This window comes from Ramlibacter sp. GCM10027632 (genome assembly GCF_042675325.1).
Classification (GTDB): Bacteria; Pseudomonadota; Gammaproteobacteria; order Burkholderiales; family Burkholderiaceae_C; genus Ramlibacter.
In genome coordinates, this window is the sequence record NZ_JBHTGW010000007.1 from 109,618 (window position 1) to 164,486 (window position 54,869).

General features: G+C 71.4%; 52 protein-coding genes and 1 tRNA gene (1 of these 53 running past the window's edge). 39 read left to right on the forward strand and 14 right to left on the reverse strand.

Annotation, left to right across the window (positions count from 1 at the left end; genetic code table 11):
• Positions 1–203 precede the first annotated feature (203 nt).
• Genes fliS through ACFQZY_RS12200 form a run of 6 tightly spaced genes read left to right on the forward strand, consistent with a single transcriptional unit; the run spans position 204 to position 4,237 of the window.
• A complete protein-coding gene (fliS, locus tag ACFQZY_RS12175) occupies positions 204–623 on the forward strand; it encodes a flagellar export chaperone FliS (protein ID WP_377416074.1) in 420 nt (139 codons plus the stop codon).
• A gap of 27 nt (positions 624–650) precedes the next feature.
• A complete protein-coding gene (locus tag ACFQZY_RS12180) occupies positions 651–1,127 on the forward strand; it encodes an LPP20 family lipoprotein (RefSeq protein WP_377416076.1) in 477 nt (158 codons plus the stop codon).
• A complete protein-coding gene (locus ACFQZY_RS12185; protein ID WP_377416078.1) occupies positions 1,124–2,149 on the forward strand; it encodes a hypothetical protein in 1,026 nt (341 codons plus the stop codon). Before ACFQZY_RS12180 ends, ACFQZY_RS12185 begins: the two co-directional genes overlap by 4 nt.
• Before the next feature lie 24 nt (positions 2,150–2,173).
• Positions 2,174–2,743: a hypothetical protein gene (locus ACFQZY_RS12190; protein ID WP_377416080.1), complete on the forward strand. Its 570-nt coding sequence runs from the start codon at positions 2,174–2,176 to the stop codon at positions 2,741–2,743.
• A 22-nt stretch (positions 2,744–2,765) separates the two neighbouring features.
• A complete protein-coding gene (locus tag ACFQZY_RS12195; protein ID WP_377416082.1) occupies positions 2,766–3,929 on the forward strand; it encodes a hypothetical protein in 1,164 nt (387 codons plus the stop codon).
• Between the two features lie 11 nt (positions 3,930–3,940).
• Complete coding sequence (locus ACFQZY_RS12200; RefSeq protein WP_377416084.1) at positions 3,941–4,237, forward strand: EscU/YscU/HrcU family type III secretion system export apparatus switch protein; 297 nt, start codon at positions 3,941–3,943, stop codon at positions 4,235–4,237.
• A gap of 45 nt (positions 4,238–4,282) precedes the next feature.
• Here ACFQZY_RS12200 and ACFQZY_RS12205 read toward each other — a convergent pair whose 3' ends face one another.
• The 3 genes from ACFQZY_RS12205 to ACFQZY_RS12215 all read right to left on the reverse strand — a co-directional run bounded on the left by ACFQZY_RS12205 (position 4,283) and on the right by ACFQZY_RS12215 (position 5,885).
• A complete protein-coding gene (locus ACFQZY_RS12205; protein ID WP_377416086.1) occupies positions 4,283–4,717 on the reverse strand; it encodes a hypothetical protein in 435 nt (144 codons plus the stop codon).
• 21 nt (positions 4,718–4,738) lie between these two features.
• Complete coding sequence (flgM, locus tag ACFQZY_RS12210) at positions 4,739–5,047, reverse strand: flagellar biosynthesis anti-sigma factor FlgM (protein ID WP_377416088.1); 309 nt, start codon at positions 5,045–5,047, stop codon at positions 4,739–4,741.
• A gap of 112 nt (positions 5,048–5,159) precedes the next feature.
• Positions 5,160–5,885, reverse strand: coding sequence for a flagella basal body P-ring formation protein FlgA (locus ACFQZY_RS12215; protein ID WP_377416090.1), 726 nt, complete (start codon positions 5,883–5,885; stop codon positions 5,160–5,162).
• Between the two features lie 77 nt (positions 5,886–5,962).
• Here ACFQZY_RS12215 and ACFQZY_RS12220 point away from each other — a divergent pair, with 77 nt between their 5' ends.
• From ACFQZY_RS12220 to ACFQZY_RS12295, 16 genes are all read left to right on the forward strand, one after another.
• Entirely contained in the window at positions 5,963–6,979 is a 1,017-nt protein-coding gene (locus ACFQZY_RS12220; RefSeq protein WP_377416092.1) for a LysM peptidoglycan-binding domain-containing protein, read from the forward strand.
• Between the two features lie 134 nt (positions 6,980–7,113).
• On the forward strand, positions 7,114–7,503 hold the full coding sequence (flgB, locus tag ACFQZY_RS12225; RefSeq protein WP_377416094.1) for a flagellar basal body rod protein FlgB: 390 nt from the start codon (positions 7,114–7,116) through the stop codon (positions 7,501–7,503).
• Between the two features lie 2 nt (positions 7,504–7,505).
• The gene (gene flgC, locus ACFQZY_RS12230; protein ID WP_377416096.1) at positions 7,506–7,931 is read left to right on the forward strand and encodes a flagellar basal body rod protein FlgC; all 426 of its coding nucleotides are present in this window, start codon (positions 7,506–7,508) and stop codon (positions 7,929–7,931) included.
• 20 nt (positions 7,932–7,951) lie between these two features.
• A complete protein-coding gene (locus ACFQZY_RS12235) occupies positions 7,952–8,647 on the forward strand; it encodes a flagellar hook assembly protein FlgD (RefSeq protein ID WP_377416098.1) in 696 nt (231 codons plus the stop codon).
• 27 nt (positions 8,648–8,674) lie between these two features.
• Complete coding sequence (locus ACFQZY_RS12240; protein WP_377416100.1) at positions 8,675–11,044, forward strand: flagellar hook-basal body complex protein; 2,370 nt, start codon at positions 8,675–8,677, stop codon at positions 11,042–11,044.
• Positions 11,045–11,072: 28 nt separating this feature from the next.
• Positions 11,073–11,831, forward strand: a complete 759-nt coding sequence (locus ACFQZY_RS12245; RefSeq protein ID WP_377416102.1) for a flagellar basal body rod protein FlgF — start codon at positions 11,073–11,075, stop codon at positions 11,829–11,831.
• 31 nt (positions 11,832–11,862) lie between these two features.
• Positions 11,863–12,651 carry a flagellar basal-body rod protein FlgG gene (gene flgG / locus ACFQZY_RS12250; protein WP_377416104.1) on the forward strand — a complete coding sequence of 263 codons (789 nt, stop codon included), beginning with the start codon at positions 11,863–11,865 and terminating at the stop codon, positions 12,649–12,651.
• 10 nt (positions 12,652–12,661) lie between these two features.
• Positions 12,662–13,339 carry a flagellar basal body L-ring protein FlgH gene (locus ACFQZY_RS12255; protein WP_377416106.1) on the forward strand — a complete coding sequence of 226 codons (678 nt, stop codon included), beginning with the start codon at positions 12,662–12,664 and terminating at the stop codon, positions 13,337–13,339.
• A 41-nt stretch (positions 13,340–13,380) separates the two neighbouring features.
• Positions 13,381–14,511 carry a flagellar basal body P-ring protein FlgI gene (locus tag ACFQZY_RS12260; protein WP_377416108.1) on the forward strand — a complete coding sequence of 377 codons (1,131 nt, stop codon included), beginning with the start codon at positions 13,381–13,383 and terminating at the stop codon, positions 14,509–14,511.
• A gap of 20 nt (positions 14,512–14,531) precedes the next feature.
• Positions 14,532–15,008, forward strand: coding sequence for a rod-binding protein (locus ACFQZY_RS12265; protein ID WP_377416110.1), 477 nt, complete (start codon positions 14,532–14,534; stop codon positions 15,006–15,008).
• A complete protein-coding gene (flgK, locus tag ACFQZY_RS12270) occupies positions 15,001–17,532 on the forward strand; it encodes a flagellar hook-associated protein FlgK (protein ID WP_377416112.1) in 2,532 nt (843 codons plus the stop codon). The genes ACFQZY_RS12265 and flgK overlap by 8 nt, the downstream gene beginning before the upstream one ends.
• A 19-nt stretch (positions 17,533–17,551) precedes the next feature.
• Entirely contained in the window at positions 17,552–18,484 is a 933-nt protein-coding gene (flgL, locus tag ACFQZY_RS12275; RefSeq protein WP_377416114.1) for a flagellar hook-associated protein FlgL, read from the forward strand.
• 8 nt (positions 18,485–18,492) lie between these two features.
• Positions 18,493–19,908, forward strand: coding sequence for a flagellar filament capping protein FliD (gene fliD, locus ACFQZY_RS12280; RefSeq protein ID WP_377416116.1), 1,416 nt, complete (start codon positions 18,493–18,495; stop codon positions 19,906–19,908).
• A 150-nt stretch (positions 19,909–20,058) separates the two neighbouring features.
• Positions 20,059–20,454, forward strand: coding sequence for a flagellar protein FlaG (locus ACFQZY_RS12285; protein ID WP_377416118.1), 396 nt, complete (start codon positions 20,059–20,061; stop codon positions 20,452–20,454).
• Between the two features lie 152 nt (positions 20,455–20,606).
• A complete protein-coding gene (locus ACFQZY_RS12290; protein WP_377416120.1) occupies positions 20,607–21,449 on the forward strand; it encodes a flagellin in 843 nt (280 codons plus the stop codon).
• A gap of 85 nt (positions 21,450–21,534) precedes the next feature.
• Complete coding sequence (locus ACFQZY_RS12295) at positions 21,535–22,341, forward strand: glycosyltransferase family 2 protein (RefSeq protein ID WP_377416122.1); 807 nt, start codon at positions 21,535–21,537, stop codon at positions 22,339–22,341.
• Here ACFQZY_RS12295 and ACFQZY_RS12300 read toward each other — a convergent pair.
• Positions 22,335–24,950: a hypothetical protein gene (locus tag ACFQZY_RS12300; RefSeq protein WP_377416124.1), complete on the reverse strand. Its 2,616-nt coding sequence runs from the start codon at positions 24,948–24,950 to the stop codon at positions 22,335–22,337. The two genes, ACFQZY_RS12295 and ACFQZY_RS12300, sit on opposite strands and share 7 nt — an antisense overlap.
• A 201-nt stretch (positions 24,951–25,151) precedes the next feature.
• Here ACFQZY_RS12300 and ACFQZY_RS12305 point away from each other — a divergent pair, with 201 nt between their 5' ends.
• A complete protein-coding gene (locus ACFQZY_RS12305; RefSeq protein WP_377416126.1) occupies positions 25,152–28,337 on the forward strand; it encodes a hypothetical protein in 3,186 nt (1,061 codons plus the stop codon).
• A gap of 109 nt (positions 28,338–28,446) precedes the next feature.
• On the opposite strand, the gene ACFQZY_RS12310 is transcribed toward ACFQZY_RS12305, so the two are convergent.
• From ACFQZY_RS12310 to ACFQZY_RS12325, 4 genes are read right to left on the reverse strand one after another with little or no spacing between them, the layout of a single operon-like run.
• Complete coding sequence (locus ACFQZY_RS12310; protein ID WP_377416128.1) at positions 28,447–28,842, reverse strand: adenylyltransferase/cytidyltransferase family protein; 396 nt, start codon at positions 28,840–28,842, stop codon at positions 28,447–28,449.
• A gap of 57 nt (positions 28,843–28,899) precedes the next feature.
• Entirely contained in the window at positions 28,900–30,180 is a 1,281-nt protein-coding gene (locus ACFQZY_RS12315; RefSeq protein WP_377416130.1) for a hypothetical protein, read from the reverse strand.
• A gap of 8 nt (positions 30,181–30,188) precedes the next feature.
• Complete coding sequence (gene ispD / locus ACFQZY_RS12320) at positions 30,189–31,532, reverse strand: 2-C-methyl-D-erythritol 4-phosphate cytidylyltransferase (RefSeq protein WP_377416132.1); 1,344 nt, start codon at positions 31,530–31,532, stop codon at positions 30,189–30,191.
• A complete protein-coding gene (locus tag ACFQZY_RS12325) occupies positions 31,525–33,189 on the reverse strand; it encodes a hypothetical protein (protein WP_377416134.1) in 1,665 nt (554 codons plus the stop codon). The genes ispD and ACFQZY_RS12325 overlap by 8 nt, the downstream gene beginning before the upstream one ends.
• Before the next feature lie 293 nt (positions 33,190–33,482).
• Between ACFQZY_RS12325 and ACFQZY_RS12330 the strand changes: the two genes are divergently transcribed.
• The 8 genes from ACFQZY_RS12330 (at position 33,483) to ACFQZY_RS12365 (ending at position 42,964) form a co-directional block, all read left to right on the forward strand.
• Positions 33,483–34,700, forward strand: coding sequence for a sigma-54 interaction domain-containing protein (locus ACFQZY_RS12330; protein WP_377416136.1), 1,218 nt, complete (start codon positions 33,483–33,485; stop codon positions 34,698–34,700).
• Positions 34,697–35,059, forward strand: coding sequence for a flagellar hook-basal body complex protein FliE (gene fliE, locus ACFQZY_RS12335; RefSeq protein WP_377416138.1), 363 nt, complete (start codon positions 34,697–34,699; stop codon positions 35,057–35,059). Before ACFQZY_RS12330 ends, fliE begins: the two co-directional genes overlap by 4 nt.
• A 35-nt stretch (positions 35,060–35,094) precedes the next feature.
• The gene (gene fliF, locus ACFQZY_RS12340) at positions 35,095–36,942 is read left to right on the forward strand and encodes a flagellar basal-body MS-ring/collar protein FliF (protein WP_377416140.1); all 1,848 of its coding nucleotides are present in this window, start codon (positions 35,095–35,097) and stop codon (positions 36,940–36,942) included.
• A 31-nt stretch (positions 36,943–36,973) separates the two neighbouring features.
• On the forward strand, positions 36,974–38,056 hold the full coding sequence (gene fliG / locus ACFQZY_RS12345) for a flagellar motor switch protein FliG (protein WP_377416142.1): 1,083 nt from the start codon (positions 36,974–36,976) through the stop codon (positions 38,054–38,056).
• Position 38,057: 1 nt separating this feature from the next.
• Entirely contained in the window at positions 38,058–39,101 is a 1,044-nt protein-coding gene (locus ACFQZY_RS12350) for a FliH/SctL family protein (RefSeq protein WP_377416330.1), read from the forward strand.
• A gap of 10 nt (positions 39,102–39,111) precedes the next feature.
• Positions 39,112–40,437: a FliI/YscN family ATPase gene (locus ACFQZY_RS12355; protein WP_377416144.1), complete on the forward strand. Its 1,326-nt coding sequence runs from the start codon at positions 39,112–39,114 to the stop codon at positions 40,435–40,437.
• Positions 40,438–40,505: 68 nt separating this feature from the next.
• Entirely contained in the window at positions 40,506–40,955 is a 450-nt protein-coding gene (locus tag ACFQZY_RS12360) for a flagellar FliJ family protein (RefSeq protein WP_377416146.1), read from the forward strand.
• Positions 40,956–41,047: 92 nt separating this feature from the next.
• Positions 41,048–42,964 (forward strand): SurA N-terminal domain-containing protein, encoded by a 1,917-nt coding sequence (locus tag ACFQZY_RS12365; protein ID WP_377416148.1) that lies wholly within the window; start codon positions 41,048–41,050, stop codon positions 42,962–42,964.
• A 69-nt stretch (positions 42,965–43,033) separates the two neighbouring features.
• On the opposite strand, the gene ACFQZY_RS12370 is transcribed toward ACFQZY_RS12365, so the two are convergent.
• The 3 genes from ACFQZY_RS12370 to ACFQZY_RS12380 all read right to left on the reverse strand — a co-directional run bounded on the left by ACFQZY_RS12370 (position 43,034) and on the right by ACFQZY_RS12380 (position 44,705).
• Complete coding sequence (locus tag ACFQZY_RS12370; RefSeq protein ID WP_377416150.1) at positions 43,034–44,026, reverse strand: Bug family tripartite tricarboxylate transporter substrate binding protein; 993 nt, start codon at positions 44,024–44,026, stop codon at positions 43,034–43,036.
• A 40-nt stretch (positions 44,027–44,066) separates the two neighbouring features.
• Positions 44,067–44,537 carry a DUF3237 domain-containing protein gene (locus tag ACFQZY_RS12375; protein WP_377416152.1) on the reverse strand — a complete coding sequence of 157 codons (471 nt, stop codon included), beginning with the start codon at positions 44,535–44,537 and terminating at the stop codon, positions 44,067–44,069.
• A gap of 92 nt (positions 44,538–44,629) precedes the next feature.
• Positions 44,630–44,705, reverse strand: a tRNA-His gene (locus ACFQZY_RS12380).
• Positions 44,706–44,786: 81 nt separating this feature from the next.
• Between ACFQZY_RS12380 and surE the strand changes: the two genes are divergently transcribed.
• From surE to rpoS, 4 genes are read left to right on the forward strand one after another with little or no spacing between them, the layout of a single operon-like run.
• A complete protein-coding gene (surE, locus tag ACFQZY_RS12385) occupies positions 44,787–45,551 on the forward strand; it encodes a 5'/3'-nucleotidase SurE (RefSeq protein ID WP_377416154.1) in 765 nt (254 codons plus the stop codon).
• Between the two features lie 12 nt (positions 45,552–45,563).
• Positions 45,564–46,361: a protein-L-isoaspartate(D-aspartate) O-methyltransferase gene (locus ACFQZY_RS12390; protein ID WP_377416156.1), complete on the forward strand. Its 798-nt coding sequence runs from the start codon at positions 45,564–45,566 to the stop codon at positions 46,359–46,361.
• A gap of 15 nt (positions 46,362–46,376) precedes the next feature.
• Positions 46,377–47,279 carry a peptidoglycan DD-metalloendopeptidase family protein gene (locus ACFQZY_RS12395; protein ID WP_377416158.1) on the forward strand — a complete coding sequence of 301 codons (903 nt, stop codon included), beginning with the start codon at positions 46,377–46,379 and terminating at the stop codon, positions 47,277–47,279.
• A 5-nt stretch (positions 47,280–47,284) separates the two neighbouring features.
• The gene (rpoS, locus tag ACFQZY_RS12400; protein ID WP_377416160.1) at positions 47,285–48,268 is read left to right on the forward strand and encodes an RNA polymerase sigma factor RpoS; all 984 of its coding nucleotides are present in this window, start codon (positions 47,285–47,287) and stop codon (positions 48,266–48,268) included.
• A 58-nt stretch (positions 48,269–48,326) separates the two neighbouring features.
• Here the strand turns inward: rpoS and ACFQZY_RS12405 are convergent, their stop codons facing one another.
• Together ACFQZY_RS12405 and ompR are read right to left on the reverse strand one after the other, a co-directional pair.
• The gene (locus ACFQZY_RS12405) at positions 48,327–49,754 is read right to left on the reverse strand and encodes an ATP-binding protein (RefSeq protein WP_377416162.1); all 1,428 of its coding nucleotides are present in this window, start codon (positions 49,752–49,754) and stop codon (positions 48,327–48,329) included.
• Between the two features lie 13 nt (positions 49,755–49,767).
• A complete protein-coding gene (ompR, locus tag ACFQZY_RS12410) occupies positions 49,768–50,499 on the reverse strand; it encodes a two-component system response regulator OmpR (protein WP_377416164.1) in 732 nt (243 codons plus the stop codon).
• A 135-nt stretch (positions 50,500–50,634) separates the two neighbouring features.
• Between ompR and ACFQZY_RS12415 the strand changes: the two genes are divergently transcribed.
• Positions 50,635–51,570 (forward strand): diacylglycerol/lipid kinase family protein, encoded by a 936-nt coding sequence (locus ACFQZY_RS12415; protein WP_377416166.1) that lies wholly within the window; start codon positions 50,635–50,637, stop codon positions 51,568–51,570.
• Between the two features lie 7 nt (positions 51,571–51,577).
• Positions 51,578–52,372, forward strand: coding sequence for a metallophosphoesterase family protein (locus ACFQZY_RS12420; RefSeq protein ID WP_377416168.1), 795 nt, complete (start codon positions 51,578–51,580; stop codon positions 52,370–52,372).
• A 9-nt stretch (positions 52,373–52,381) separates the two neighbouring features.
• Here ACFQZY_RS12420 and ACFQZY_RS12425 read toward each other — a convergent pair whose 3' ends face one another.
• Positions 52,382–53,152: a 3-hydroxybutyrate dehydrogenase gene (locus ACFQZY_RS12425; protein ID WP_377416170.1), complete on the reverse strand. Its 771-nt coding sequence runs from the start codon at positions 53,150–53,152 to the stop codon at positions 52,382–52,384.
• Positions 53,153–53,238: 86 nt separating this feature from the next.
• Between ACFQZY_RS12425 and ACFQZY_RS12430 the strand changes: the two genes are divergently transcribed.
• Both ACFQZY_RS12430 and ACFQZY_RS12435 read left to right on the forward strand, forming a co-directional pair.
• Positions 53,239–54,171, forward strand: a complete 933-nt coding sequence (locus ACFQZY_RS12430; protein ID WP_377416172.1) for an alpha/beta fold hydrolase — start codon at positions 53,239–53,241, stop codon at positions 54,169–54,171.
• Positions 54,152–54,869: the 5' end (the start) of a RelA/SpoT family protein gene (locus ACFQZY_RS12435; protein ID WP_377416174.1), read on the forward strand. Its footprint extends 1,463 nt past the window's final position; only the first 718 of its 2,181 coding nucleotides appear in the window; it begins with the start codon at positions 54,152–54,154; its stop codon lies beyond the right edge, outside the window. Before ACFQZY_RS12430 ends, ACFQZY_RS12435 begins: the two co-directional genes overlap by 20 nt.

The following is a 54,869-nucleotide window of genomic DNA, read 5'->3' on the forward strand; positions in this document are numbered from 1 at the left end:
GGGGCCGTGCGCGGGAGCGCACCAGCCCCCCGGGAGGAGCCTGTTGCCCCCGCCCGCGCAGCGCGCTGGGCCGGAGGAGACCGGCGGAGGCCGACATAAACAGTCGCGTTGATGCAAGACCTGACCCCGCCCCCTAAAGTCCTGCGCACTCCGTCCGATCCTGTTCGGGAGCGAAAAGCAACCGATACGGAGTTAGCGAGACCATGCGCCTGCACAAATTTGGTTTTGACGGTTACGGTGCCGTCCAGGTGGCCACCGGCGTGGCCACGGCCGACGGCAACAAGCTGATCCTGATGCTGTTCGACGGCCTCCTGGACAGCCTGTCCGTCGCGCGCGGCCACATCCAGCACGGCAACATCAGCGAGAAGGGCAAGGCCATCTCCCGCGCCAGCCGCATCGTCCTGGGCCTTCAGGGCTCGCTGGACTTCGACCGCGGCGGCGAACTGGCCCGCACGCTCAACGACCTGTATGGCTACGTCACCCGCCGCCTGATCCACGCCAACGGCAACAACGACACCGCCGCCATCGACGAAGTGCGCGGCCTCATGGCCGAGATCCGCGACGCCTGGGCCACCCTGCCGGGCCTCATGCCCTCGCAGCCCGTGCGCGCCTACGCCAACTGACCCCGCGCCCGACCGGAACCCCCGACCATGAAGCGCCTCCTCCTCCTGCTCGCCGTCGCCGTGCCCTTGCTGGCCGGCTGCGCCGCCTCGCGCCCCCAGGCCCAGGCCAAGCCCGAGGCCCCCGACCCCGGCATGATCGCGCCGATGGTGGAAAAGCGCGACACGCTCGTGGCCACCGGCTACGCCGTCATCAGCGTCCAGAACCACAAGCTGCCCGCGCAGCAGCGCCTGCTGGCGATCCGCGCCTCCAAGCTCGACGCCTACCGCGCCCTCACCGAACAGGTCTACGGCCAGCACCTGGACGCCACCACCACCGTCGCCGACCAGGTGGTCATGAACGACACCTTCCGCACCCGCGTCGAAGGCGTCGTCTACGGCGCCGTCCTCGTGAGCATCGCCCCCGTGGGCGATGACACCTACGAGACCACGCTGTCCCTGGACCGCCAGGTCGTCAACGACCTGCGCGCGCTGTACCTCGGCCAGCTGGCCGCCAAGCGCAAATGAGCCTGCGCCGGCTCGCCGCCTGTTGCCTGGCCGCGGCCTGCGCCGCCCAGGCTGCCCAGGCGACCGACCTCGCGCCGCCGGCCGACCCCGAGCGCCACCTGCAGGCGATCCGCCAGGCCCTGGTGGACAGCCTCACCAGCGCCCCGGTGCGCGTGCAAACCTTCGGCTGGATCGACACCGAGGGCCGCCTGCACGAGAGCACCCAGTTCTCCGCCGACACCCGCGTGCGCGGCGTGCGCCTGCCGGCCCATGTGGCCGACCCCGCCGCCGAGGCCGCGGCCGCCGCGGCCGCGAAGGCCCGCGTCGAGCCCGCGCCCCTGCCGGCCGGCCTCGGCCCGCTGGCGGCCTCCGACCCCGACCGCTGCCTCGCCGCCCAGGGCCGCTGGCGCCAGGGCCTGCACCTGGAGGTGGCCGCGCCCGGCCACCACCCGCAGGCCCAGCGCCTGGCCGGCCGCGTCGAGCGCGCCTTCCTGGCCGCCGCGCGCGAGTCGCGCCGCTGGCTCGCGCAGCCGCGCCCCTACCAGGGCGCCACCGCCTACGAGCGCGCCCTCCTGGGCCGCGACCTGGACCGCACCGAGTGGCTGGCCCGCGTCGAGCTGGCCGAGGCAGGCGCCGAGGCGCCCCAGCTGCGCGTGGCCCTGCTGCCGCTGCGCGAGCCGGCCCGCGCCCGCCACCTGCGGGTCAGCCTGGAGGCCGCCGACGCCGCCACCCTGGAGGCTGCCATGGCCGAACTCGTCGCCGCGCTGGACCGCGAGGCGGCCTGCGAGCCGCTGGGGTTTGCCGTCACCGCCCAGGGCGGCGCCCTGCGCCTGCGCGAGGGCGCGGCCCACGGCCTGCAGGAAGGCGACCGCCTGCTGCTGGTCGAGCGCCAGCACCTGCCCGGCCGCCTGCTGGAGCCGGGCGCCGTGCGCAGCCTGGCCATCGTGCAGGTGGAGCGCGCCGCCGCCGCCGGCACGCCCCTGCGCTGGGTCGCCGGCCCGCGCCCGCAGGCCCCGGGCGACTGGGTCGCGCTGCCCCTGTAGCCCGATGCCGCGAGGAGACACCGCATGACATCCCCGATCCGCACCCTGTCCCTGGCCCTGCCGGTGCTGGCTGCCCTGGCATCCGCCGCGCTGCCCGCGCAGGCGGCCGCCGACGCCCACGCCGGCGCGCCGGCACCCGCTGCCGCGTCCATGGCGGCGGCCGGCGCCGCGCCGGCCCCGGCCGCCGGACAGGCCGCGCCCGCGGCGCTGCCTGCCGGTCCCCGCGTCAGCGCGCCGACCCGCGCCGCCCTGGAGACCCTGCTGCACGCGCTGCCCCCGGGCAGCGACGACGGCCTGCCGCGCCAGCGCGTCACCGCCCGCAAGGGCGAGACGGTGGATGCCCTGATCAAGCGCACCATGGCCGACTCGCCGTTCAAGGAGGCCTTCCTGCGCGGCGCGTTCCTGGAGCTCAATGCCGCGGCCCTCGAGCCGGGCACGACCCGACTGGCCGCCGGCGCGCAGCTGCAGCTGCCGAACCTCAGCGACCTGCGCGAGCACCTGCAGCGCGTGCTGGGCCCGCAGCCGGGCGCGGCCCGCGCCGCGGCTTCTGCGCCGCCCCCGGCCGACCGCCGCGCCTGGGTGCGCTTCCCCTGACCCTCGCGGTGAGGCAGCGCGGGTGATCGCCAGCGTCGAGTCCGCGCTGCAGGCCGCGCGGCCGCAGCCCATCTTCCTGGAAGGCAAGCTGCCGGTGCTCGAGGCGCCGGCCGCCGCGTCGCTGGGCCTGCATGACGGCCAGGTCGTGCGGCCCGCCGTCGAGGCGCGCGGCGACAACCTCTTCCTGATCCTGCAGGGCCACGCCATCGACGTGCCGGCCCACCTGCGCCTGGCCGCCGGCGAGCGCCCCGCCTGGATCGTCCGCCTCGACCCGGGCGGCCGTGCGACCCTGGTGCCCGTGGGCGACGGGGGCGCTGCGGCAGCGGCGTCCTCCGCGAACGCGGCTGCCGCAGCGCCGGCGGCGGGCGGTACCGCCGGCCGCCTCGAACAGCTCGCGCTGCGCCCGCCCACGCTCTCGGCCCTGGCCACGCTGATGCAGCCCGGCGTGCTGCAGGCCATGGCTCAGGCCGCGCCGCAGGGCGAGGTGGGCGCCTGGGTGGCCAAGCTGGTGCGGCAGTGGCCGGCCCTGAGCCAGCTCACGGGCGAGACCCTGCGGCGGATGATGCGCCAGGGTGGCTGGACGCAGGAGGCGGCGCTGGCCCGTGGCGAGGCCGAGGCCGAAGCCGGCCTCGGGCTGGACACCAAGACCCTCCTGCGCATCCTGCTGGCCCAGTGGACCGACGCGCCCGCCACCACCCGCCGGCTGCTCGGTGACGCCCTCGACGAGGTCGAGTCGCACCAGCTGCAGCTGGCCGTCGATGCCCAGGCCGGGCGCGACGCCAGCCTCACCATGCTGCTGCCCTTCGCCGACGCGGAGCCGGTGGACGTGCGCTGGGCCCGCGAAGGCGCCGCCGATGCGGATGCGGAGGGCCGGCGCGCGCCCTGGGTGGTGCACCTGCACACCCGCAGCAGCCACTTCGGCGAGGTCTGGATGCGCACCCGCATCACCTCCGGGGACGGCGGCGCGGGCGGGGCGGCCGGCGCGGTGGACCTCACGATGTGGGCCGAGCGCGCCGAGCTGGCCGCCCGCGCCCGCGCCGGCGCCGGCAGCCTGGCGGCCTGGCTGAACGAGGCCGGCCTGCGCATGACGGGCCTGCACGTGTTCCACGGCGCGCCGCCGGCGCCGGCGCCCGAGCCGGGCCCCGAGGGCGGCGACCCGGGCCGGCTGGTGGACGTGCGCGCCTGAGGACCCGCGCGATGGCCCGCATGAAGCCCCCCCTGCGCGAGGCCGTGGCCCTGGCCTACGGCCACCGGGCCACGCCCGTGGTCACCGCGCGCGGCCGCGACGAGGTGGCCGAGCGCATCGTCGAGGAAGCCCGCCGCCAGGGCGTGCACGTGGCCGAGGACCCGGCCCTGCTGGCGCTGCTCTCGCAGGTGGACATCGACCAGCAGATCCCGCAGGAGGCCTACACCGCGGTGGCGGTGGTGCTGTCGTGGGTGTACTGGCTCAAGGGCATGGAGCCGGGGGACGAGAAGCGCCCGGCGCGCTTCTGAGGGGCGCGGGCGGGGGCGGGCCGGGCGCGGGGCGCCGGGGGCGGCTCAGACTTCGCTGTAGAGGCGGTGCCCGCCGCGGCGGGCCATCTGGCCGAGGCGGTCGTACAGGTCCACCGAGGCGGTGGCGTCGGCGGACTGCAGCGAGCGCAGGGTGTTGCGCACGACATCGAGCTGGCGCGTCACCAGCACCTCGTTGCGGCGCCAGGCCTCGCGGGTCGCCTGCAGGGCCTCGACGACGGTGGCCCAGCGCGCCGGGCGCTCGGGCAGGCCGGCCACCACGCGGGAGGTGGCCTGGAGCGATTCGAGCAGGCCGACCTTGTCGGACTGCAGCGCCTCCAGCCGGTCGAAGGCGCGGGCCTTCAGCGCCTCGAACTCCTCCTCCAGCAGCGCGCCCAGGGCCTCGACCTGGGCCTGGGCGGCGTCGAGGTCGGGCATCACCGGGTCGGCGGCCTGGTCGGGGGCGGGCGTGGCGGGGCGCATGGGGGATCTCGCCGGCGGGGCTTACTCGCCGATCATCTGCTCGAGGGCCAGGAAGCTCTCGGCCATGCGGCGCGGGTCCAGCGGGTACTGGCCGTTCTGGATCGCCTGCTTGATCGCGTCGACCTTGGCGCGGTCGAAGCCGGGCTCGGCGGCGGACTGCTGGCGGGCCAGGGGGCTGAGTTCCAGCCGGTCGTCCGTCGGGGCGGGCGCCGGCCGGGCGGCGGCGGCATCGGCCTTGTCCGACTTCTCGGACTTGCCGCGCTCGGCGACCTGGCGCTCCACCGCATTGGCGTTGGCCATGCGGTTCCATTGCGTGATCGGGTTCGTCATGATGGGTCTTTCTCCGTTCCGCGGCGGTTGCCCGGATACGGCTCGTCCTTGGAGTCGGTGTCCGGGAAAAAAACTTGAGGGCTCGCCATCGATTTTTTTGCCAGCAGCCGCGTCACAGGCCCTGGGCCGAATTCTGGCCGTTCACGACCCCGGTCACGATGCGCCCGGTGTCGCGGTTCTTCAAACGAATGGATTCACCCAGGCGGCCATCGTCCAGGGACTCCAGCCGCGCGGAGACCGTCAGGCCCGGCACCTGGCTCCAGGTGGTCAGGACCACCTGGCCGCGGCGCACCAGCACCACGGCGGGGGCGGCGGGCACGGCCGGTGCCATCCCCGGCGCCACGGGGGCGGCCGGCGCCGCCGGGAAGGCGGCGGGCGGCAGGGCCGCGGGCGGGAAGGCGGGGGCCCGGGGGGGTGCGATCGAGGCGCCCACGGGCGCGGCCGGGGCGGCGGCAGCCTGGGGCGCCGGCGCGGCGGGCCGCTGGGCGGCCTGGGCCTGCGGCGGCAGGGTCACCTGCACGAACACCTGCCAGGCCGGATCGGCGCAGCGCGCGCGCAGCATGCCGTCGTTGCCGGGGAAGGGCTGGTCGAACTGCCAGCCAGCGGGGCAGCCGCGTGACTGCACGCGCGCGTCCAGCGGCTGCACGCCGAAGGCCGGCGCCGGCAGGCGGTAGGTGGCGGCCAGCCACTCGCGCGCCTTCGCGGCGAGGTCGGCGCCGGGCGTGGCAGGCGCTCCTGGCCCGGCGGCGATGGCGGCCGGCTGGGCCCCGGCCACGCCGGCGGCCACGGCCAGCAGGCCGGCGGCGAGGAAGCGTGTCGGGTTGGTGAGGCACGGCATTTGCAGTCTCCTGGGGGTGTGGGTTTTCCGACGCCCCTGTCGGGATGCCCTTTCGCTGCAAGAACGAGGCCAACCGAATGGACATCCCGACATCCCCCGCGACCGCGCAGGCGGCGGTGACCGTGCGCCGTGGCGACACCCTCGTCGGCCTGGTGAAGTCCCACTACCGCAGCCAGGGCGTGCAGGTCGACGACCGCCAAGCCTTCCTGATGGCGCTGAAGGTCGCGCGCGGCAACAACATCGCCGACGCCACCCGCATCCAGCCCGGGCAGGTGGTGCGCCTGGAGGCCCTGGGCGGATCCGCCGAGACCGTGGCGGCGAGCGCGGCGCCCGGCCTGTCCGGCGCGTCCGGCGCAGCCCCCGCAGCCGCCGCGGCGGCCCCGGCCCCCACACTCACCGCCGCCGAGGTGCTGGCCGGCCGCGCCGCCAACCCCGTCTTCGAGCGCACGCTCACGCGCGCGCTGGACCGCGGCTTCATCCCGCCGCACGAGGCCGACGCGGTGCGTGACCGTGTCGGCCGCCTGGCCGAGGACTACGGCTTCGACCCCGACGACTTCGCCCGCGTGGTGCTGATCGAGAGCGACGGCATGAACCCCGCCGCCAACAACGGCCGCTGCCACGGGATCATCCAGTTCTGCGGCGGCCCCGGCCGCGGCGCCGCCAGCGTGGGCTTCGCCAGCCGGCCGCACGAGATCTCGAAGATGAGCGTGCTGCAGCAGCTGGACCTGGTGGACCGCTACTTCCAGGATGTCGGCCTGCCGCGCGGCGGCCGCGTCGGCCTGGACGACCTGTACCTGGCGGTGCTCACACCGGCCGCGCGCGCGCAGCGCGCCGCCACCGCGCCGCTGCCGGTGCCCGGGGCGCAGGCCAAGGCGCTCTACGAGGGCGGGGCGATCACGCGCCGCTCCATCACCCAGGGCCTGCAGCGCCATGCCAACGAGCGGCTTTCCGACACCCCGGCGCCGGCGCTGCCGGCGTTGACGTCGATGGTCAATTCGCTCACCACCGGTTTCGCGTCCGCGACCGAGCGAAGCGGCAGCGCGTGGCCGCAGCAGCGGCAATGGCTTGCCGCCAACACCGCCTCCAAGCCCTGAAGGGCGTCGGTTCCCCGTCGGAAATGCGCGTGGCACACCTCTTGCAGAAATCGGCCGAGTGCCGGATTCCTTGAGGCCTTCGTGTCAGGAATCCGGCGAGTCGTGCAACCCGCCCCCGGATTCAAGGAGCGCAGATGAAATTGCTGGACGGTGCCCTGGGCATCCACGAGCAGGCCCTGCAGGTCAGGACCCGGCGGCTCGAGGTGCTCGCGCAGAACATCGCCAACGCCGACACGCCGCACTTCAAGGCGCGCGACATCGACTTCAGGTCGGTGCTCGCCGAGGCGGGCGCGCAGCCCACCTCGATGAGCGCCACCCGCGCGCGCCACTTCGCCGACGGCGAACTCTCCGACACCGACGGCCTGCGCTATCGCATCCCGTTCAACAGCGCGCTCGACGGCAACACCGTGGAAATGAGCGTGGAGCAGGCCAACTACGGCAAGGCGGCGTCCGAGTACCAGGCGACGCTGAGCTTCCTGGAAAGCCGCATCGCGGGCATCCGCAAGTCGCTGCGCGGGGAGTGAGCATGGCCTTCGACACCATCATCGGCGCCGCCGGATCCGCCCTCAACGCGCAACTCACGCGCCTGAACGCCACCGCCTCCAACCTGGCCAACGCCGGCACCATGGCCGCCACCGAGGCCGAGGCCTTCCGCGCCAAGCGCCCGGTGTTCAAGGCCCTGGTCGAGGAGCAGATGGCCCAGGCCGGCAGCCCCTACAAGGGCGGCGTGAAGATCGACCGCATGGTCGACGACCCGGCGGCCCCGCGCATGGTCTACCAGCCCTCCAACCCGCTGGCCAACAAGGACGGCTACGTCTTCCAGTCCAACGTGAGCGAGGTCAGCGAGATGGTGGAGATGATGGCTGCGGCCCGCTCCTACCAGAACAACGTTGAAGTGATCAACACCGCGCGCCAGCTGATGTCGCGCACCCTGGACATCACCAAGGCCTGAGCGGCCCGAGGCACTCCACGATGGCAGTCGCATCCCCCTCCAACACCACTTCCGCGCAGCTGCTGGGAATCACCAGCTACGAGGAGAAGAAGGCCACCTCCGGCGCCAAGGGCAAGGAGGAAATGGGCAAGCAGGACTTCCTCACGCTGTTCACCGCGCAGCTGAAGAACCAGAACCCGCTGGACCCGGTGAAGAACGAGGCCTTCGTCGCCCAGCTCGCCCAGTTCTCGCAGCTGGAGGCGACGACCAACATGCAGCAGTCGCTGGAGAAGTTCGTCAGCGCGATGTCGGCCGACCGCATCATGGGCAGCGCCGCCCTGATCGGCACCCGCGTGCCCACCGGCAGCGGCAGCGCCAGCCTGGCCGCCGGCGGCAGCGTGGACGCCAGCATCGACCTGCCCGATGGCGCCAGCGGCGTGAAGGTCACGATCAAGGACGGCGCGGGCAAGACCGTGCAGGAACTGATCGCCGGCGCGCAGAACCCGGGCACGCTGAACTTCCGCTGGGACGGCAGCACCAGCGCCGGCACCGCCGCGGCCGCCGGCACCTACCAGATGGCGGCCACCGCGGTGGTCGCCGGCAAGACCCAGAGCGTCTCGGTGCAGACCCTGTCCACCGTGCGCTCGGTCGAGGCCGACAGCGCCGGCGAGATCCAGCTGATCGTCGACGGCGGCTCCAAGGTCGCCCTGTCCTCCATCAAGCGCTTCAGCCAGTAATACCCCCTCCCACAGGAGCAACAGAGAATGTCGTTCTATACCTCGCTGACCGGCCTGAACTCCGCGACCGCGCAGCTCGCCGTCACCTCGAACAACATCGCCAACGTGGGCACCTCGGGCTTCAAGCGCTCGCGGGCGGACTTCGGCGACATCTTCGCCACCTCGCCGCTGCAGAAGTCCTCGTCGAACATCGGCCAGGGCGTGTCCCTCAAGCAGGTGAGCCAGGAATTCAGCCAGGGCAACGTGTCCACTTCCGGCAACGCGCTGGACCTGGCGATCACCGGCGACGGCTTCTTCCCGCTGAAGTCCGCCGACGGCCTGCAGGACATCTACACCCGCAACGGCGCATTCAGCCTGAACGACCAGAACAACGTGGTGAACTCCACCGGCCAGCGCCTGCTTGCCGCGTCGGTGGACTCGTCCGGCAAGGCGGACCTGACCAACCTCTCGCCGCTGGTGATCCCGCCCAAGACCTCGGGCCAGGCCATCGAGACCACCAGCATCCAGCTGGGCCTGAACCTGCCGGCCGACGCGAGCACGATCACCGCCGCCTTCGACCGCAGCAACCCCGCCACCTACAACAAGTCCACCGCGCTGACCGTGTACGACGCGGGCGGCAACGGCTACCTGGCCACCGTCTACTACGTGAAGACCCAGAACGCCAGCCAGGCCAGCCCGTACTCCAAGTGGCAAAGCTACTTCTACGTGGGCGACACCGCGGTCACGCCGGCGCTGCAGCAGGCCACCGACAAGAACGGCAGCCAGCTGTACGTGAACAAGTACGGCGAGGTCCTCCCCAAGAGCAACCCCCTGGTCAAGCCCAGCTCCGGCACGACCGAGATGTACACCTACGACCAGCTCACCGACGTGCGCTCGGCCACGCCAGCCACCGCCATGGGCGCGAAGCTGGGCGAGTCCGCGTTCGACGCCGAGAGCGGCGAGTTCCTCGGGGGCGACGGCAAGACCGTGGCCTTCAAGATCAACGTGGACGGCCAGTCCGAGCCGGTCGAGATCTCCTACGCGCTGAAGGAGGCGGATTCGGACCCCCAGGTGTTCGCCCGCAACCTCGAGATCGAGATCAACAACAAGCTGGGGTCGCTGGCCCTGACCGAGGACGAGGACGGCAACACCATCGACGATCGCCGCTACGGCATCGTGGTGGAGTACGACCCCGACGGCAAGGAATTCTCCATCGCCTCCGGCACCACGGGCGACCGCTCCAGCATCGAGATCACCGAGCCCGGCGGCGATGCCGCGACCCTGCTGGGGTTCAGCACCGTCGAGGGCGGCACCGACCTGATCGAGTCGCTGTCGGTGGCCGCCTCGACCGACGAGGCGGTGCGTGGCCAGGAGAGCGAGCCGGCGGTCCTGCGTGGCAGCGCGATGACGGTGCCGAGCAACCAGCAGGTGGTCGTCGACTCCGGCAACCGCCACTTCCAGGTCTCGGTCGACGGCGTCTCCGGCGAATTCGACCTGCCCACGGGCAAGTACACGATGGACCAGTTCGCCGCGGCGCTCGAGGACGCCATCAACGGCGACGGCACCGAGGAAGACCCCGGCCTGGTGGACTCGGAAACCGGCCGCCGCGTCTATGGCGTCAAGGTCAGTTTCGACCCCGACACCAAGCAGCTGGTGTTCAAGACCGGCACCACCGGCGGCAACTCCTCGATCCAGGTCTCCGGCGACGCCGACTGGGGCCTGAACAACACCACCATGCAGTTCGGCAAGACCACCGAGTGGATCAAGCTGCAGCAGTACACCGAGAACGGCGCGCTCCAGTACGTGCGCAACGGCTCGCAGACCGAGGACGCGACCGACCTGTCCACCAAGACCGAGTGGTGGCCGATCTACCTGGACCGCGGCGAGCTGAGCTTCGACCTGACCGGCAAGCCCGTCTCCCCGCTTGACCCGATGCAGTTCGAGACCGCGTTCCTGGAAGGCGGCAAGGGCGCGCTGACCATGTCGATCGACTTCACCAAGTCGACCCAGTACTCCAGCCCGTTCGCGGTGCTGTCGCAGGCGCAGGACGGCGCGCCCGAGGGTGACCTGATGGGCCTGACCATCGGCGTGGACGGCCTGGTCTCGGCGACCTACTCGAACGGCTCGCAGGCCTCGCTGGGCAAGATCGTGCTGGCCAACTTCTCCAGCCCCACCGGCCTGCGCCAGATCGGCGACGCCAGCTACCTGTCCTCCGCCACCTCGGGCCAGGCCAAGATCGGCGAAGCCGGTTCGGCCGGCTTCGGCTCGATCCGAGCCGGCGCCACCGAGCGCGCCAACGTGGACCTGACGCAGGAGCTGGTGGACCTGATCACCGCCCAGCGCAACTTCCAGGCCAACGCCAAGGCGATCGAGACCTCGTCGACCATGACGCAGGCCATCATCAACCTGCGCTCGTAAGCCTGCAGGACGCAACGGATAGCCCGCCATGGACCGCCTTGTCTTCACCTCCCACGCTGCAATCAGCGAGAAGGCGATCGAACGCCAGGCCATCGTCAACGAGATGGCCAACGTGTCCACCGTGGGCTTCAAGCGCAGCTTCGACGTCGCCATGCGCTCGATCAAGGTGGAGGGCTCGGGCTTCGACACCCGCTTCCAGACCCAGGCCGTGGCGCGCGACGTGATCGACCTGACCCCCGGCGCGCTGATGGTCACCGGCCGCCACCTGGACATCGCCATGAACGGCAGCACCGTCATGGGCGTGGAGTCGGCCGACGGCCAGCTCGCCTTCACCCGGCGCGGCGACCTGCGGGTGAACGCCCAGGGCACGCTGGAGACCGGCACCGGCCAGCCCGTGCGCGGCGACGGCGGGCCCATCGTCGTGCCCCCGGGCTTCAACGTGAGCATCAACGTGGACGGCACCGTCTACGCCGCCGACCCGAACCAGCCCACCGCGCAGCCCGCCCTGATCGGCCAGATCCTGCTGCGCGACGCCAGCGAGCGCCCGATGGCGCGCCGCACCGACGGCCTGCTCGCGCCGATGGGCCTGCCCCCAGGCAGCGACTTCGCCAGCGGCCCCCAGCAGCCCACCGTGACCACCAACGCGCTGGAGGGCAGCAACGTCAACGCCATCTACGCGATGACCCGGATGATCGACCACTCCCGCAGCTTCGAGGCGCAGGTGCGCGCCATCAAGGAAGCCAAGAGCCTGGACGAGAGCGGCTCGACCCTGCTCAAGCCCGCCTGAACCCCCTGATTGAACGAACGAAGGAACCGCCATGGACGCCTCGATGTGGATTGCCAAGACCGGCCTGGACGCGCAGCAGACGCGCATGGCCGTGATCTCGAACAACCTGGCCAACGTCAACACCACCGGCTTCAAGCGTGACCGTGCCTCGTTCGAGGACATGCTTTACCAGAACGTGCGCGCCCCGGGCGCGCCGGTCGGCGCCAACGCCCAGGCCCCCACCGGCCTGATGCTGGGCACCGGCGTGCGCCTGGTCTCCACCGAGAAGACGCACACGCAAGGCAGCCTGACCACCACCAAGAACGCGCTGGACGTGGCGATCCAGGGCGCGGGCTTCTTCCAGATCATGCAGCCCGACGGCACCACCGCCTACACCCGGGACGGCTCGTTCAAGATCTCCGCCACCGGCCAGGTCGTGACCTCCAACGGCGCCAAGCTGATGCCGGAAATCACCATCCCGCCGACCGCCTCCAGCATCACCGTGGGCCAGGACGGCGTGGTCAGCGTGGAGCTCGCCGGCGGCGGCGCCGCGCAGCAGCAGGTCGGCCAGATCCAGGTGGCGCGCTTCGCCAACCCGGCGGGCCTGCAGGCCCTGGGCCAGAACCTGCTGCGCGAGACCGCGGCCAGCGGCACGCCCACCCTCGTCAACCCGGGCCAGCAGGGCTCGGGCAGCCTGATGCAGGGCGCGCTGGAGGCCTCCAACGTCAACGTGGTCGAGGAGATGGTCAACATGATCGAGACCCAGCGCGCCTACGAGATCAACTCCAAGGCGATCTCGGCGGTCGACGGCATGCTGCGCTTCCTGAACCAGAACATGTGAGGCCGCCGCCATGACCCTGCGCCTCCTCACCCTCGCCTGCGCCGCCGCCCTGGCCGGCTGCGCCTCCATCGACGATCTGCCGCCCGTCTCGGCGGTGGACCACAGCCCCTTCGTGCCGGTGGCGCCCGAGGCGCCGCGCGCGGCCACCGGCAGCATCTACCGCCCGGTGGTGGGCGAGACCCTGCTGGGCCGCGTGCGCCGCTTCCAGGCCGGCGATGTGCTCACCGTCATCCTCAACGAGCAGACCCAGGCCGCCCGCGCCGCCACCGCCAACGTGACCCGCGCCGCCAACAACGACGTGGTGCCCGCCGGCCTGGTCGGCAAGGTGGCGGGACTGGGCGGCGCGCTCACCGGCCTCAACCTGAACACGGCCACCCTGAACAGCAAGGGCGAGGGCACCGCGGACCAGAGCAACAGCCTGACCGGCGCCATCACCGTCACGGTGATGGAGGTGCAGGCGAACGGCAACCTCGTCGTGCGCGGCGAGAAGCGCATGGCCCTGACCCAGGGCAGCGAACTGATCCAGGTCTCCGGCGTCGTGCGCCCGGACGATGTGGCCCCCAACAACACCGTGCAGTCGCGCCGCCTGGCCGATGCCCGCTTCGCCTACCAGGGCGGCGGCGAACTGGCCAGCGCCACCCGCGCCGGCTGGGGCACCCGTTCCCTGCTGAAGGTCTGGCCGTTCTGAGGCCGCCGGACCCGCCGCCCCCCGCCGACCCGCCGAACGCCATGAAGAACCTCCTGCGCTCCCTGCTGCTCGCCACCCTCGTGGCCGCCGCGCCCGCCGCTTTCGCCGACCGGGTGAAGGACCTGGCCCAGGTCGCCAGCGTGCGCGCCAACCAGTTGATCGGCTACGGCCTGGTGGTCGGCCTGCAGGGCACCGGCGATGGCACCGACGTCTCCTTCACCATCCAGAGCGTGCGCGCCATGCTGCGCCGCATGGGCGTGAACTTCGACGGCCCGCTGTCCGACTTCGAGACCGCCGCCGCCAGCGCGCGCATGGACATCCGCAACGTCGCCGCGGTGATGGTCACCGCCGAACTCCCCGGCATGGCCAAGCCCGGCCAGCGCATCGACGTCAACGTGTCGGCCGTGGGCCGCGCCGCCAACCTGCGCGGCGGCAACCTGCTGCTCACCGCGCTGCGCGGCGCCGACGGCGAGGTCTACGCCCTGGCCCAGGGCGCGCTCACCGCCACCGGCGTGGACACCAGCGCCTCCGGCTCGCGCGTGAGCATCGGCGTGCCGACGGCGGCGCGCATCCCGGCCGGCGCCATCGTCGAGCGCGAGGTCGACAACCCCTTCGACCGCGCCGACCATGTGGTCCTGAACCTGCGCGACGCCGACTTCACCACCAACAACGCCATCGTCAGCGCCATCAACGCCCGCTTCGGCGCCGGCGTGGCGCGCCCGCTGGACGCGACCTCGATCGCCGTCTCCGCGCCGCAGGACATCAGCGCCCGCGTGGCCTTCGTCAGCGCGGTGGAGAACCTCGACGTCACCCCCGGCGAGCCGCCGGCGCGGGTGATCGTCAACGCCCGCACCGGCACGGTGGTGATCAGCCGCAACGTGCGGGTCACGCCGGCCGCGGTCTCGCACGGCACGATTTCGGTGGCGGTGGCGGCGACCAACGAGGTCTCGCAGCCCGCCCCCATGAGCCAGGGCCAGACCGCCGGCGTGCAGAACGCCTCGGTCACCGTGTCCGAGGCCAAGAACCCGATGTTCCTGTTCCAGCCCGGCGTGGACCTGCGCCAGATCGTGGACGCGGTCAACCAGGTGGGCGCGCCGCCCTCCGCGCTGATCGCCATCCTCGAGGGCCTCAAGGGCGCGGGCAGCCTGCGCGCGGAGCTGATCGTCCAGTAAGGACGGAAACACCCACGGCTATGAGCGACACCACCGTCTCCTCCCGCGTCTCCGGCTACCACGACTTCGGTGGCCTGGCGAGCCTGCGCGGCGACGCCGCCAGCGGCGACACCACGGCGCTGCGCGAGACGGCCAAGCAGTTCGAGACCTATTTCCTGCAGCAGGTCATGAAGACCATGCGCGAGGCGATGGAGCGCAGCGACCTGGTGGAGAACCGCGACGCCGACCAGTTCCAGGAGCTGATGGACAAGGAAGTGGCGATGAAGATGGCCGAGCGCGGCTCGCTGGGCCTGGCCGACATGCTGGAGCGCCAGGTGCGCCAGCGCGGCCAGCCCACCGCCGCCGAGGCGCTGGACGCGCGGGCCCGCTCGCTCGCGCCGCAGGCCGCGCCGATGCCGCTGGGCGGCCAGCCCGCCGGCCTGGCCGCGCCGGCCCGCGAGGGCCTGGCGGTGCCGCACAAGCTGCGCGCGCTGGTGAAGGGACTGGGCCATGAGTGACCTGCTCGGCATTGCCAGCTCGGGCATCACCGCCTACCAGCGGGCGCTGGCGACCGTCTCCAACAACATCGCCAACGTCAGCACCGAGGGCTACTCGCGCCAGGGCGTGGGCCAGGCCGCCTCGGCGCCGCGCCTGGTGGGCACGAACTACCTGGGCACTGGCACCGTCTTCACCGGGGTGCGCCGCCAGTACGACGCCTTCCTCGAGCAGAACCTGCGAAGCAGCAACAGCGAGCTGCAGGCGCAGGAGCCGATGGTCAATTACGTGAACCGGCTGATCGACGTGATGGGCAACGAGAGCATCGGCCTGACCACGGCGATGAACCAGTTCTTCACCGCCGCGCGCGACCTGGCCACCGACCCGGCCTCCAGCGTGGAGCGCAGCGTCTTCCTGCGCGATGCCGACGGCCTGGCGGCGCGCTTCCGCCAGCTGGACCAGCAGTTCGCGCTGCTCGAGACCGAGACCCGGCAGACGGTGGAGACCGACGTGGGCAAGGTCAATTCGCTGACCCGCCAGCTGTCGCAGGTGAACAAGGAGCTTTCGCGCAGCGCCACGCTGGACCGCCAGCCCTCGGAGCTGCTGGACCAGCGTGACAACCTGCTGCGCGAGCTGTCCGGTCTGACCACGGTCAAGACCCGCTTCGAGTCGAACGGCGCGGTGCTGGTGAGCGTGGGCGACGTGATCGACCAGGGCGTCCTGGTCGACGGCTCGCGCTCCTACGACATCGGCGTGTCCACCGAGGACGGCGGCGACGGCGGCCGCCTGCGCTTCGTGCTCGACCCCTATGGCAACCCGCGGTCGCTGCCGAACCTCCTGAGCGGGAGCATCGGAGGCACCGTGGCCTTCCGCGACAACGTGCTGGCGCCGGCGGTCGACGCGCTGGACCAGCTGGCCGGCACGCTGGTCGACGAGGTCAACGCGGTCCACCGCGGCGGCCTGGACCAGGAGGCGCGCGTGGGCACCGACCTGTTCACGCTCGCCGGCGGCGCCCGCGGCGCGGCCGGCCGGATGGCCCTGGCGATCACCGACGCGAGCCGGGTGGCGGCGGCGGCGCAGTTCCGGGTGACGGACGATTCCCTGAACGTCGGCAGCGCCCAGGCCACCGTGTCCTGGAGCGCCCCGCGCTACGAAGGCAGCACCGGCCTCGTGGACGGCCTGGCCGCGGGCCTGTCGCCGGCACTGGGTCAGGCCCGGCTCACGATCGGCTCGCGCCAGCCCTATGCCTCGCTGGGCGCCGTGCCCCTGGGCATGGAGGACCTCACCCTCACCCTGACCAACCCGGCACCGGGGCAGTCGCTGCAGGTCTTCACCCGCGACGGCCGCCACCTGCTGGGGACGTCGCTGTCCGGGCAGCAGCAGGCCGACCTGGTGGCCGCCGGCAACGGCATGGAGGCCGGCGCGACCTACGCCGACCTGCGCGGCCCGCAGTCCCACGGCACGGCCAGCGACTTCCTGGGCATGGACCTGTTCCTCGGCGCGCGCGCCGGTGTCCAGCAGATCCAGCGCTTCGACGCGCAGACCGGCAAGCCCCTGGCGCCGCAGCCGCAGGCCGCCTCGCTGGTGGGCCGCGCGTTCACGCCGCTCTCGGGGCCGCTGCCGCAGGGCACCCTCCGCCTCAACGGCGTGTCGCTCGGCGCCCTGGGCGCGGCGCAGGATGGCAATGGCGATGGCCGGTTCGACGCCTCCGAGGTCGCCGCCTGGATCAATGGGCAGCCGGGCGTGGGCGTGACCGCCTCGGTCGCCCAGGTGACCCTGGCCGACGGCAGCCTCGGCCAGGCCCTGCGCCTGGACCGTCCGCAGGACGACACCGCGAACGACATCCGCCTGGCTGCAGGGCCGGCCGGCGAGGCCGCCGACCTCGCGAAGCTGGGCTTCGACTCGGCCCTGCATGTGAACGGCGCCGCGGCCGACGACCTGGTGGTGTTCGTCACGCACGCGGCCGGCACCTCCACGCAGATCGACGTGACCTCCACCTTCGAGGTGGCCGGTGGCGACATGCAGCAGGCGCTGCGGCAGGAGCCGATCGACATCGTCTTCGTCGGCGGCGGCGAGTACGAGATCCGCGACCAGAACCTCCCGGCGACCGTGCTGGCGCGCCGCACCTTCGATCCGGACGCCGCCGCCATCCGCTACCGCGGGCTGACCGTGTCCTTCTCCTCGGTGCCTGTCGAGGGCGACCGCTTCACCATCGACGGCAACCGCGACGGCATCGGCAACAACCAGGCCATGCTGGCCCTGGCCGGGCTGGAAGACGCCCGCGTGACGCCCGGCGGCCTGACCCTCACCGAGGCCTACATCGAGCAGGTCAACCAGGTGGGCAACATGGCCCAGCAGGCCAGCATCGCGCAGCAGGCCCTGCAGGTGGTCTACCAGCAGGCCCAGGAGGGGCGCGACAGCGTCTCCGGCGTGAGCCTGGACGAGGAGGCCGCCGACCTGGTGCGCTTCCAGCAGGCCTACCAGGCCAATGCCAAGGTGATGCAGGTCGCCAACGACCTGTTCGACGCGATCCTGCAGGTGCGCTGAACCCGGGAAGGACTGACCGATGTCGATGAAGATTTCCACCGCGCTGCTGTTCGACCGGGCGACCGATCGCATGTCGACGCTGCAGAACCGCCTGGCCCACACCCAGGCGCAGATGGCGACCACCAAGCAGGTGATCTCCCCCAGCGACGCGCCCGACCAGGCCGCGGTGATCCAGCGCCTGCGCGGCGAGGTCGACCGACAGGAGAGCCATGCCGCCACCCTGAAGGTGGCGATGAACCGCTACGCCGCCGAGGAGACGGCGCTGACCGGCGCCAACGACATCCTGCTGCGGATCAAGGACCTGGCGATCCAGGCCGCCAACGACACCGTGGCGCCCGCCGACCGCGAGGCCATCGCCGCCGAGATGGAGGCGCTGCGCAACCAGCTCGTCAGCCTGGGCAACAGCAAGGACGACGCCGGCAACTACCTGTTCTCCGGCACCCGGGTGAACACCCCGGCGTTCGCCGAGGACGAGGCCGGCTATGTCGTGTACCAGGGCGACCAGACGCAGACGCGCATTCCCGCCGGGGTCGAGCGCACCGTGGCCTTCACGCGCGCCGGCACCGACGTCTTCACCCGCGTCACCCGCGAGGACGGGCAGGGCGGGGTGAGCAGCGTGAGCTTCTTCGAGTCCCTGGACGACCTGGTCGCCGGGCTGCGCAACAACGTGGGCGCCGACATCCGCAACGGCCTCAACGAGGTGGACCAGATGATGTCCGGGGTCAACGTGGCCCTGGCCCAGACCGGCGCCGACCAGCAGGTCGTGCAGTCGCAGCTCGACGTGCTGGACGAGACGGCGCTGCGCCTGAAGTCCACCCTGTCCGACGTCGAGGACCTGGACTACACCACCGCCGTGACCCAGATGAACAAGGAGCTCACGGCGCTTCAGGCGGCGATGTCCAGCTTCGGCAAGATCTCCGGGCTGTCCCTGTTCGACTACGTCCAGCCCTGAGGTAGGCCATGAGCACGAGCAGCATCGTCAACACGCTCGGCGCCGGCTCCGGCATCGACATCAAGGCGCTGGCCGAGAGCCTGGTGGAGGCCGAGCGCGCCCCGCAGAAGGAGCGCATCGACGCCAGGATCGAGAAGAGCGAGACGCGCATCTCCGGCTACGGCGCGCTCAAGTACGCGGTCGCCGACCTGAAGACGGCCTTCCAGGCGCTGGACGACGCCAGCGAGTTCAACTCGCTGACCGTCGCGAACTCGCAGGAATCCGCCGTGGCGGTGACCACCAGCGCCAGTGCGGCCGCCGGCACCTTCTCGCTGGGCGTCTCCCAGCTCGCCCAGGGCCAGCGCAACGCGGCCAGCTTCGCCGCGCGCGGCACGGCCCTCAATGGCGGTGGCGCGTTCTGGCTCAAGCTGAACCTGGCGGGCGTGGATGCGGCGCCGGTCAAGGTGAACACCGCGACGCCGGCGGGGCTGGTCGGCGCGATCAACGGGGCCGACCTCGGCGTCAGGGCGCAATTGCTCGATACCGGCAACGGCGTGGTGCTCGTGATGACGGGGCCGGAGGGCGACGCCAATGATTTCACCCTGAGCGCGGTGACCGACGACGGCAGCGGCCACCCCACGGCCACCGCCGTCGACGGGCTCGACCTGAACACGGTCAAGCAGCCGGCGGCCGACGCGCTCTTCACCATCGACGGCCAGGCGATCCGGCGTGCCAGCAACCGGGTCTCGGACGTGATCGAGGGCGTCACCCTGGACCTGCGCTCGACCACGACCACCGCGGCGCGCATCGACCTGCAGCGCGACACCACCGCGATCAAGGGCAAGCTGCAGGCGCTGGTGACGGCCTACAACACCTTCCAGGATTCGCTCGATGTCCTGAACGACCCGGACAGCGAGGTCGAGACCTTCGGTGGCGCGCTGGCCGGCGACAGCCTGCTGCGCTCCATCCGCAACCAGGTGCGTTCCCTGGTCACCGGCGCTTCGTCCACGCCGGGCGAGGCGGTGACCCACGCGCGCCACGCCGGCATCAGCATCGACCGCACGGGCCGCATGACCCTGGACGAAGACAAGCTGGATGCGGCCCTCGAAGACCACTTCGAAGCCACGATGGTGATGTTCACCGCCGGCAAGAGCGACAAGAGCCTCTACAGCTCGTCGAAGGCCGGCCTGGCGGGCGACGCGGTGCGGTCCCTGGACAAGATGTTGCGTTCCAGCGGCCTGATCGAGCAGGGCATCGAGACGGCGACCGACCGCGTCGACGACTACAAGGACGACCTCGCCGAACTGGAAGACCGCATGACCCAACTGCTGGCGCGCTACACCGCCCAGTTCGCGGCGATGGACAGCATCGTCGGCGAGGCCAGCAGCACCCGGGGCAACCTCGAGAACAGCTTCGCCGGCCTGATGGCGATGTACACGAAGTGATGCATCCGGGCGCTCAGATGATTGCTTCCGTGCTGTGCGCTCAAGTTTTCGCGAGCCATACCGATCCCGCAGCGGAGGGACGGCAAAAGGTTGCCGGCCCAAGTTTCAAGCCTGGCCCATGGGGCCAGGTCCTGCTGGAAAGGACATCCCATGAGCGCAGACAGCATTTCCTCCGTGTCCGGCGGCGGCGCCCAGCGCGCGCCGGCGGCGCCGTCGCTGGCTGTCGCGCCGGCGGAGGTGGAGAAGGCGCCTGCCACGCTCCCGACCGCCAAGGCGCCCGAAATCCCCAAGAAGGCCGAGATCGACTACGACCCGCGGCAGCGCCAGCAGGAGCTGGCCGAGGCGGTCGACCGTCTCAACGAGCAGATGCGCCAGAACGGGCGCGCGCTGGAGATCGGCGTCGACAAGACGCTGGACCGGCCGGTCTACACCGTGAAGAACAGCCAGACCGGCGAGGTCGTGCGGCAGATCCCCGACGAGACCTTGCTGCGCGTGGCCCACCACCTCGAAGAGGTCAAGGGCCTGTTCCAGGACGAGCGGATCTGAAAAAAATTCCGCCAAGCCTCTCAAGCTCCCCACACACCATCCGATTCACCCAGCAACAGGAATTCGAAACACGGTTTTCTGTGGCAACAGGCAGATCCCGCCACTTCCAGGGACCCGCCGACCGACTGAAACATTGACGAAGGAGTAAGACCATGTCCGTCATCAACACCAACGTGAAGGCCCTCGTTGCCCAGAACGCGCTGACCGTGAACAACCGTTCGCTCAGCAAGACGATGGAGCAACTGTCCACCGGCAAGCGCATCAACAGCGCCGCTGACGATGCCGCCGGCCTGGCGATCAGCAACAAGATGACCGCGCAGATCCGCGGCCTGAACCAGGCCGTGCGCAATGCCAACGACGGCATCTCGCTGCTGCAGACCGCGGAAGGCGCGACCCAGGAAATCACCAACATGCTCCAGCGCATGCGTGAACTGGCCGTGCAGGCCGCCAACGACACCTACTCGTCGGCCGACCGCTCCGCGCTGCAGCTCGAGTACGACGAGCTGTCGGACGAAATCACCCGCATCTCCGACAACACGAAGTGGAACAACATGTCCATCTTCAAGACCAGCGCCAGCGGCGCGATCGGTACCTCCGGCGTGGTGTACTTCCAGGTGGGCATCGACGGCACCTCCGGCATGACCATTTCGGCGACCTTCGAAGGCATGGACATCACCAGCCTGTCGGCCGCCAGCGGCAGCCTGACCACCCAGTCGGGAGCGCAGTCCGCGCTGACCTCGCTGGACAACGCGATCGCCAAGGTCGACACCTTCCGCGCCAAGCTGGGTGCCAAGATCAACCGCCTCACCTACGCCGCGGACAACCTGTCCAACATCTCGACCAACACCGCCGCCTCGCGCAGCCGGATCATGGACGCGGACTATGCCCAGGCCACCACGGAGCTGGCACGCACGCAGATCATCCAGCAGGCGGGCACGGCCATCCTGGCGCAGGCCAACCAGGCGCCGCAGTCGGTGCTGTCGCTGCTGCAGTAAGCGCGGCACACGGAGGAAGGGGGCCCGCGAGGGCCCTTTTTCTTTCCTGCCTAGAATCCGCCGAACCCCCTTGTGCGCACGCTCCATGGACACTGCCCGCCGCCCCGCGTTCTCGATCATCCTGCCCACGCACTGCCGGCCCCACCTGCTGGAGCGGGCCCTGGCCAGCGTGCGCCAGCAGCAGGCGGACGAGGAGATCGAGGTCATCGTGGTGTCCGACGCCATCGACCCGGCCACCGACCTGACCGCCTCGCGCCTGCTGGGCGCGCGCGACACCTACGTGCGCCGCAGCGGCCGGCCCGGCCCGTCGGCCAGCCGCAACCTGGGCCTGGGCCTGGCGCGCGGGCGCCATGTCCTGTTCCTCGATGACGACGACAGCCTGACCCCCGGCTTCCTCGGCGCCGCCCTGCGCGAGCCGGCGGTGCAGGCCGGCCAGGCGGTATACGTCGACGCGGTGGCGGTGACGGAAAGCCGGCTGCCCTCCGGGCCGCAGGTGCATGGCGAGTCGGCGCTGGCGTTGCGCGACGGCCTGAACGAGCAGGTCTTCGTGAAGAACCAGGTGCCGTTCTCCTGCTTCCTGTTTCCCCGCGAGGCGCTGCACGGGATGGCATTCGACGAGCACATGCGCGCCTACGAGGACTGGGAGTTCGTGCTGGCCTTCCTGCAGCGGCAGTGGCCGCGGCACCTGGCGCTGACCGGCCCGCGCATCCACGTCGTCCATGACGAGACCACCGACCGCCGCGGCAGCAGCGCCGCGGCCCAGGACCACCGCGCGGTGATGGACTACCTCTATGTCTATCACCGCTACCCGGTGGCCGACGCCGCCTTGCAGCAGCGTCGCTGGGAAATGATGCAGCTGTTCTCGATCCCGCTGCCGCCCCAGGTCTACTGAGCGGCTTGCGGGGCGGCCGCCTGCGCGCCTTCCAGGCGCTGCGCGATCAGCGCGCCGATGCTGTCGAACTGCGCCAGGTAGCGGCCCTCGCCGGTGTGCTGCCAGGCCTGCTTGAGGGCGTCGCACTCCACCGCGAAGGGGTAGACCTGGGCGGGTTTCGCGCCGAAGGCCGGCAGGCAGAAGATGCCGGCCGAACGGCTGGTGAAGCGCGGGTGGGCCAGCACCAGATTCATCAGCAGGGGGTAGAGGGCTTCGGCGGTGCTGCGGGTGGCGCCGTCGCGCGTGAGGACGGGGCGCGCCAGCGCCTCGGCCAGGGGATCGCCGGGGCGGTGCGCGGCCTCGCGCAGGCGCTGCGCCACGTCCAGCCACCGGAACCACACCGCCTTGCGCGCGAACACGCCCAGGCCGTGCACGCTGCGGTGCGCGGACTGCACCCAGGCGCGCAGGTCCAGGCCCAGGCCGCAGTGGTCGGCGAACGCCTGCGCGGTGGCCAGCGCGTGGGGGTCGTGGCCGAGCCAGGCCAGGACCGGGTTGCGGTACAGGCAGTGCAGGTCCCAGCCCGCGCCGAGCAGCACGGCGTCGGTGCCGGGCGCGTCGGCGGCGAGCAGGCGCTCCACCCCCGGCAGGTCCAGGCCGGTGGCGGCGCGCACCCCGGGCGTGAGGAAGCCGTACAGGCTGCGCGAGTCCAGGGTCGCGTGGACCAGCACGCGGCAGATCTCGTCGTGCACCTGCCAGCCGCCGGCCGCCTCGTCGGCGGCGACCGCCTTGATCTCGAACTTGCGCGCCACCGGCGGTGCCGGCGGTTGCAGCAGGCCCGGCGCGGGCCGGCCGTGGCGCAGCTGGTCCAGCACCGACTGCAGCTTCGAGGTCGGGCGGGCGACGAAGGCATGGCGCCAGCCAGCCCGCCGCCGCAGCGCGACCTCGGCCACCTTGTCCTCGTAGGCCTCGAAGCTGTCCGTGGCCAGGTCCTGCAGGCCCAGCTCGGTGAGCATGCTCAGGCCCATGCGCGAGACCAGGGTCTGGCCGTAGCGGGTGACGATGGGCACGCCGGCGTTGATCACGTCGTTCGAGGTGGAGCCGCAGTTGTACGGGTAGCTGTCCAGGTAGACGTCGGCCAGGGCGAGGCGGGCGCGGAAGCTCTCGTGGTCGCAGCGGGGCATGAAGACCAGCCGTTCCTGCGGCACGTCATGCGCCGCCGCCGCCTTGCGCAGGTTGGCGGTGGTCACCGGGTTGTCGTCGATCAGCCAGAGCACCGCGTGGTCCACGCGCCGCAGGATCCGCATCCAGCAGGCGAACATCTCCTGGGTGATCTTGTAGACGTTGCCGAAGGCGGCCATCACGAAGGCCTCCGGCGGCAGGCCGGCCTCGGCCCGCGTCGCCGGGCGCACCGGGCGCTTTTCCAGCGTCAGCGGGATGAACGAGCCCGAGACATGCACCGGCTGCTCGGTGAACTGGCTGGCCAGCTCGGTCGGCATCGCCACCGGGTCCACGATCACCTGGTCGAACCAGGGCATGCCGGTCGAGCCGATGTAGCCCAGGTAGGTCAGCTGCCGGGGCGCCGGGTGCAGCGCGAAGATGCCCGGGCGCGCGCCGGCGCTCAGGCCGTGCAGGTCGATCAGCACGTCGATGCCGTCGGCGGCGATGGCCTGCGCGGCCTGCCGGTCGGTCATGCCGGCGATGCGGGTGACCTGGTCGAACGAGTCCTTGAGCGAGCGGCGCAGCGGCGTGTCCTCGTCCGGCGAGTAGTCGTAGGCGTGCAGGCTGTACTGCGAGCGGTCCAGGCCCTGGATGAAGGCCGGCACCAGGAAACCCACCGCGTGCTCGCGCAGGTCGCCCGAGACCAGGCCCACCCGCCAGCGGGCGCCCGGCACGCGCTGGCGGTCGCACAGCCACTCCTCCTTGAGCGGGTACATGCGGTTGACGAAGCTCTGGGCCGTGAGGAGCTGCTGCAGCGGGTCGTCCACCAGCGCCAGCATGGCCAGGGGCGAGGTGCAGCGCAGCATCTCGCTGTGCGAGATCCCCGGCAGGGGCTTGTAGACCGGCCACTTGCAGGCCTTCTGGCGGATGTGGATCCAGTGCTGGATCACGCCCGGCTGGCGCGGGTTGATGGCGAGGCTCTGCTCCAGCGCCCGCTCGGCCAGCTCGTAGTGCTTGCGGCCTTCATGCACCCGGCCCATGTGGTTGAGGGCGGTGCATTGCAGCTCGGGGTCGAACCGGTCGTGCAGGAAGCGCTGGCCCAGGTGCTGGCCCCAGACCGCCAGGGCCCGGTCGGCCTGGCCGAGGCGTTCGAGCAGCAGGCCCAGGTTGATGCAGGCCTGACCGAAGCCCGGCTCCAGCGCCAGGGCCTGCTGGTAGGCCTCCAGCGCGCGGGCGTGCTGGCCGGTGGCCTGCAGGATGGCGCCATGGTTGAACAGGGCCAGGTGCCGCCCCGGCCGGGGGGCGCCCGCCAGCCAGGCGGTGTAGACCTGGTCGGCGGCTTCCACGTTGCCCGTGTCCTGGAGCTGCTGGGCCAGTTCGACCACCTCGGCCAGGGTCCGCTCGGGGATCGGTGCCAGCCCCGGCGCGTCGGTGGCGTCAGGCGCTGCGATGAAGTCTTGGCGTGCGTTCATGTCGGCTTTCCGGATTGCCCGGGCTTGCAGCAACAACGGTGCCAGGGCCCGGCCGGCAAGTTCTTGCCGCCGGCGCACGCGGGGGCCTCAAGTTTTCCGCGGGCGGTCCGATCCTGAGTCCGAGCAGAGGGCAACTCTCCTTTCCGGGGGGGGCCCGGACAGTCACTGGGGGTGCCGTCGCGCCCCCGGCAAGGAGTCTTCATGTCGGTCATCACCTCGTTCACGCCCAGTGCCATTTCCAGCCTGACCACCAGCCAGGTCGCGGCACTGACCACGGCGGATGTCAAGCAGCTGAACACGGCGCAGATCCGTGCCCTCAAGAGCGAGCAGATCGCCGCCCTGGGCACGGAGGACATCGCCATCCTCAGCGGCAAGCAGGTCGCGGCCTTCGACGCGACCCAGCTGGCGGCCGAGGACTCGGCCATCTACAGCCGGCTCGAGGTGTTCTCGGGCTCGCAGATCAAGTCCCTCACCACCGCCCAGCTCGCCGCGCTGACCACCTCCCACATCAGCTCGTTCGACACCGCGGACATCGCCGCCATGTCCGCGGCCCAGCTGAACAGCCTGTCGTCGGACGTGGTCGCGGCCATGGACACCGACCAGATCCAGGCGATCTCGGCCAGGCAGGTCAAGGGCCTGAGCACCAGTTTCATGGCGAGCCTGGAGTCCGACCATGTGCGGGCGCTGAGCACAGAGCAGATCCGCCTGCTCACGGCCAACCAGATCAGCGCCATGAGCACGGACAGCTTCCTGAGCCTCGAGACCGAGGACCTGGAGGCCCTCACGGTCGGCCAGGTCGCCAACCTGTCCTCCGGCATCATCGCGGCGCTCAGCACCGAGCAGGTCGGCGTCCTCAGCCGCGCACAGCTGCTGTCCCTGAACAGCGCCCAGATCCAGGCCATCGAGACCGAGGACCTGGCCGCGATGGGCACCGACCAGCTCGGTTACCTGCGCGCGAACCAGCTCAACCAGCTGACGACCGACCAGGTGGCGGCCCTGACGACCGAGCAGCTGGGGGCCTTCGGCAAATTCCAGCTGAACAGCCTGACCACGACCCAGCTGCGTGCGCTGACCAGCGACCAGGTGACGAGCCTGACCACCAGCCAGGTCGCCCTGCTCAGCGCCAACCAGCTCAGCGCCCTGAGCACGGACAACCTGGCGCTGCTGGACTCCTCGCAGGTCCAGGCGATCTCGGTGGGCACGCTCAAGAGCCTGTCGACCGACTTCATCAAGGGCCTGAGCACCGAGCAGTTCACCAGCCTGCAGAACATCCAGCTGACCAACCTCACCGCCGCACAGCTGCAGGCGGTCGAGACCGAGGACCTGGTGGCCCTGAGTTCGACCCAGCTGGGCAACCTCAAGCCCTCGCAGATCGAGCAGCTGACCACCACGCAGATCGCCGCGATCACCACCGACCAGCTCGCCGGCCTGAGCAACGCCCAGCTGATGAAGCTGACCAACAACCAGGTCGGCGCCCTGGGCAGCGACCAGGTCATCGCGCTGTCGTCCGACCAGGTACGCGCCCTGAGTGCCAACCAGCTCAACAGGCTATCGACGGATGCGATCGCGGCGATCGAGACCGACGACCTGGCCGCCCTCACCGCCGCGCAGGTCAAGGGCCTGGGCACCGCCTTCATCCAGGCCCTGACGACCGACCAGCTCGGCGGCCTGAGCAGCACCCAGATCGGGCTGCTGAGCAACTCGCAGATCGCGGCGCTCCAGAGCGGTGACCTCGCCCAGCTGAGCACCGACCAGCTGCGCGGCCTGAGCGCGGGGCAGGTGGCCGGGCTGACCTCGGCCAAGGTGAGCGAGCTGTCCACCGACCAGATCGCCTCGCTGCAGGCCGACCTGGTGCGCGCCTTCAGCACCTCGGTCATCGCCAACCTCGGCACCGACCAGGTCCAGGCCCTCACTTCCACCCAGGTCCAGGCCCTGACGGCGGCCCAGCTGAACAAGCTGACCACCGACGGCATCGCAGCCCTGGACACGGTGGACGTGGCCGCAATGTCGAACGTGCAGGTCTCCGGCCTGACCACCACCCAGGTCCGGGCCCTGACTTCCGACCAGGTGGGCTCGCTGCGCGCCAGCCAGCTGGGCGCGATGACCTACCGCCAGATCGAGGTGCTGGACAACGGTGAGTTCGGGCAGTTGAACAGCGCGCAGCTCCAGGGCATCGCCGCCGGCCAGTTCGCCCAGCTCAGCTCCGACCGGATCGCCGAGCTGACGACCGGCCAGGTCCAGGCCCTGACCGCGGCCCAGGTGTCCGCGATGAGCACGGGCAACGTGGCCAAGCTGAGCACCGACCAGGTCCAGGCCCTGACCAGCACGCAGGTGCAGTCCCTGACCTCGGCCCAGCTGGTCAGCCTCGGCTCCGACGGCATCGTCGCGCTGGACACGGCCGATGTCGCCGCCCTGAGCACCGCCCAGATCCGCAACCTGACCACCACGGCCATCAAGGCCCTGACCAGCGAGCAGGTCAAGGCCCTGCGCAGCAGCCAGCTGAGTGCGCTGACCAGCACCCAGATCGAGGCCTTCGACTCGGGTGACCTGAGCCTGCTTGACAGCAGCCAGATGAACGGCCTCACCGCCGCGCAGCTGGCCAGCATGTCGACGACCAAGATCGCCGAGCTGACCACCTCGCAGATCGCCGGCCTGTCGTCCAGCTACATCAGCGGCCTGACCACCGCGGCGCTCAACCAGCTGAGTTCCACGCACATCCAGGCCCTGAGCAGCACCCAGGTGCAGGGCCTGTCCGCGGGCCAGCTCAACGGACTGGGCTCGTCCCTGATCGCCGCGCTGGACACCGAGGACGTGGCGGCGCTGACGACCGCGCAGGTGCGCAGCCTGAACTCCGGCTTCATCGCCGCGCTGACCACCGAGCAGGTCGTCTCGCTGCGTGCCTCGCAGCTGGGCGCCATGTCCTACGGCCAGATCGGCGCGCTGGAGAGCGGCGAGTTCGGCTCGCTGAGCAGCACGCAGCTGCAAGGCATCCTGCCGACGCAGTTCGCCCAGCTGTCCAACACCAAGCTGGACGAGCTGACCAGCGACCGCATCGCCACGCTGACGACTGCGCAGATCGGCGCGATGACCAACAGCCAGATCGGCTCGCTGGACTCCAGCCAGGTCGCGGCGCTGACCAGCAGCCAGCTCGGCGCGATGGCCTCCACCCAGCTGAACAGCCTGACGGCGTCCACGATCACGACCATCAGCAGCAGCAACATCGCGGCGCTGAGTGCCAACCAGATCGGCTCGCTGTCGACCACGTTCATCCGCAACATGAACACCGACCAGATCGGCGCACTGGGCAGCGACCAGGTCCGGGCCCTGACCTCGGCGCAGATCGACGCGATGACTTCCGACCAGATCGGCGCGCTGGACGTCGCCTGATCCGGGGCGGCGCCCCATGGACGACGGGCCCGTCTCCTTGCGGAGGCGGGCCCGTCGTGTTGTTGGCGGGAGGGCGGGCGGCGCAGGGGTGGCCGGCGCCCGCAGCGACTCAGCCGCGCGCTGCGGCGACTTCGCGCTTGAGGTCGGTGGTGGAGATGCCGCGCGTGCGGGGCAGGTACACCACCTCGCACAGGCTGCGCAGGTCGTCGAACCGGCCGGCCCAGTCGTCGCCCATGCCGAAGATGTCCACGCCGTAGTTGACGATGTCGCTGCGTTTCTGGCCCCAGTTGCACTCCGGGATGACCAGGTCGACATGCCGGACCGCCCGCAGGATCTCGCAGCGGTCGGCAAAGCCGACGGCGGCCTTCTTGCCCTTGAGCGCATTGAACTCGTCCGTCGACACCGCGACGATGAGGCGGTCGCCCAAGGCCCGCAGGCGCTCGAGCAGGCGGACATGCCCCACATGGAAGAGATCGAAGGTCCCGTACGTGATCACCGTGGTCATGGTTCGCCTTTCTCGCTGTGTGCGTGCCTGGCGCCGGGGCGCCTGCCTCGCGGGGGGCTAGCCCCCGGCCGCCTTGCGGCGCTCGTTGGCCTGGAGCTCGCCGCGCGTCCAGATGGCGTGGCGGCGGCGCGGGCCGGACAGGTCGGCGTATTCCGACCGGTCCCAGGGATGGTGGAAGTCCGGGTCGGGCGTGTGCCAGCTGCTGCCGTACACGCCGTTCAGGTACCCGTCGATGGACCTTGGCATCGGGACATCGATGCCTTCGAGCCGCTGCATCGCGGCGGGGAACAGGTCGCTGGCGGCCAGCGCCCTGCGCCTCGACGGGTAGAACGAGGCGCGCTCGTCCTCCAGGATCGCGACGAACACGTCCAGGGTCTGCCCGGTGGCGGTGTCGGTCTCGATCCACAGGTGGGCGAAGAAGTGGCCCTTGACCTTGAATCCCTCGGCGGTGAGCGCCTGGGCGATGGCCTCGAGCGTCGGTCCCAGGCCACCGAACTGCTGCATGCCGACGCCGACCACGATGTCCAGGTCGTCATCGTGATCGAGCAGCTTGCCCTCGCGCCGGTGGCCGAGGACCGCGCCGCCGCTGATGCACGCGTTGGGGGTCAGGCGCTGCAGCACGGTCACGATGTCGAGCGCCTTGCGCAGGTAGGCCTGCTTCTCGGTCTCGCTCCAGAACCGGAAGGTGCGCTTGACGCCATGGGCGTTGGCCTGCACCTGGAACCTGTCGGTCAGCCAGCCCAGCTCGCTGCGGATGCTGGCGGCCGGCCCCGCCTTTGCGAGGTGGCCCGCCGCCCGGGGGAAGTCCTGTTCGACGAGCGCATGCAGGAAGCCGTGGAGGCTCTCTTCCCGGGGGCCCTTGGCAGGCGGCAGGCAGACCGAGAGGACCTGCTTGACGCTGCGCACGCGGTCGGCCGTGTTGTAGATGACGATCCATTCGCCGCGGGCCTCGTCCTTCTGGAGGCAGACGATGCCCGAGACCCGGACTTCGAGCGGGTCCTGGCGCAGGATGATCGAGCGGATCTCGCTGCTGTCGAAGCCCTTGAGCTTCAGCAGCAGGCCCGGGCTGTCCTGCGGCACCTCGATCTCCAGCCCGACGTTCCCGGCGCCGGCGGCGCGGGGCTGCCGCCATTCGACATCGAAGGAGGGCATGGCCGCGAGGTGCGTGAAGATGACGTGGAACTCGGTGGCGCGGACATCGGCGTCGACCTCGACGCGCAGGGGCTGGCCGCTCCAGGGAAGGTCGGGGTAGCCCGCATCCCACGCGGCGCGCAGCCGCTCGAGTCCGGCCTGGAGCCGGGAGGGGGTCGATGCCGAAGCCGGGCGCGGGGAAGACATCGCCGGCCTCAGACCCGCTCCACCTGCCCGCTCACCGGCGAGCACGCCGCGCGCGCCGCGCCCAGGGCGACCTGGTAGGGGTTGCTCAGGGAGTCCTGGGCCTCGCCCTTGAAGTTGGCGCGGCGCATCTCGGTGTCGGTGCGGCCCGGCACGATGCAGCTGACGCGGATGCCGTCGGCTGCCCATTCCTCGCTCAGGCCCTGGGTCATGTTCACGATGGCCGCCTTGGTCGCGGCATAGACCACATGGTCGGCCCGGCCGCGCGTGTACGAGGACGAGGCGAACTGCACCAGGGTGCCCCGGGTCTCCTTCAGCGGGGCATGGCTCCACTTGGCGATCCAGGCGGCGCCGAGCAGGTTGACGTGGATCTGGTCGGCGATGTCCTGCGAGTCCTGCGTCGCCAGCTCGCTGGTGCGCAACAGGCCGGCGGCGTTGACGACCACGTCGATCTGGCCCATCGCCTTCCAGGCCTCGGAGATGGCCAGCTTCACGTCCGCCTCGCGGGCGATGTCGCAGCCGTTGCTGCGCGATCGCGCGATCACGCGCGAGCCGGCGCTCTCCATGATGTCGGCCATGGCCTTGCCGATGCCGGCGGTGCCGCCGAAGATCAGCACGTTCTTGCCGCGGGCGTCGATGCCGGGGCGGTCCGCCGCCACCTGCTGCGAGCGGATGCGGAACATCTCGTCGGCCAGCACCAGATCCACCGGGTGGGTGATCTTGAAGTTCTCCTCGCTGCCCTGGACGATGCGCACCTTGCCCATGGGATGGCACTCGAGGTAGATGCCGCAGTCGTCGGTGAACTGCTGCAGCCGCTCCTCGCCCACCTCGGCGTAGCAGTCCACCAGGGTGCGGAAGCGGAAGGCCTGCGGCGTCTGGCCCCGCAGGATGTGCTGGCGCTTGGGGATGGACTGGATGTAGCCGTCCCGCTCCACGATGATGGTGTCGGCCGTGGGAATGGCCACGTCCACCGCCTCGTTCTTCTCGAGCGCGTCGAGCACGTCGTGGATGATCTGGCCGCTCACGAAGGGGCGCGCCGCGTCGTGGATCAAGACATTGGCCGGCTGGTGCGGCGCCAGGGCCTTCAGGCCCTTGAGCGTGGAGGCCTGGCGCGAGCTGCCGCCCGCGACCACCAGGTCCCGGTCCCCGAGCTTGATCATCGCGCGCACCTGGTCGAGGGCGTCGACCGGCGCCACGATCGCGATCAGCGCCTCGGGCAGGTGGCGGCGCAGCGCCTCGTAGGTGTGGGCCAGCACCGGCTTGCCGGCAATGCGGATGAACTGCTTGGCCTGGTCGCCGCCGATGCGGGTGCCGGTGCCGCCGGCCAGCAGGATGACGGACGTTTGATCAGGCACAGGCTTCCTCCAGTTGCAGGGTGGCGGCGGCCGCGCGGGGCGCGGCGGCGCGTTCGAGTTGTTCGCAGGCGCGCTCCAGGCGCGCGAGCAGGGCAGGGTCCATCGCCAGCGGGCGGTCCGCGTAGGCGCGCAGCACCGCGATCACCTTGCGCAGCTTGACCGGCTTTTCCGTCAGCAGCATGCCCAGGGCGGTGAGGCGGGCCGTCAGCATGAAGGCCGGGCCGCCCTTGTCCATCGTGGAGGGCGACTCCAGGTGCGAGATGTAGCTGGCGTCGGGCACGCGCCAGTTGCCGAAGTTCTCCTCCAGGTTGCGCGGCGTGTCGCCGGGCACGTACATGTCCACGCCCAGGAAGTTCACCGGCTTGAGGTCGAACGGGGTGAAGGCGAAGGTCTGGCGGTACCCGAAGAAGAAGTCCACGCCGGTGACCAGCATGCCGTCCTGCGGGTAGTAGATGAACATGTCGATGCAGATGCCGGTGAGGTTGTGCACCACCGGGATGTAGTAGGCCCGCGCGCCCTTGAGGAACTTGGGCTCCACGGTGAACAGGCCGCTTTGCTGGATCGCCAGGCAGATCGCGTACTGGTTCTCCCAGCCGATCACGCCGATGTCGATGTCCTTGTCGTGGTCCAGCAGCTTGCCCTCGCGCTCGTAGCCCAGGAGGGTGCCGGAGACCAGGAACATCTTCAGGTCGTTGGCGCGGAAGATCTGGGCCAGGTCGCTCAGGGCCTGCGAGGCCTTGGCCACGTTGAAGCCCTCCTTCTTCGGCTGGGGCGCCTGCATCGCGTGCTGCGCGGCGTCCTCGTCGTCCTCGCGGGGGTCCTCCAGGCGGAAGCCGCGCAGGGCATCGTCGATGGTGGCGATCGCGCCGGCCAGGTCGCCGGCCTTGCACTGGTTGCGGGCGATCGTGACCTTCATGCGGTTGGACTCGCGTCCCTTGTCCAGCGGGCGCAGCAGGGCGATGGCGGCCTCGTGGTCGCCGCCGGTTTCCAGGCAGCGCGCCCGCAGGAAGTCCAGCGAGCGCACCACTTCATGCGCCTTGGCGTTGCGGGCGGCGTTGGTGCAAAGCTGGTACAGGCGCGCCAGGCGTGCGTAATCCACGTCGACCTGGGCCATCCCCGAGGGGTCGACCAGCAGCACCTGCCGCTCGGACAGCGTGCGCGAGATGCGCAGCCAGCGGGCCGTCTCGATGCGCTTGGCGCCGAGCGTCTCCAGCAGGCTCACGGCGGACACCCAGTCCTTCAGGTCCACGCACAGCTCGAAGGCGTCGTGCCACTGCGTGTCCGAGCCCTTGGTGTTCTTCAATTCCGCGGGCTGCAGCGGCGCCTTGCGCACCTGCGCCTGCACCGCCTGGCGCAGCACGTTGTTGGCGGACAGCCGGCGCAGGCCCTCGGTGAGGCCGCCGGTGGAGACGGAGTGGTAGCAGTCCAACCAGACCTGGGCCCGGGCGGGCTCCACCTCGTTGGCCACCGCCAGCGTGCACAGGAAGTTGACCATCGGGATCTTTCCGCGCGCGCGGACCTTGCGGATCGTGTCCTGCGACAGCAGGGTCTGCAGGTCGACCGCGTTCAGGCACTCGAGCAGCATGGCTTCGTCGCCCTGGACCAGCGCCGTGTTCAGCCGCGTCAGGGTGAAATGCATCACCGGATTGAGTTTCATGGGGTCTCCGCAGTGGGGTGGCGAGGGTTTGCCGTTCCCCTGGGGTCTGCAAATTCCAAGCCAGCCCGCCGCAGGCCATTCCTTGCCGATGCCGGGCCCGCCGCGTGATGGGCCGCCGACATCCGCGCTGTCGGAATGCCGGCAAGCCGCAGCGGCTTTCCGACAGGCCGTTAACCGCATCGGCTTAAGGCCCGGTGCCCCGGTTAACCCAAAGGCAATGGCGGCAATCGCCTGCCGCCGGTGGCACGGCGGTTGCGAACAGGGCCGCCGCACGCCTCACGAGACACCGCGACATGACCCTGAGCCACGCCCCGACCCACGACCGATCGCCCGCGACGCCGGCCGCGCCGCTGCGCCGCGCCGTCTTCGTCGACCCCGCCAGCCGCCACCTGCTGGCCCTGGCGCAGCGCGTGTCCGTCGCCGACGTCACGACCCTGCTGGTCGGCCCCACCGGCGCCGGCAAGGAGGTCATGGCCCGCGTGCTGCACGAATCCTCCGCGCGCCGCCACGGCCCCTTCGTCGCCATCAACTGCGCGGTGCTGCCGGAGCAGCTGATCGAGAGCCAGCTCTTTGGCCACGAGAAGGGCGCCTTCACCGGCGCGACCCGCGCGCACAAGGGCCTGTTCGAGCAGGCCGACGGCGGCACCCTGTTCCTCGACGAGATCGGCGAGATGCCGTTCCACCTGCAGGCCAAGCTGCTGCGCGTGCTGCAGGAGCGCCAGGTCGTGCGCCTGGGCAGCGAGGCGGCGGTGCCGGTCAACGTGCGCCTGGTCGCCGCCACCAACAAGGACCTGCGCGCCGCCATCGCCGCGCGCGAGTTCCGCGAGGACCTCTATTACCGCATCGCCACCTTCCGCCTGCGCCTGCTGCCGCTGGCCGAGCGTACCGGCGACATCCTGCCGCTGGCCCTGCAATTCCTCTCGCGCCACCCCGCGCCGGGCGGCGAGTGGCAGGTCACGCCGGAGGCGCAGCAGATGCTGCTGCAGTACCCCTGGCCCGGCAACGTGCGCGAGTTGGAGAACGTGATGCGCCGCGCCGTGGTGATCAGCGCCGACGGCCGGGTCGGTCCCGCGCAGCTGATGTTCGACGACTGGCTCGAGCCGGCACAGGCCGCGCCGGTGGCGCCGGCGATGCCCGCCGTGCCGGCGATGCCGGTGCCTGCCGCCGGCGCCGCAGCCGTGATCGCGCCGTACCCGGCAGCCGCCTCGTTCGCCGCGCTGGCGCCGGTGGCCGCCGCCGCCTCCGCGCAGCCTGCGGCGATCGACACCGCCAGCCAGGCCGCCGCCCACGCCGAGGAGGCCGGCGCCCCCGCCGCGCCGCCCACCGACCTGCAAAGCGCCACCCGCCACAACGAGCACCGCATCATCATGGCGACCCTGGCCGCCACCGCCAGCCGCAACGAGGCGGCGCAGCGCCTGGGCATCAGCCCGCGCACGCTGCGCTACAAGCTGGCCCAGCTGCGCGCCCAGGGCCTGGGCCTGCCGGGTGAACTGCAAGGGAGCGCCGCATGATCGAACGCGCCACCTCCGCCGCCAACATCCAGTCCATGCTGGCCACGCTGCGCGCGCTGCAGTCCGAGGCCGGCTCGGGCGTGCAGGCCCCGGTCGCCCCCGGCGTCCAGGACCTGCAGGGCACGCAGGGCACCGGCCGCGCCGGCTTCGCCGACCTGGTCAAGGGCGCCGTCGGCAAGGTCAACGAGCTGCAGGCCGAGTCCAGCCGCCTGCAGGCCTCCTTCGAGCGCGGCGACGACGTGCCCCTGACCGACGTGGTCCTGGGCATGCAGAAGTCCTCCCTGGCCTTCGAAGCCACCCTCCAGGTGCGCAACAAGGTCCTCAAGGCGTACGAGGACATCCTCAACATGCCGGTGTGACCCCCTGACCTGAGACGAGAGACAAGAGACCCGCCATGGCCACAGCCACCGCCACCATGACCCCGGGGACGGCCGCCGCCGCACCCGGCACGTCCCAGGCCCTCGTGCCCGCAGGGGACCACGCCGCCACCACCGCCAATGCCGCCAATGCCGCCGCCGCCGGCGGCGCGCTCGTGCCCGCCGGGGGCGACCTCGTCGCCGGCGCGCGCCGCGTGCTGCAGCAGCCGGCCGTGCGCCGCGCCATCCCGGCCTTCGTCGTCATCCTCGCGCTGCTGGCCTTCGGCCTGGTCTACGCCTGGATGCAGGCCACGCCGTACCGGCCGGTCATGCCCGGCCTGTCCGAGGCCGACCAGCAGGCTGCGTACGACGCGCTGCGCACCGCCGAATTCAAGCCGAAGATCGACTCGCAGTCCGGCCAGCTCACCGTGCCGGTCGACCGCTTCCACGAGGCCCGCATCTTCCTGGCCTCGCAGGGCCTGCCCAAGACCGGCGCGGTCGGCCTGGAGGGCCTGAAGGACCAGTCCTCCATGACCACCAGCCAGTTCATGGAGCAGGTGCGGGTGAATGCCGCGATGGAGCAGGAGCTGGCGCGCAGCATCACCCAGATCGGCACCATCGCCGGCGCCCGCGTGCACCTGGCCACCCCGCGCCAGAGCGTGTTCGTGCGCGAACGCGTCGCGCCCAAGGCCTCGGTGGTCGTCACGCCCCACCCGGGCCGCGCGGTCTCGGCCTCGCAGGTGCAGGCCATCGTCCACCTGGTCTCCTCCAGCGTGCCCTACCTCACCCCCGACAACGTCACCGTGGTCGACAACGTCGGCAAGCTCATGACCGAGTCCGCCGGCGACCTGAAGCTGGGGATGACGGCGGCCCAGAGCGCGCACAAGCAGCAGCTCGAGGAGCTGTATCGCAGCCGCATCCTGCAGATCCTCGGCCCGGTGGTGGGCGAGGCCAACGTGCGCTCGCAGGTGAACCTGGCCCTGGACTTCACCCAGATCGAGAGCACGACCGAGGACTTCGACACCGCCGACAAGGGCCCGCGCACCCGCTCCGAGGTGCTGGCCGAGGACCGCGGCCAGCGCCGCAGCGCCGAGGGCGTGCCCGGCGCGCTGTCCAATACCGCGCCCTCCAACCCCGGCACCAGCACCGCCACCCAGGCCGACCCGAACAAGGGCCAGTCCGAGTCCACCGGCACCACCAGCAGCCGCTCCACCCGCAACTACGAGCTCGATCGCACCGTGCGCCATGTGCGCAACGCCACCGGCGGCGTGCAGCGCGTGAGCGTGGCCGTGGTGGTGAACGAGCGCCCGGCCCCCGCGCCGGCGCCCGGCGCCTCCGCGCCCGCCGCCAATGCGCCCAAGTCCCAGCCCTACTCCAAGGAGGAACTCGACCGCATGACCGAGCTGGTGCGCGGCGTGATCGGCTTCGACGACAAGCGCGGCGACCTGGTCTCCGTGGTGCCCGCACGCTTCGAGGCCGACGAGCCGGTGCGGGCCACCCCCTGGTACCTGCATCCCGACGTCCACCTCGGCTTCAAGAGCGGGATGATCGCCCTGGTGGCCCTGGCCTTCCTGTTCGTGGTGGTGCGTCCGGTGATCCGCGCGGTCTTCGTCAAGCCTGCCGAGGAGGCCGTGGCCGAGGACGCCGAGAAGAAGCCTGCCGACGGCGAGCTGAGCGAGGAGGACATGCGCATGATCCAGCTGGGCGAGGGCGACTCGCTCGAGGAGATCAAGGCCAAGCTCAAGCCCAAGCGCTCGAGCATCTCCATCGACATGCTCGACACCGCCAACACGTACGACGACAAGGTCGCCCTGGTGCGCATGCTGGTGGCCGAGGATTCCGCCCGCGTCGCCAACGTGTTCAAGAACATGATCAAGGTCTCCTGACCTGCCGTGAGACAAGAGACGGAGCAAGCCCATGGCTGAAGCGAACACCCTGCCGGCGGTCAAGGCCGACGCCACCCTCAACGCCGCGGACTTCCTGCCCGAGGAAGTCAAGGCCGAACTCGATTCGCTTTCGGGCACCCAGCGCGCCGCGGTGCTGATGCTGCTGCTCGGCGAGCAGCAGGCCGCGGAGATCATCAAGTTCATGAACCCCAAGGAGGTCCAGGCCCTGGGCGCGGCGATGGTGTCGGTGGCCGACCTCTCGCAGGAGACGGTGAACGTGGTGCTCGACGAATTCATCGCCACCCTGAAGAAGCAGACCAGCCTGGGCCTGGGCACCGGCGACTACGTGGAGAAGGTCCTCAAGCGCGCCCTGGGCGACGACAAGGCCGCCTCGGTGCTCTCGCGCATCATGCCGGGGCAGGGCAGCAAGGGCCTGGAGATCCTCAAGTGGATGGACGCGCGCTCCATCGCCGACATGATCTCGGGCGAACACCCGCAGGTGATCGCCATCATCCTGTCGGTGCTGGAGTACGACGTGGCGGCCGACGTCCTGAGCTACCTGCCCGGCGAGTCGCGCCCCGAGATCATCCAGCGCGTGGCCAGCCTCGAGACCGTGCAGCCCTCGGCGATGGAGGAGCTCGAGGCCATCATGAAGAAGCAGTTCTCGAACAACTCCTCGGCCAAGTCCTCCAGCTTCGGCGGCATCAAGGCGGCGGCCAAGATCATGAACTTCGTGAAGGTGGACCTGGAGTCCTCCATCATGGGCGGCCTGTCGCAGATCGACGAGGACCTCAAGCTCAAGATCCAGGACAACATGTTCGTGTTCGAGAACCTCTCGGGCGTGGACAACCGCAGCATCCAGACCCTGATGCGCGCGGTCGAGTCCGACATGCTGATGGTGGCCCTGAAGGGCGCGCCCGACACGGTCAAGAACAAGTTCCTGGACAACATGTCGGCCCGCGCGCGCCTCATGTTCGTCGACGAGATGGAGGCCCGCGGCCCGCTGCGCATGGCCGACGTCGAGGAGGCGCAGAAGCAGGTGATCCGCATCGCGCGCAAGCTTTCCGATGCGGGCGAGATGATGCTGGCCGGCCGCGGGGACGACTTTGTCTGACGTGCGCCACTTCCCGCCGCGCCCGGCGCCCGCCGCCTGGGTGCCCAGCCCGCTGCTGCTGGGGCGCAAGGAGACGCCGCGCTTCCTGCGCGCCGCCTGGGACGAGGTCAAGGCCGACAGCTTCGGCCCCTGGCGCGTGACCGAACGCATCGACCCGGCGCTGTCGCTGGAGCAGGGCCCCGCGCCCGGCCTGGAGGAAGCGCCCCAGGCGTTCGAGCGCGAGCCGGCGCCGCAGGGCGTCGCGGAGGGCGCCAGCGACGAGGCCCGGGAGGCGAGGGCGCCGCAGCGTGGCGAGGCCGCCCCCGGGGCGCCCGCCGCCGCGGGCATCAGCCCCGAGGAGCTCGCCGCCGCCGAGGAGCGCGCCTATGAGCGCGGCCTGGAAGCCGGCCGCGCCGAGGCCCGCGCCGCGATGGAGGCCGACCGCGCCCGCGAGTCGGAGGTGCTGCGCGCCCTGGCCATCGAGATGCGCGCCCTCAAGGAGGACCCGCAGCGCTGGTTCGAGCCGCTGCGGCGGCTGGCCCTGCACATCGCCGAGCAGCTGGTGCGCGGCGAGCTGCGCACGTCGGCCGAGGCCATCACCCAGGTCGTGCGCCAGTGCCTCTCGGCGCTGGACGAGCCGGCCGCCGGCGTGGTGGTCTCGCTGCACCCGGACGACGCGCAGATGCTGCAGGCCGCCGCGCCGCCGTTCCTGCAGGAGGTCAAGCTGCAGCCGGACGCATCCCTGTACCGTGGCAGCGTGCGCCTGCGCCTGGACGACACGCTGCTGGAGGACCTGATCGAGCACCGCCTCGACGCCATCGCCCAGCCCCTGCTGACGCGGCCCGGCCCGCGCGCCGGCGAGTCGGTGCTGCTGCGGGAGTCCTTCCCCGCCGAGCCGGTGGAGGCCGCGCCGCTGCGCCGCCCGCGCGGCCTGGGCGACGTGGTGGATGCCACCGCGGTGACCCTGGAGGAGGGCCGCGACGGCGGCGTGCTGCCGGCGATGCCGCCCGCGCCGCCCCCGGCCGGGCCCGCCGCCGCGCCCGACGCCTGGGAGCCGCCGCAGTGAGCGCCCGGCCATGATCGCCTTCGACACCGAGGTCGACCGCCTGCTCTCGCAGGTGCGCGTGCCCGACCCGCGCAAGACCGGCACCCTGGTGCGCCTGGTCGGCATGCGCCTGGAGGCGCGCGGCATCATGGCGCCGCTGGGCGCGTGCTGCGAGATCGCCGACCCCTCGGGCCACAGCGTCGAGGCCGAGGTCGTCGGCTTCAACGACCAGACCCTCTACCTGATGCCCTTCACCGAGCCCCAGGGCATCGGCCCGGGCGCCAGCGTGCGCGTGGTCAACCACAGCGCCAGCGTCTGCCTGGGGCACGAGCTCCTGGGACGCGTCATCGACGGCCGGGGCGAGCCCCTGGACGGCAAGCCCGCGCCGCGCTGCGACACCCGGCTCTCGCTGCTGGGGCGGCCGGTCAACCCGATGGAGCGCGGGCCCATCACCCAGGTGCTGGACGTCGGCGTCAAGGCCATCAACGGCATGCTCACGCTGGGCTGCGGCCAGCGCGTGGGCCTGGTCGCCGGCTCCGGCGTGGGCAAGTCCACGCTGCTGGGGCAGATCACCCGCCACACCCGCGCCGACATCGTCGTCATCGGCCTGATCGGCGAGCGCGGGCGCGAGGTCCAGGCCTTCATCGAGGAGTCGCTGGGCGCCGAGGGCCTGGCCAAGGCGGTGGTCGTCGCCGCGCCGGCCAACGTCTCGCCGGTGCAGCGCCTGAAGGCCACGCTGATGACGCACACCATCGCCGAGTACTTCCGCGACCAGGGCAAGAACGTGCTGATGCTGGTGGACAGCCTCACCCGCGTGGCCCACGCCCAGCGCGAGATCGGCCTGGCGGTGGGCGAGCCGCCCACCTCCAAGGGCTACCCGCCCTCGGTCTTCGCGCTGCTGCCGAACCTGATCGAGCGCGCCGGCGTGGGCCGCGCCGGCCTGGGCTCCATCACCGCCATCTACACCGTGCTGGCCGAGGGCGACGACGCCCACGACCCGATCGTGGACCTGGCCCGCGCCTCGCTGGACGGCCAGGTCATGCTCTCGCGGGCACTGGCCGACGCCGCGCACTACCCGGCGATCGACCTCACCGGCTCGATCTCCCGGATCATGCCCAGCCTGCTCGACCCGGAGGCCCTGAAGCTCGCCAACCGCTTCCGCCGCATGTGGTCCCTCTACCAGCAGAGCCGCGACCTGATCCAGGTCGGCGCGTACGTGCCGGGCAGCAACCCGGAGCTGGACCTGGCGATCCGCCTGCGCCCGGCGCTGGAGCACTACCTGCGCCAGGACATGCACGAGGGCGTGGCCTACGGCGACTGCCTGGACGCCGTGCGCCAGATCCTCGCCGCGGCCTGAGACGCGGTGGACGAATCCGTCATGCCCGTTCATTCCGCGCCCGATCCCGTTTCTTCCCGGAGCCGACCATGACCCCTCCCAAGACCGATGCCTGGAGCCTGCTGGTGGACAAGGCCCGGCGCGCGCTGGAGGCCTGCCAGCAGCAGCTGGCCCAGGCCCAGGCGCGCCGCGACCAGCTCAAGGCCAGCGAGCAGCGCGTGCACGCCATGGTCATCGAGTACCGCCGCCGCCAGGAGGCCAGTGCCGCGGCCGGCCAGCTCATGGCCGACCGCCTCAACGAGCGCCAGTTCATCGCCCAGCTCCAGCAGCTGCTGGACCAGGCGGTGCGCGCCAGCCGCCAGGCCGACCTGCAGTGCCGCCAGCTCGGGCAGTCGGTCGCCGCCGCGCGCCAGGCGCTGGAGAAGGCCGAGAAGGTGCGCGACCAGTTCCAGGCCCAGGCCCGCGCCGAGCGCGAGCGCCGCGAGCAGAAGCGGCAGGACGAGATGGCGGTGATGCGCTATCAATGGCAGCACCCCTGACGCCATGCCCCTGAGGGCCGCCGGGCCGCGGGCGCCGGGCGCCGTGCAAAAAACCGGATAATCCCGAGCTTCCCCCGGAGAGCCCCGATCCCATGTTCGATTTCGTCCGCAAGCACACCAAGATCCTGCAGTTCGTGCTGTTCCTGCTGATCTTTCCGTCCTTCGTGCTGTTCGGCGTTGAAAGCTACACCCGCATGAGCGACAAGGGCGAGTCGGTCGCCAAGGTCGACGGCAGCGACATCCGCCAGGGCGAATGGGACGCCGCGCACAAGGCCGAGGCCGACCGCGTGCGCCAGCAGATGCCCGCGCTGGACCCCAAGCTGCTCGATGCGCCCGAGGCCCGCTACGCCACCCTGGAGCGGGTGGTGCATGACCGCGTGATCTCCGCCGCGGCGCAGAAGTCGCGCCTGGTCACCAGCGACGAGTCGCTGGCTCGCGAGCTGCAGGCCAACCCGGTCATCGCCTCGCTGCGCGGACCGGACGGCAAGATCGACATGGTCCGCTACCGCCAGCTCGCCGCGCAGCAGGGCCTCACGCCCGAGGGCTTCGAGGCCTCCCTGCGCGCCGACCTCTCCCGCCGCCAGGTGCTGGCGGGCGTCGGCGGCACGGGCATCGCCAGCGAGGCCGCCGCCGCCCTGGCCCTGGGCGCCTGGTTCGAGAAGCGCGAGGCGCAGGTCCTGCGCTTCGACGCTGCCGCCTACGCCGCCAAGGTCGTGCCCACCGAGGCCGAGGTCGAGGCCTTCTACAAGGCCAACCCCCAGCTGTTCCAGGCCCCGGAGCAGGCCAACGTGGAATACCTGGTGCTGGACATCGAATCGGTGAAGAAGGGCGTCACGGTCAACGAGGCCGACCTCAAGACCTACTACGAGCAGAACCTCGCCGCCAATGCCGGCAAGGAGGAGCGCCGCGCCAGCCACATCCTGATCGCCGCCGGCAAGGAGGCCGGCGCCGACGCCCGCGCCGCCGCGAAGAAGAAGGCCGAGGACCTGCTCGCCGCCGTGCGCAAGAACCCCGAGTCCTTCGCCGAACTGGCCCGCAAGAACTCGCAGGACCCGGGCTCCGCCACCAAGGGCGGCGACCTCGACTTCTTCGCCCGCGGCGCCATGGTCAAGCCGTTCGAGGACGCGGCCTTCGCGCTGAAGAAGGGCGAGACCAGCGGCGTCGTCGAGAGCGACTTCGGCTACCACATCATCCGGCTGACCGACATCAAGGCGCCCAAGGTCCAGAGCTTCGAGGAGGCCCGCCCGGCGCTGGAGGCTCAGGTGCGCCAGCAGCAGGCCCAGCGCAAGTTCGCCGAGACGGCCGACAGCTTCAGCAACGCCGTCTACGAGCAGTCCGACAGCCTCAAGGGCGTGGCCGAGAAGTTCAAGCTCGAGGTCCGCACCGCCAATGGCATCACCCGCACGCCGGCGCCGGGCGCCAGCGGCCCGCTGGCCAACCCCAAGTTCCTGGGCGCGCTGTTCTCCGCGGACAGCATCGAGAAGAAGCGCAACACCGAGGCGGTCGAAGTCACGCCGGGCCTGATGGTCGCCGGCCGCGTCGCGCAGCACGTGCCGGCGCGCACCCTGCCGCTGGAGGAAGTGAAGGCCCGCGTGGTCGAGCGCGTCAAGGCGGCGCGCGGCACCGAGCTGGCCCGCAAGGCCGGCGCCGACCAGCTGGCTGCCTGGAAGGCCACCCCGGCCTCCGCCAGCCTGCCGGCGGCGGTGCTGGTCTCGCGCGACAACCCCGGCAACCAGCCCCGCGCGGTGGTCGATGCCGCCCTGCGCGCCGACCCGGCGGCCCTGCCGGCGCTGGTGGGCGTGGACCTGGGCGACGCCGGCTATGCCGTCGTGCGCGTGAACAAGTCCATCCCCCGCGAGGCGGTGCCCGAGCAGACCGCGAAGGCCGAGCGCGCCCAGTACACCCAGTGGTGGGCGCAGGCCGAGACGCTGGCCTACTACGACCTCCTGAAGCAGCGCTTCAAGGTGGAGATCAAGGCCGCCAAGCCGGGCGACGCGCCGGCGAAGTGAGTCGGCTGCAGCCCCCGAGAAAAAAGCCCCGCGTCGCGGGGCTTTTTCATGGGGCGGGGAGGGCGGTGCTCAGTCGGCCTTGAAGCCGGTGGCCGCCACGGCCTTGCCCCAGGTCACGGTGTCGGCCGCGATGACGCGGGCGAACTCCTCGCGGGTGGTGCCGGTCACCTTGAAGCCGGCGTCTTCCAGCTTGGCCTTGCCGTCGGGCGCCTTCACCGCCTTCTGGATGTCCGCGCTGAGCTTGGCCAGGATGTCGGCCGGCACCTTGGACGGCGCCACCACGCCGAACCAGGAGCTGAACTCCAGGTTGGGGTAGCCCTGCTCCTTGATGGTCGGCACGTCGGGCAGCAGCGCGGTGCGGCTGGCGCCGGTGGTGCCCAGGGCCAGCAGCTTGCCGGCCTTCACGTTCGGCACGGCCAGGCCCAGGCTGGCGAACACGGCCTGCGTGTCCCCGCTCAGGAGGCCGCCGATGGCGTCGGCCGTGGTCTTGTAGTGGACGGCCTCGGGCTTGAGCTTGACCGCGTCGCCGAACATGAAGGCGCCGAAGTGGCCCGGCGTGCCGGCGCCGAACGTGGCCATGAACAGGCCCTTCTGCTGCTGCGTCCAGGCGACGAAGTCCTTGACGTTGCGCGAGGGGACCTTCTGCGGGTTCACCAGCAGCACGAAGTCTGCGCTGACGACCTGGCTCACCGGGGCGAAGTCCTTGGCCGGGTCGTAGGGCAGCTTGTTGTAGGTGCTGGGCGCGATGCTCAGTTGGCCGGTTTCGCCCAGCATCAGGGTGTAGCCGTCGGGCGTGGCGCGGGCGGCCTCGGTGGCGGCGATCAGGCCGCCGGCGCCGGGCTTGTTGTCCACGACCACGCCCACGCCGCCCCAGGCCTCGGACAGCTTCTGCGCGAGGATGCGGGCCACGATGTCCGGGCCGGTGCCGGCCGGGAAGCCGACGATCAGGCGCACGGGGCGGTTCGGGTAGGCGGCGGTCTGCGCCAGGGCGGGCGCGCTCGCGGCGGACAGCGTGGCCAGGCCCAGCCCCAGGGCGAGGCGGCGGCGAAGGGTCGAAGTCATCAGGTCTCCTTGTTGTCGATATGGGTGCGTTGGAATGGGGTCAGGCCACGTGGAAGACGCGCAGGTCCACCCGGTCCGGCAGGCGTGCGCCGGTGCCCAGGAACAGATTCTCGGACAGCCAGGCCAGCGAGGGCGCGCTCGCCTCGAAGCGGGGCATGCAGCGGAAGTAGACACTGGCCGGGTCCACCGGCTCGCCGCGCACCAGGCGCGCCATCACCTCGGGGGCGGCGGTGCGCACGGCCTGGTTGTAGACGTAGATGCGGTCGCCGCCGTCGGTCTCGATGACGTAGCGCGCGTCGAGTTCGGCGGTGCGGTCGTTGAGGATCAACTGGAAGTCCGCGCCGCCGGGCAGGATGCGGCCGCTCCAGTCGGCCGTGGTCACGGTGCCGCCGAGGATGGGGATGACGCGGCGCAGGCCGCGCACCGAATGGCCGACTTCCTGGGGCTTGTCGACCTGCACGCGCAGGTCGGCGAAGAACCGCAGTTCGGGAGTGGGGAGGGGGGATGTCATGGTGGCGCTAGCGTAGTCGATCTGCCGGCCGCTCCCGTCCCACGCGCCCGGAAAATGAAAAGGCCACCGCGAGGGTGGCCTTTGGAATCCGGTGGGGTGGCTGATGGGACTCGAACCCACGACGACCAGAATCACAATCTGGGACTCTACCAACTGAGCTACAGCCACCGTCGAAAACGAGATTATAGCCCGCCTTTTGCCGGGTTCGCGGCGGCCTGCGAAGCGGCCCCTACAATCATTCGCAAGCCCATGAAAATCCTGATCTCCAACGACGACGGCTACCAGGCGCCTGGCATCGCCGCCCTGCACGAGGCCCTGCGCGACCTCGCCGACGTCCAGGTCATCGCGCCCGAACATAACAACAGCGCCAAGTCCAACGCCCTCACGCTGCACCAGCCGCTGTACGTGCACCAGGGTGCCAACGGCTTCCAGTACGTGAACGGCACGCCGGCCGACTGCGTCCACATCGCGCTCACCGGCCTGCTCGAGACCGCGCCCGACCTGGTCGTCAGCGGCATCAACAACGGCGCCAACATGGGCGACGACACCATCTACTCCGGCACCGTCGGCGCCGCCATGGAGGGCTACCTGTTCGGCGTGCCCGCCATCGCCTTCTCGCAGGTCGAGAAAGGCTGGGCCCACCTCGACGCCGCGGCCCGCGTGGCGCGCGAGCTGGTGCAGCAGGTGATCGCGCAGCAGCTGCTGCGGCGGCCCGCGCCGTTCCTGCTCAATGTGAACATTCCCAACCGCCCCTACGAGGCGCTGGGTCCCTTGGAGGTCTGCCGCCTTGGCCGCCGGCATGCCGCCGAGAAGGTGATCGCGCAGTCCAGCCCGCGCGGCGAGACCATGTACTGGATCGGCGCGGCCGGCCCGGCCAAGGACGGCGCCGAGGGCACCGACTTCCACGCCACGGCCCAGGGCCGCGTGTCGATCACGCCTTTGCAGGTGGACCTCACCGACCACGACGCGCTGGGCGAGTGGCGCGGCGTCGCGCAACGCTTCGCCGCACGCTGACCAGGCCGCACGATGACCGCGCGCCGTCCCAGCTTTCCTGCTCGCCTCGACCTGGGCACGCCGGCCAAGGCGGCCAAGGCGGCCGCCGCGAAGCCGGCGGGCGCAGCCTCCGCGCCCGCGCCCGTGTCGCCCCGAGCCGCGCCCCAGGGCCTAGGCCTCGACTCTCAAGCGGTGCGTGCGCGCATGGTGCACAAGCTCGCGGGCCAGGGCATCGCCGACCCGCAGGTGCTCGAGGCCATGGGCCAGGTGGAGCGCCATCGCTTCGTCGATACCGCGCTGGTCAACCAGGCCTACGAGGACACCAGCCTGCCGATCGGCCTGGGCCAGACCATCTCCAAGCCGAACGTGGTGGCCCGCATGATCGAGCTGCTGCTCGCGGGCGGATTGCGCGAGGACTCTGGCCGGCTGGGGCGCGTGCTCGAGATCGGTACCGGCTGCGGCTACCAGGCCGCGGTGCTGGCCTGCGTGGCGCGCGAGGTGTACAGCATCGAGCGGCTGCGCGGCCTGCATGACAAGGCCCGCGACAACCTGCGGCCCCTGCGCATCCCGAACATCCACCTGCTGTTCGGCGACGGCATGGCGGGCTACGCCAAGGGTGCGCCCTATGCGGGCATCATCGCCGCCGCCGGCGGCGAGGCGATCCCGCAGGCGTGGGTCGACCAGCTCGCCGTGGGCGGGCGCCTGGTCGCGCCCAGCGTCATGCCGGGCGGGCAGCAGGCGCTGGTGGTGATCGACAAGACGGCTGCGGGGTTGAAGCGAAGCGTCCTTGAGGCAGTTCACTTTGTCCCCCTAAAATCAGGCATCGCTTAGAGGAAAGTACAACACATGCCCCAGATGCTGAGGCGGGGAAGTCTCCACGCGCTCGTCCTGCTGTCCGTCGCCGCCCTCCTGGCCGGCTGCGCCTCCGGGTCGCGCCGTCCCGCGCCGGTCGAAGACCGCGGCACCATGGCCCACAGGTCGCCCACCTCCGCTTCCATGCCCGCGGCCACGGCCGCCGCCCCCGGCGAGCCGGTTCGCCTGCCGCCCGGCGCCGAGAACGCGGGCAAGCCCGGTTACTACACCGTGCGCCCCGGCGACACCCTGATCCGCATCTCCCTCGACGCCGGCCAGAACTGGCGCGACGTCGTCCGCTGGAACAGCCTGTCCAATCCCAATGTGATCGAGGTCGGCCAGGTGCTGCGCATCGTGCCGCCGGTGGCCGCCGCCTCGCAGGAGGTGGTCACGCGGCCCGTGCAGTCCGCCCAGGTCGCCGTGCAGCCGGTGCAGCCCGCGTCCGCCGCCTCGGCGCCGGCCGCCGTGCCGTCGTCCGCGCCCGCGCGCGCCGACAGCGTCCCGGCGCCTGCCGCTTCGGCCGACGACGACGTCGCCTGGGCGTGGCCCACCGGCGGCGGCGCTGTCCTCGCCGGCTTCGACGAGGCCAAGAACAAGGGCCTGGACATCGCGGGCAAGGCCGGCGACCCGGTGCTCGCCGCGGCCGACGGCCGCGTGGTCTACGCCGGCTCCGGCCTGCGCGGCTATGGCAACCTGATCATCCTGAAGCACAACAACACTTACCTCACGGCCTATGCCCACAACCAGTCGCTCCTCGTGAAGGAGGACCAGGCGGTGCGCAAGGGCCAGAAGATTGCCGAGATGGGCAACAGTGACGCCGACCGCGTCAAGCTCCATTTCGAGATCCGCCGGCAGGGCAAGCCTGTCGATCCTTCGAAGTACCTGCCAGCGAGGTAGCGGTGATGAACAGGCGAAACGGCAACAGCAAGACCCAAGCAGTTCCGGTGTCGCCTGATCAGGAGCAGGCGCCCGACCCGCAGGACGGCGTGCTGCGCGAGCTGCCGGCGCCCTCCGAACTGGCGGGCGAGTCCACCGACACGCTCACTCTCTACCTGCGTGACATTCGCCGCACCGAGCTGTTCACGGCGCAGGAGGAGTTCGAGTGCGCCATGCGGGCGCGCGCCGGCGATTTCGAGGCCCGCCAGTCGATGATCGAGCACAACCTGCGGCTCGTGGTCAGCATCGCCAAGGCCTACCTGGGCCGCGGCGTCCCGCTGGCCGACCTGATCGAGGAGGGCAACCTCGGCCTCATGCACGCCATCGACAAGTTCGAGCCCGAACGCGGGTTTCGGCTGTCCACCTATGCCACCTGGTGGATCCGGCAGTCGGTCGAGCGCGCCGTCATGAACCAGGGCCGCGTGATCCGCCTGCCGGTGCACGTGGTGCGCGAGCTGCAGCAGGTGCTGCGGGCGCGCCGCACGCTGGAGAACGACCCGGAGTTCGCGGCGCGCGCCGGCCGTGAGCGGGACGGGGTGCGGGTCGAGGACATCGCCGCCCTCCTGGGGCGTGACGTGCAGCAGGTCGCCGACCTGCTCTCGCTGGCCGAGACCCCGCGCTCGCTCGACGCTGCACTGGACCACGCCGACGACGACCGCACCCTCGGCGACGCCATGCCCGACGACGGCACCATGGACCCCAGCGGCATCACCCAGGACCACGAGGTCGAGCGCCTGCTGCAACGCTGGCTCCATGCGCTGTCGCAGCGCGAGCAGGAGATCCTCGAGGGCCGCTTCGGCCTGCACGACCGGGACCCGGAGACGCTGGAGGTCCTCAGCGACCGCCTGGGCCTGACGCGTGAGCGCGTGCGGCAGATCCAGAACGAGGCCCTGGTCAAGCTGCGCCGCCACATGCAGCGCCACGGGATCGACAAGCACGCGCTGTTCTAGGGCTCCGCGCCCCCGGCGCGGGCTCGCACCCGAGGTCCCGGGCCTTGGCTCTTGGCCGTCAGCCCTCGGCGACCGGCGGGCTGTGCGGGCGTTGCAGCTTGATGTGGGCCGAGAACCCGCCCGAGCTGCTGTTGGCCACCGCGAAGACGCCGCCCATGCGCTGCACCGTCTTGTCCACGATGGCCAGTCCCAGGCCGGCGCCGGTGGCCTCGGTGCGAGCGGCATCGCCGCGGAAGAAGGGCTTCATCAGGTTGGGCAGGGCCTCGGGGGCGACGCCGGGCCCGTGGTCCCGCACCTTCACCAGGACCCAGTCGCCGCGCCCGCGGGCCGTGATCTCCACCTCGGCCACGCCCGTGTCCGCCGACTTGCCGTAGCGGCGGGCGTTCTCCAGCAGGTTGGCCATTACCCGGGCGAGTTCGACCTCGTCGGCCAGCACCTCGAGCTGGCCCGGGATGTCCACCCTGAACCGCAGGTCGGCCTGCTCCTGCAAGGCGTAGAGGCAGGTCTGAACCACGTCGGCGAGCCGCACCGGCTTGAGCTCGGTGTGGTCGGGCCGGGCGTAGTCGAGGAACTTGTCGATGATGGCGTCGAGCTGGTCGATGTCGGCCGCCATGTGGTCGCGCGCGTCGCGGTCGGCCACGCTCATTTCGGTTTCCAGCCGCAGCCGCGCCAGGGGCGTGCGCAGGTCGTGCGAGATGCCGGCGAGCATCACGGCCCGGTCCTGCTCGATCTTGGCGAGCTGCTGGGCCATGCGGTTGAAGCCGATGTTCACCTCGCGGATCTCGCTGGTGGCGACCTGCTCGTCCAGCCGCGAGGCGTCGAAGTCGCCGTCGCGCACGCGGCTCGCGGCGAAGGACAGCTGCTTGAGCGGCCGGTTGATCAGGCGGGCGATCAACGCCGCGCCGGCGAGCGACAGGCCGGCCGCCGTGACCAGCCAGATCAGCCAGGTGCGCCCGCCCACGTTGGCGAAACGCTCGCGGTCCAGCCGCAGCCAGTAGGCATCGTTCTCGATGCGGAAGCCGACCCACAGCCCCGCCTCCCCGTTGACCCGGGAGGCCAGCTCGGTGCCCGGCCCCAGGCGGGTCAGCAGCTCGCGCACGATGGCCTGGTCCATGACCGAGCCGTCCACCGGCGCAGTCCGGTCGCCCGGCTCGCGCGGCTGGATCTGCACCCGCTCCTGGTCGGCCAGGGTCTTGATGAGGGAGACGCGCGCGATGGCGTCGGAGTGCACCAGCGCCGCGCGGCTCAGGTTCACCAGCGAGGCGATCTGCTGCGCGGTCTGCAGCGCGCGCGGGGTGAACTCGAGGGCCCGGAAGGTCTGCAGCCAGGCGATGATGGAGCCGATCAGCAGCAGCGAGAGCAGGAAGAACGTCCGCCAGAACAGCGACAGGCCCACCCGTGGCAGGCCCGGCGCCATCGCCTCCCCGGGCGAGGCGTCCAGGGGGGCCGGGCTGGTGACCGTTTCCATGGCGCGGGCGCGCTGCATGGGCCGGTCCGCGTCAGCCCGCACCGTCCGGCACGAACACGTAGCCCACGCCCCACACGGTCTGGATGTAGCGCGGCGCCGCCGGGTCGGCCTCGACGAGCTTGCGCAGGCGCGAGACCTGCACGTCCAGGCTGCGGTCGAAGGGCTCGAACTCGCGGCCGCGCGCGAGCTGGGCCAGCTTCTCTCGGGACAGGGGCTGGCGCGGATGGCGCACCAGGGCCTTGAGCATGGCGAACTCGCCGGTGGTCAGGGGCAGCTCGTCGCCGTTCTTGCGCAGCGTGCGGGCGCCGAGGTCGAAGGAGAAGGGGCCGAAGTTGACCACCTCGTTCTCGGCGGAGGGGGCGCCGGGCGCCTCCTGCGCGGGGCGGCGGCGCAGCACGGCATGCACGCGCGCCAGCAGCTCGCGCGGGTTGAAGGGCTTGCCCAGGTAGTCGTCCGCGCCGACCTCGAGGCCGACGATGCGGTCCACGTCCTCGCCCTTGGCGGTGAGCATGATGATCGGGGTACGGTCATTGGCTGCCCGCAGGCGCCGGCAGATCGACAGGCCGTCCTCGCCCGGCATCATCAGGTCCAGCACGATCAGGTCCGCGGTCTCCCGCAGCATCAGCCGGTTCAGCGCCTTGCCGTCTTCTGCAAGGATGACTTCAAAGCCTTCCTGGGTGAGGTAGCGGCGCAGCAAGTCACGGATCCGCGCATCGTCGTCCACCACCAGGATCTTGTCGGTTCGGGCGGCATTGGTATTCATGGGGTCAGTCCAACGTTTACTTGTAACAGCGTCGATTTTGGGCCGCTTGTTGCATTCCATGATTCCTTTAAGGCTACTTCTAACATAACTTTACAAAAGTTGCCCTACAGGTTGGCGTGGCCCGAAGATGGCGGAATGGGCACCTTCATCGTGATCGCCAATCCCCGCAGCGGGGCCTCCACCGGCGCGCAGCAGCCGGTCGCGCATCGTGTCCGGCAGGTGTTCACCCAGGCCGGGCGCGCGTGCGAGGTGGTGAGCGTGCCGTCGGCCGGGGCGCTGGCCGCGGCGAGCCGGGCGGCGGCGGCGCGCGCCGGTCCCGGGGACGTGCTGGTCGCCGCCGGCGGGGACGGCACGGTGGCGACGGTGGCCCAGGCGGCCTGGGAGCGCGGGTGCCCGCTGGGCGTCGTTCCCTGCGGCACCTTCAACTACTTCGCCCGGGTGCAGGGCATCCCGCAGGATCCGCAGGCGGCGGCCCGCGCGCTGCTGCGCGCCCATGAGCGGCCGGTGGACATCGGGCTGGTCAACGGCCGCGTGTTCCTGGTGAACGCGAGCCTGGGGCTGTACCCGCAGCTGCTGCAGGACCGCGAGGCCTTCAAGTCCCGCTTCGGGCGGCGGCGCTGGGTTGCGGCGCTGGCGGCCGTGGCGACGCTGGTGCGCTGGCGGCACCAGCTCACCCTCGAGATCGAGGCCGACGGCCAGTCGCGCCACCTGCGCACGCCGACCCTGGTGGTCGTCAACAACCGGCTGCAGGTCGAGCGCCTCGGACTGCCCGCTGACCCGCGGCGCCCGGTGGGGGAGGGCTGGCTGGCCGGGGTCGCGGCCAGGCCGATCGGCAGCTGGGCCCTGTTCACGCTGATGCTGCGCGGTGCCTTCGGGACGCTGGGCGATGCGCAGGACGTCGAGCACTTTGCCTGCCGCAGCCTGTCGGTGGGCATGCGCGGCCTGCGGCGTGCGCGGGTGGCCGCTGACGGCGAGATCGATCGCCTGGTGCCACCGCTGCGCTTTGAGGTGGCGCCGCGTCCGCTGCGCCTCATGGCCCCCTGCGAGCAGGACCGGGTCCCCGTCGGGTGAGGCGCCGATGGGCCTGCTGCTGCACCTGTCGGACACGCACTTCGGCACCGAGGAGCCCGCCGTGGTCGAGGCGGTGGTGCGGCTGGCGGCAGGCCGCCGGCCGGATGCGGTGGTCCTCAGCGGCGACATCACCCAGCGGGCGACGCGCGCGCAGTTCGCAGCCGCCCGGGCATTCTGTGAGCGCCTCGGGCCGGCGCCGCGGCTGGTCCTGCCGGGCAACCATGACCTTCCGCTGTTCGACCTGGCCTCGCGCGTCGCGCGGCCCCTGGGGCGCTTCCGCCAGGCGTTCGGCGACGAGGAGCCGGTGCTGCGGCTGCCGGGCGCGATCGTGGTCGGCGTGAACACCACCCGCTGGTGGCGGCACAAGGACGGCGAGGTCTGCGCCGCGCAGGTGGCGCGTGTTGCCGGCCTGCTGCGGGAGGCCGGGCGCGGGGTGCTCCGGGTGGTCGTGACACACCACCCGGCGGCGGTGGTCCGGGCGCAGGACCGGGAGAACCTCCTGATCGGCGCCGACGCCGCGCTCGCGGCCTGGAGCCGCGCGGGGGCGGACCTGCTCCTGGGCGGCCACATCCACCTGCCTTACGTGGCGGACTTGAGCGGCGCGCCCTGGTCGCTGTCGCGGCCCCTGTGGTGCGTGCAGGCCGGCACGGCGGTGTCCCGCCGGGTGCGGCACGACACCCGGCACTCGCTGAACCTGGTGGCCTGGGGTTCGGCCGGGTGCGAGGTCGAGCGGCTGGACTACGACCTGGCCGCCGACGCGTTCGTCACGGTCCAGCGCCGGCCGCTGGCGCTGGGGCCGTGAGCCGGGGGCTTACTGCGCCGTCCAGCCGCCATCCATGTTCCAGGCCACGCCGCGCACGTTGTTGCCGGCGGGCGAGCAGAAGAACACGGCCAGCTCGCCCAGTTCCTCGGGCGTGGTGAACTGCATCGAGGGCTCCTTCTCGCCGAGCAGGCGGCGAACCGATTCCTCGTTGCTCCAGCCGTTGGCCTTGGCGCGGTCGTCCACCTGCTTCTGCACCAGGGGCGTGAGCACCCAGCCGGGGCAGATCGCGTTGCAGGTCACGCCGGTGGTGGCGTTCTCCAGCGCGGTGACCTTGGTCAGGCCGACGACGCCATGCTTGGCCGCCACGTAGGCCGACTTGTCCGCCGAGGCCACCAGGCCGTGGACCGAGGCCACGTTGATGATGCGGCCCCAGTTGGCGGCGCGCATGGCGGGCAGGGCCAGGCGCGAGGCGTGGAAGGCGCTGGAGAGGTTGATCGCGATGATCGCGTCCCACTTCTCCACCGGGAATTCGTGCACCGGCGCCACATGCTGGATGCCGGCGTTGTTCACGAGGATGTCGACGCGGCCGAAGCGTTCGGCGGCGAACCTCATCATCGCCTCGATCTCGGCCGGCTTGCTCATGTCGGCGCCGTGGAAGGCCACCTCCACGCCCAGCGCGCGGATCTCCGCCTGGGGCGCCGCGTTGTCGCCGAAGCCATTGAGCACGATGTTCGCGCCTTGCCGGGCCAGTGCCTTGGCGATGCCGAGGCCGATCCCGCTGGTGGAGCCCGTCACGAGCGCCGTCTTGCCTTTGAGCATGGGAAACTTCTCCGTCCGATCCATTACGATGATGCAAGGCCGCGCTGCGGCCAGCGACCCGCAGTATCGCAATTTCCTTGCCTACCATGCCCAGCCCCCTCCTGAACCACGTTCCCTGCGCCGGCCCGGCGGGTCCCCACCGGATGGCGTACTGGTCCTGGGGCCGGGCTGATGCGCCGCACCTGGTGGTGTGCGTGCATGGCCTCACGCGCCAGGGCCGCGACTTCGACGTGCTGGCCCAGGCCCTGGTCGAGCGCTCCCCGACGCCGCTGCGCGTGGTCTGCCCCGACGTGGCCGGCCGCGGCGAGAGCGACTGGCTGGCCGACCCGGCCCACTACCAGGTGCCGGTCTACGTCGGCGACATGCTCGCGCTGCTGGCCCGCCTGCAGGCCCAGGCGCCCATCGCCACCCTGGACTGGGTGGGCACCAGCATGGGGGGGCTGATCGGAATGGGCCTGTTCGGCACCCCCGACCTGCCGCTGCCGGCGCCGCTGCACCGGCTGGTGCTCAATGACATCGGCCCCGCCGTCGAGTGGGCCGCCATCCAGCGCATGCAGCAGTACGTGGGCCGCGCGCCGACGTTCGCCTCCGTGGAGGAGGCCTGCGAGGCGCTGTGGCGCGTCGCCTCCGGCTTCGGCCCGCACACGCCCGCCGAGTGGCGCGCCCTCACCGAGCCCATGCTGCGCCCGCTGCCCGGGGGCGGCTGGCGCCTGCACTACGACCCGGCCATCGGCGAGAACGTGCGCGCCGCCACCGAGGCCTCGGGCCGCGAGGGCGAGGCCCTGCTGTGGCAGGCCTATGACCGCATCCGCGCCCGCACGCTGCTGCTGCGGGGCGCCGACTCGGACCTGCTCACGCCGGCGACGGCGCGGGCCATGACCGAGCGCGGGCCGCGGGCCCGCCTGATCGAATTCCAAGGCGTCGGCCATGCCCCGACGCTCGTCACGCTGCAGCAGGTGGAGGCGGTGGCCTCGTTCCTGCTGGGAGGAGCTGTGCCCGATGAAAACCCGGACGGCTGACGCCGGCGACGGCCTGGCCGCGCCGGAGCTGGTGGCCGCTGCAGAACAGAGCCTGCCCCAGCAGGCCCAGGCCCTGGCCCGCGCGCGGGCCTTCGCCGAACCCCTGATCGCCCACGAGACGCTGGACACCGGCGAGAACACGCTGGCCCATGCCGACGCGGTCGCTGCCATCCTCAAGCGCATGGGCGGCTCCGAGGCCATGCAGGCCGCGGCCTACCTGGTCTATGCCTGCCCGCACCTGGCCAAGCCGCACGAGGCCATCGCCAAGGCCTTCGGCGAGAGCTACGCGGCGCTCGCCGTCGAGACCACGCAGCTGGTGGCGGTGCAGCGCCAGGCGAGGGCGCAGCATGCGGCCCACGCCCAGGCCGAGAACGTGCGCAAGATGCTGCTGGCGTTCTCGCGCGACCTGCGCGTGGTGATGCTGCGCCTGGCCTCGCGCATGCAGACCCTGCGCTGGCATGCCGCCTCGCGCACCCCGGTGGCGCCGGCGCTCGCGCGCGAGTCGCTGGAGGTGTTCGCGCCGCTGGCCAACCGACTGGGCATCTGGCAGCTCAAATGGGAGCTGGAGGACCTGGCCTTCCGCTTCCTTGAGCCCGACACCTACAAGCAGGTGGCGAAGCTGCTCGAGGAAAAGCGCGCCGAGCGCGAGGCCTACATGGAGCGCCTGCGCGCCGGCCTCGAGTCCGAGCTGCACGCGC

Excerpts from the sequence above, each read along its gene's own strand:
- ACFQZY_RS12235 (WP_377416098.1), top strand. The coding sequence starts at position 7,952 with ATGGCAGTCGCATCCCCCTCCAACACCACTTCCGCGCAGCTGCTGGGA.
- ACFQZY_RS12395 (WP_377416158.1), top strand. The coding sequence starts at position 46,377 with ATGCCCCAGATGCTGAGGCGGGGAAGTCTCCACGCGCTCGTCCTGCTG.
- fliG (WP_377416142.1), top strand. The coding sequence starts at position 36,974 with ATGGCTGAAGCGAACACCCTGCCGGCGGTCAAGGCCGACGCCACCCTC.
- ACFQZY_RS12360 (WP_377416146.1), top strand. The coding sequence starts at position 40,506 with ATGACCCCTCCCAAGACCGATGCCTGGAGCCTGCTGGTGGACAAGGCC.
- ACFQZY_RS12425 (WP_377416170.1), bottom strand. The coding sequence starts at position 53,152 with ATGCTCAAAGGCAAGACGGCGCTCGTGACGGGCTCCACCAGCGGGATC.
- ACFQZY_RS12260 (WP_377416108.1), top strand. The coding sequence starts at position 13,381 with ATGAAGAACCTCCTGCGCTCCCTGCTGCTCGCCACCCTCGTGGCCGCC.
- ACFQZY_RS12315 (WP_377416130.1), bottom strand. The coding sequence starts at position 30,180 with ATGTCTTCCCCGCGCCCGGCTTCGGCATCGACCCCCTCCCGGCTCCAG.
- ACFQZY_RS12240 (WP_377416100.1), top strand. The coding sequence starts at position 8,675 with ATGTCGTTCTATACCTCGCTGACCGGCCTGAACTCCGCGACCGCGCAG.
- ACFQZY_RS12220 (WP_377416092.1), top strand. The coding sequence starts at position 5,963 with ATGGACATCCCGACATCCCCCGCGACCGCGCAGGCGGCGGTGACCGTG.
- ACFQZY_RS12325 (WP_377416134.1), bottom strand. The coding sequence starts at position 33,189 with ATGAAACTCAATCCGGTGATGCATTTCACCCTGACGCGGCTGAACACG.
- surE (WP_377416154.1), top strand. The coding sequence starts at position 44,787 with ATGAAAATCCTGATCTCCAACGACGACGGCTACCAGGCGCCTGGCATC.
- ACFQZY_RS12245 (WP_377416102.1), top strand. The coding sequence starts at position 11,073 with ATGGACCGCCTTGTCTTCACCTCCCACGCTGCAATCAGCGAGAAGGCG.
- flgK (WP_377416112.1), top strand. The coding sequence starts at position 15,001 with ATGAGTGACCTGCTCGGCATTGCCAGCTCGGGCATCACCGCCTACCAG.
- flgB (WP_377416094.1), top strand. The coding sequence starts at position 7,114 with ATGAAATTGCTGGACGGTGCCCTGGGCATCCACGAGCAGGCCCTGCAG.
- ompR (WP_377416164.1), bottom strand. The coding sequence starts at position 50,499 with ATGAATACCAATGCCGCCCGAACCGACAAGATCCTGGTGGTGGACGAC.
- fliF (WP_377416140.1), top strand. The coding sequence starts at position 35,095 with ATGGCCACAGCCACCGCCACCATGACCCCGGGGACGGCCGCCGCCGCA.
- ACFQZY_RS12330 (WP_377416136.1), top strand. The coding sequence starts at position 33,483 with ATGACCCTGAGCCACGCCCCGACCCACGACCGATCGCCCGCGACGCCG.
- ACFQZY_RS12190 (WP_377416080.1), top strand. The coding sequence starts at position 2,174 with ATGACATCCCCGATCCGCACCCTGTCCCTGGCCCTGCCGGTGCTGGCT.
- flgM (WP_377416088.1), bottom strand. The coding sequence starts at position 5,047 with ATGACGAACCCGATCACGCAATGGAACCGCATGGCCAACGCCAATGCG.
- ACFQZY_RS12265 (WP_377416110.1), top strand. The coding sequence starts at position 14,532 with ATGAGCGACACCACCGTCTCCTCCCGCGTCTCCGGCTACCACGACTTC.
- flgL (WP_377416114.1), top strand. The coding sequence starts at position 17,552 with ATGTCGATGAAGATTTCCACCGCGCTGCTGTTCGACCGGGCGACCGAT.
- flgC (WP_377416096.1), top strand. The coding sequence starts at position 7,506 with ATGGCCTTCGACACCATCATCGGCGCCGCCGGATCCGCCCTCAACGCG.
- ACFQZY_RS12205 (WP_377416086.1), bottom strand. The coding sequence starts at position 4,717 with ATGCGCCCCGCCACGCCCGCCCCCGACCAGGCCGCCGACCCGGTGATG.
- ACFQZY_RS12415 (WP_377416166.1), top strand. The coding sequence starts at position 50,635 with ATGGGCACCTTCATCGTGATCGCCAATCCCCGCAGCGGGGCCTCCACC.
- ACFQZY_RS12180 (WP_377416076.1), top strand. The coding sequence starts at position 651 with ATGAAGCGCCTCCTCCTCCTGCTCGCCGTCGCCGTGCCCTTGCTGGCC.
- ACFQZY_RS12305 (WP_377416126.1), top strand. The coding sequence starts at position 25,152 with ATGTCGGTCATCACCTCGTTCACGCCCAGTGCCATTTCCAGCCTGACC.
- ACFQZY_RS12310 (WP_377416128.1), bottom strand. The coding sequence starts at position 28,842 with ATGACCACGGTGATCACGTACGGGACCTTCGATCTCTTCCATGTGGGG.
- ACFQZY_RS12420 (WP_377416168.1), top strand. The coding sequence starts at position 51,578 with ATGGGCCTGCTGCTGCACCTGTCGGACACGCACTTCGGCACCGAGGAG.
- ACFQZY_RS12200 (WP_377416084.1), top strand. The coding sequence starts at position 3,941 with ATGGCCCGCATGAAGCCCCCCCTGCGCGAGGCCGTGGCCCTGGCCTAC.
- ACFQZY_RS12215 (WP_377416090.1), bottom strand. The coding sequence starts at position 5,885 with ATGCCGTGCCTCACCAACCCGACACGCTTCCTCGCCGCCGGCCTGCTG.
- ACFQZY_RS12365 (WP_377416148.1), top strand. The coding sequence starts at position 41,048 with ATGTTCGATTTCGTCCGCAAGCACACCAAGATCCTGCAGTTCGTGCTG.
- rpoS (WP_377416160.1), top strand. The coding sequence starts at position 47,285 with ATGAACAGGCGAAACGGCAACAGCAAGACCCAAGCAGTTCCGGTGTCG.
- fliD (WP_377416116.1), top strand. The coding sequence starts at position 18,493 with ATGAGCACGAGCAGCATCGTCAACACGCTCGGCGCCGGCTCCGGCATC.
- ACFQZY_RS12255 (WP_377416106.1), top strand. The coding sequence starts at position 12,662 with ATGACCCTGCGCCTCCTCACCCTCGCCTGCGCCGCCGCCCTGGCCGGC.
- ACFQZY_RS12390 (WP_377416156.1), top strand. The coding sequence starts at position 45,564 with ATGACCGCGCGCCGTCCCAGCTTTCCTGCTCGCCTCGACCTGGGCACG.
- ACFQZY_RS12295 (WP_377416122.1), top strand. The coding sequence starts at position 21,535 with ATGGACACTGCCCGCCGCCCCGCGTTCTCGATCATCCTGCCCACGCAC.
- ACFQZY_RS12290 (WP_377416120.1), top strand. The coding sequence starts at position 20,607 with ATGTCCGTCATCAACACCAACGTGAAGGCCCTCGTTGCCCAGAACGCG.
- ACFQZY_RS12185 (WP_377416078.1), top strand. The coding sequence starts at position 1,124 with ATGAGCCTGCGCCGGCTCGCCGCCTGTTGCCTGGCCGCGGCCTGCGCC.
- flgG (WP_377416104.1), top strand. The coding sequence starts at position 11,863 with ATGGACGCCTCGATGTGGATTGCCAAGACCGGCCTGGACGCGCAGCAG.
- ACFQZY_RS12285 (WP_377416118.1), top strand. The coding sequence starts at position 20,059 with ATGAGCGCAGACAGCATTTCCTCCGTGTCCGGCGGCGGCGCCCAGCGC.
- ACFQZY_RS12430 (WP_377416172.1), top strand. The coding sequence starts at position 53,239 with ATGCCCAGCCCCCTCCTGAACCACGTTCCCTGCGCCGGCCCGGCGGGT.
- ACFQZY_RS12370 (WP_377416150.1), bottom strand. The coding sequence starts at position 44,026 with ATGACTTCGACCCTTCGCCGCCGCCTCGCCCTGGGGCTGGGCCTGGCC.
- fliS (WP_377416074.1), top strand. The coding sequence starts at position 204 with ATGCGCCTGCACAAATTTGGTTTTGACGGTTACGGTGCCGTCCAGGTG.
- ACFQZY_RS12375 (WP_377416152.1), bottom strand. The coding sequence starts at position 44,537 with ATGACATCCCCCCTCCCCACTCCCGAACTGCGGTTCTTCGCCGACCTG.
- fliE (WP_377416138.1), top strand. The coding sequence starts at position 34,697 with ATGATCGAACGCGCCACCTCCGCCGCCAACATCCAGTCCATGCTGGCC.
- ACFQZY_RS12405 (WP_377416162.1), bottom strand. The coding sequence starts at position 49,754 with ATGCAGCGCGCCCGCGCCATGGAAACGGTCACCAGCCCGGCCCCCCTG.
- ACFQZY_RS12300 (WP_377416124.1), bottom strand. The coding sequence starts at position 24,950 with ATGAACGCACGCCAAGACTTCATCGCAGCGCCTGACGCCACCGACGCG.
- ACFQZY_RS12355 (WP_377416144.1), top strand. The coding sequence starts at position 39,112 with ATGATCGCCTTCGACACCGAGGTCGACCGCCTGCTCTCGCAGGTGCGC.